50 protein-coding genes (1 of these 50 cut by a window edge) are annotated in these 57,671 nt (G+C 35.1%); 29 read left to right on the top strand and 21 right to left on the bottom strand.

The window, feature by feature from the left end:
* The 5 genes from BW932_RS07140 to BW932_RS07120 all read right to left on the bottom strand — a co-directional run.
* A protein-coding gene (locus BW932_RS07140; protein WP_076386795.1) for a hypothetical protein crosses the window boundary here: on the bottom strand, positions 1 to 1,115 show its 5' portion. Its footprint begins 208 nt before the window's first position; only the first 1,115 of its 1,323 coding nucleotides appear in the window; its start codon is at positions 1,113 to 1,115; its stop codon lies off the left edge, out of view.
* Position 1,116: 1 nt separating this feature from the next.
* Positions 1,117 to 1,860 (bottom strand): 3-oxoacyl-[acyl-carrier-protein] reductase, encoded by a 744-nt coding sequence (fabG, locus tag BW932_RS07135; protein ID WP_076386794.1) that lies wholly within the window; start codon positions 1,858 to 1,860, stop codon positions 1,117 to 1,119.
* Between the two features lie 11 nt (positions 1,861 to 1,871).
* Complete coding sequence (gene rsmI / locus BW932_RS07130; protein WP_076386793.1) at positions 1,872 to 2,606, bottom strand: 16S rRNA (cytidine(1402)-2'-O)-methyltransferase; 735 nt, start codon at positions 2,604 to 2,606, stop codon at positions 1,872 to 1,874.
* On the bottom strand, positions 2,607 to 3,983 hold the full coding sequence (gene murC, locus BW932_RS07125; protein WP_076386792.1) for a UDP-N-acetylmuramate--L-alanine ligase: 1,377 nt from the start codon (positions 3,981 to 3,983) through the stop codon (positions 2,607 to 2,609).
* Between the two features lie 66 nt (positions 3,984 to 4,049).
* Positions 4,050 to 5,111, bottom strand: coding sequence for a hypothetical protein (locus tag BW932_RS07120; protein WP_076386791.1), 1,062 nt, complete (start codon positions 5,109 to 5,111; stop codon positions 4,050 to 4,052).
* A 57-nt stretch (positions 5,112 to 5,168) separates the two neighbouring features.
* On the opposite strand from BW932_RS07120, the gene BW932_RS07115 reads away from it, so the two are divergent.
* The 6 genes from BW932_RS07115 to BW932_RS07090 all read left to right on the top strand — a co-directional run bounded on the left by BW932_RS07115 (position 5,169) and on the right by BW932_RS07090 (position 13,702).
* Positions 5,169 to 5,750 carry a thymidine kinase gene (locus BW932_RS07115; protein ID WP_076386790.1) on the top strand — a complete coding sequence of 194 codons (582 nt, stop codon included), beginning with the start codon at positions 5,169 to 5,171 and terminating at the stop codon, positions 5,748 to 5,750.
* Between the two features lie 3 nt (positions 5,751 to 5,753).
* A complete protein-coding gene (locus BW932_RS07110) occupies positions 5,754 to 8,198 on the top strand; it encodes a bifunctional UDP-N-acetylmuramoyl-tripeptide:D-alanyl-D-alanine ligase/alanine racemase (RefSeq protein ID WP_076386789.1) in 2,445 nt (814 codons plus the stop codon).
* Positions 8,199 to 10,364: a patatin-like phospholipase family protein gene (locus tag BW932_RS07105; RefSeq protein WP_076386788.1), complete on the top strand. Its 2,166-nt coding sequence runs from the start codon at positions 8,199 to 8,201 to the stop codon at positions 10,362 to 10,364.
* Positions 10,365 to 10,367: 3 nt separating this feature from the next.
* Positions 10,368 to 10,775: an rRNA maturation RNase YbeY gene (ybeY, locus tag BW932_RS07100; RefSeq protein ID WP_076386787.1), complete on the top strand. Its 408-nt coding sequence runs from the start codon at positions 10,368 to 10,370 to the stop codon at positions 10,773 to 10,775.
* Between the two features lie 152 nt (positions 10,776 to 10,927).
* Positions 10,928 to 12,790, top strand: a complete 1,863-nt coding sequence (gene mnmG / locus BW932_RS07095) for a tRNA uridine-5-carboxymethylaminomethyl(34) synthesis enzyme MnmG (RefSeq protein WP_076386786.1) — start codon at positions 10,928 to 10,930, stop codon at positions 12,788 to 12,790.
* A 93-nt stretch (positions 12,791 to 12,883) separates the two neighbouring features.
* Positions 12,884 to 13,702 (top strand): class I SAM-dependent methyltransferase, encoded by an 819-nt coding sequence (locus BW932_RS07090; RefSeq protein WP_076386785.1) that lies wholly within the window; start codon positions 12,884 to 12,886, stop codon positions 13,700 to 13,702.
* A 279-nt stretch (positions 13,703 to 13,981) separates the two neighbouring features.
* On the opposite strand, the gene BW932_RS07085 is transcribed toward BW932_RS07090, so the two are convergent.
* On the bottom strand, positions 13,982 to 15,172 hold the full coding sequence (locus BW932_RS07085; protein ID WP_076386784.1) for a phosphoglycerate kinase: 1,191 nt from the start codon (positions 15,170 to 15,172) through the stop codon (positions 13,982 to 13,984).
* A 727-nt stretch (positions 15,173 to 15,899) separates the two neighbouring features.
* On the opposite strand from BW932_RS07085, the gene rpiB reads away from it, so the two are divergent.
* The 8 genes from rpiB to tsaB are packed head-to-tail and all read left to right on the top strand — an operon-like array spanning position 15,900 to position 22,389.
* Entirely contained in the window at positions 15,900 to 16,331 is a 432-nt protein-coding gene (rpiB, locus tag BW932_RS07080) for a ribose 5-phosphate isomerase B (RefSeq protein ID WP_076386783.1), read from the top strand.
* Positions 16,332 to 16,358: 27 nt separating this feature from the next.
* Positions 16,359 to 18,515, top strand: a complete 2,157-nt coding sequence (gene rnr / locus BW932_RS07075; protein WP_076386782.1) for a ribonuclease R — start codon at positions 16,359 to 16,361, stop codon at positions 18,513 to 18,515.
* A 55-nt stretch (positions 18,516 to 18,570) separates the two neighbouring features.
* The gene (locus tag BW932_RS07070; protein ID WP_076386781.1) at positions 18,571 to 19,254 is read left to right on the top strand and encodes a LysE family translocator; all 684 of its coding nucleotides are present in this window, start codon (positions 18,571 to 18,573) and stop codon (positions 19,252 to 19,254) included.
* The gene (locus BW932_RS07065) at positions 19,251 to 20,180 is read left to right on the top strand and encodes a S66 peptidase family protein (protein WP_076386780.1); all 930 of its coding nucleotides are present in this window, start codon (positions 19,251 to 19,253) and stop codon (positions 20,178 to 20,180) included. The genes BW932_RS07070 and BW932_RS07065 overlap by 4 nt, the downstream gene beginning before the upstream one ends.
* On the top strand, positions 20,180 to 20,539 hold the full coding sequence (locus BW932_RS07060) for a DoxX family protein (RefSeq protein WP_076386779.1): 360 nt from the start codon (positions 20,180 to 20,182) through the stop codon (positions 20,537 to 20,539). Before BW932_RS07065 ends, BW932_RS07060 begins: the two co-directional genes overlap by 1 nt.
* Positions 20,539 to 20,910, top strand: coding sequence for a YraN family protein (locus BW932_RS07055; RefSeq protein WP_076386778.1), 372 nt, complete (start codon positions 20,539 to 20,541; stop codon positions 20,908 to 20,910). Before BW932_RS07060 ends, BW932_RS07055 begins: the two co-directional genes overlap by 1 nt.
* 12 nt (positions 20,911 to 20,922) lie before the next feature.
* Positions 20,923 to 21,681 carry an SDR family NAD(P)-dependent oxidoreductase gene (locus tag BW932_RS07050; protein WP_076386777.1) on the top strand — a complete coding sequence of 253 codons (759 nt, stop codon included), beginning with the start codon at positions 20,923 to 20,925 and terminating at the stop codon, positions 21,679 to 21,681.
* A gap of 30 nt (positions 21,682 to 21,711) precedes the next feature.
* The gene (gene tsaB / locus BW932_RS07045) at positions 21,712 to 22,389 is read left to right on the top strand and encodes a tRNA (adenosine(37)-N6)-threonylcarbamoyltransferase complex dimerization subunit type 1 TsaB (RefSeq protein ID WP_076386776.1); all 678 of its coding nucleotides are present in this window, start codon (positions 21,712 to 21,714) and stop codon (positions 22,387 to 22,389) included.
* Between the two features lie 87 nt (positions 22,390 to 22,476).
* Here tsaB and porW read toward each other — a convergent pair whose 3' ends face one another.
* The 4 genes from porW to BW932_RS07025 form a co-directional block, all read right to left on the bottom strand.
* On the bottom strand, positions 22,477 to 24,996 hold the full coding sequence (gene porW / locus BW932_RS07040) for a type IX secretion system periplasmic lipoprotein PorW/SprE (RefSeq protein WP_185113913.1): 2,520 nt from the start codon (positions 24,994 to 24,996) through the stop codon (positions 22,477 to 22,479).
* A gap of 92 nt (positions 24,997 to 25,088) precedes the next feature.
* Positions 25,089 to 25,646 (bottom strand): Maf family protein, encoded by a 558-nt coding sequence (locus tag BW932_RS07035; RefSeq protein WP_076386775.1) that lies wholly within the window; start codon positions 25,644 to 25,646, stop codon positions 25,089 to 25,091.
* A gap of 39 nt (positions 25,647 to 25,685) precedes the next feature.
* Positions 25,686 to 26,204 (bottom strand): KdsC family phosphatase, encoded by a 519-nt coding sequence (locus BW932_RS07030; protein ID WP_076386774.1) that lies wholly within the window; start codon positions 26,202 to 26,204, stop codon positions 25,686 to 25,688.
* Entirely contained in the window at positions 26,194 to 26,946 is a 753-nt protein-coding gene (locus tag BW932_RS07025) for a Rossmann-like and DUF2520 domain-containing protein (RefSeq protein WP_076386773.1), read from the bottom strand. The genes BW932_RS07030 and BW932_RS07025 overlap by 11 nt, the downstream gene beginning before the upstream one ends.
* Positions 26,947 to 27,050: 104 nt before the next feature.
* Between BW932_RS07025 and BW932_RS07020 the strand changes: the two genes are divergently transcribed.
* The 4 genes from BW932_RS07020 (at position 27,051) to lepA (ending at position 30,677) form a co-directional block, all read left to right on the top strand.
* Positions 27,051 to 27,602: an RNA polymerase sigma factor gene (locus BW932_RS07020; RefSeq protein WP_076386772.1), complete on the top strand. Its 552-nt coding sequence runs from the start codon at positions 27,051 to 27,053 to the stop codon at positions 27,600 to 27,602.
* Positions 27,603 to 27,659: 57 nt separating this feature from the next.
* Complete coding sequence (locus BW932_RS07015; protein ID WP_076386771.1) at positions 27,660 to 28,208, top strand: hypothetical protein; 549 nt, start codon at positions 27,660 to 27,662, stop codon at positions 28,206 to 28,208.
* A 13-nt stretch (positions 28,209 to 28,221) separates the two neighbouring features.
* Entirely contained in the window at positions 28,222 to 28,737 is a 516-nt protein-coding gene (locus BW932_RS07010; protein ID WP_076386770.1) for a hypothetical protein, read from the top strand.
* A gap of 143 nt (positions 28,738 to 28,880) precedes the next feature.
* Complete coding sequence (lepA, locus tag BW932_RS07005) at positions 28,881 to 30,677, top strand: translation elongation factor 4 (RefSeq protein ID WP_076386769.1); 1,797 nt, start codon at positions 28,881 to 28,883, stop codon at positions 30,675 to 30,677.
* 205 nt (positions 30,678 to 30,882) lie between these two features.
* Here lepA and BW932_RS07000 read toward each other — a convergent pair whose 3' ends face one another.
* Positions 30,883 to 31,662, bottom strand: coding sequence for a hypothetical protein (locus BW932_RS07000; RefSeq protein WP_076386768.1), 780 nt, complete (start codon positions 31,660 to 31,662; stop codon positions 30,883 to 30,885).
* A gap of 48 nt (positions 31,663 to 31,710) precedes the next feature.
* On the opposite strand from BW932_RS07000, the gene BW932_RS06995 reads away from it, so the two are divergent.
* Positions 31,711 to 33,408, top strand: a complete 1,698-nt coding sequence (locus BW932_RS06995; protein ID WP_076386767.1) for a M14 family metallopeptidase — start codon at positions 31,711 to 31,713, stop codon at positions 33,406 to 33,408.
* Positions 33,409 to 33,485: 77 nt separating this feature from the next.
* Here the strand turns inward: BW932_RS06995 and BW932_RS06990 are convergent, their stop codons facing one another.
* On the bottom strand, positions 33,486 to 34,367 hold the full coding sequence (locus BW932_RS06990) for a cupin-like domain-containing protein (RefSeq protein ID WP_076386766.1): 882 nt from the start codon (positions 34,365 to 34,367) through the stop codon (positions 33,486 to 33,488).
* A 168-nt stretch (positions 34,368 to 34,535) separates the two neighbouring features.
* Between BW932_RS06990 and BW932_RS06985 the strand changes: the two genes are divergently transcribed.
* Positions 34,536 to 37,241: a Plug and carboxypeptidase regulatory-like domain-containing protein gene (locus BW932_RS06985; protein WP_076386765.1), complete on the top strand. Its 2,706-nt coding sequence runs from the start codon at positions 34,536 to 34,538 to the stop codon at positions 37,239 to 37,241.
* Positions 37,242 to 37,301: 60 nt separating this feature from the next.
* Here BW932_RS06985 and BW932_RS06980 read toward each other — a convergent pair whose 3' ends face one another.
* Positions 37,302 to 37,799 carry a DinB family protein gene (locus tag BW932_RS06980; RefSeq protein ID WP_076386764.1) on the bottom strand — a complete coding sequence of 166 codons (498 nt, stop codon included), beginning with the start codon at positions 37,797 to 37,799 and terminating at the stop codon, positions 37,302 to 37,304.
* A gap of 131 nt (positions 37,800 to 37,930) precedes the next feature.
* On the opposite strand from BW932_RS06980, the gene BW932_RS06975 reads away from it, so the two are divergent.
* The 5 genes from BW932_RS06975 (at position 37,931) to BW932_RS06955 (ending at position 44,602) form a co-directional block, all read left to right on the top strand.
* On the top strand, positions 37,931 to 38,827 hold the full coding sequence (locus BW932_RS06975; protein WP_076386763.1) for a GLPGLI family protein: 897 nt from the start codon (positions 37,931 to 37,933) through the stop codon (positions 38,825 to 38,827).
* 140 nt (positions 38,828 to 38,967) lie between these two features.
* Positions 38,968 to 39,222: a FeoA family protein gene (locus BW932_RS06970; protein ID WP_076386762.1), complete on the top strand. Its 255-nt coding sequence runs from the start codon at positions 38,968 to 38,970 to the stop codon at positions 39,220 to 39,222.
* Between the two features lie 38 nt (positions 39,223 to 39,260).
* Entirely contained in the window at positions 39,261 to 41,297 is a 2,037-nt protein-coding gene (feoB, locus tag BW932_RS06965) for a ferrous iron transport protein B (protein ID WP_076386761.1), read from the top strand.
* 452 nt (positions 41,298 to 41,749) lie between these two features.
* Entirely contained in the window at positions 41,750 to 43,132 is a 1,383-nt protein-coding gene (gene glmM, locus BW932_RS06960; protein ID WP_076386760.1) for a phosphoglucosamine mutase, read from the top strand.
* A 99-nt stretch (positions 43,133 to 43,231) separates the two neighbouring features.
* Entirely contained in the window at positions 43,232 to 44,602 is a 1,371-nt protein-coding gene (locus BW932_RS06955) for a tetratricopeptide repeat protein (protein WP_076386759.1), read from the top strand.
* Between the two features lie 160 nt (positions 44,603 to 44,762).
* Here the strand turns inward: BW932_RS06955 and BW932_RS06950 are convergent, their stop codons facing one another.
* Positions 44,763 to 47,285 carry an ATP-dependent Clp protease ATP-binding subunit gene (locus BW932_RS06950; protein WP_076386758.1) on the bottom strand — a complete coding sequence of 841 codons (2,523 nt, stop codon included), beginning with the start codon at positions 47,283 to 47,285 and terminating at the stop codon, positions 44,763 to 44,765.
* A 144-nt stretch (positions 47,286 to 47,429) separates the two neighbouring features.
* On the opposite strand from BW932_RS06950, the gene BW932_RS06945 reads away from it, so the two are divergent.
* Genes BW932_RS06945 through BW932_RS06930 form a run of 4 tightly spaced genes read left to right on the top strand, consistent with a single transcriptional unit; the run spans position 47,430 to position 50,172 of the window.
* Positions 47,430 to 47,648: a uroporphyrinogen decarboxylase gene (locus tag BW932_RS06945; protein WP_076386757.1), complete on the top strand. Its 219-nt coding sequence runs from the start codon at positions 47,430 to 47,432 to the stop codon at positions 47,646 to 47,648.
* Positions 47,649 to 47,657: 9 nt separating this feature from the next.
* Complete coding sequence (locus BW932_RS06940; RefSeq protein WP_076386756.1) at positions 47,658 to 48,746, top strand: glycosyltransferase family 4 protein; 1,089 nt, start codon at positions 47,658 to 47,660, stop codon at positions 48,744 to 48,746.
* A gap of 44 nt (positions 48,747 to 48,790) precedes the next feature.
* The gene (locus tag BW932_RS06935) at positions 48,791 to 49,210 is read left to right on the top strand and encodes a SufE family protein (RefSeq protein ID WP_076386755.1); all 420 of its coding nucleotides are present in this window, start codon (positions 48,791 to 48,793) and stop codon (positions 49,208 to 49,210) included.
* A complete protein-coding gene (locus BW932_RS06930) occupies positions 49,207 to 50,172 on the top strand; it encodes a glycosyltransferase family 9 protein (protein WP_185113912.1) in 966 nt (321 codons plus the stop codon). Before BW932_RS06935 ends, BW932_RS06930 begins: the two co-directional genes overlap by 4 nt.
* Positions 50,173 to 50,233: 61 nt before the next feature.
* Here BW932_RS06930 and BW932_RS06925 read toward each other — a convergent pair whose 3' ends face one another.
* The 7 genes from BW932_RS06925 to BW932_RS06895 all read right to left on the bottom strand — a co-directional run bounded on the left by BW932_RS06925 (position 50,234) and on the right by BW932_RS06895 (position 57,549).
* Entirely contained in the window at positions 50,234 to 51,316 is a 1,083-nt protein-coding gene (locus BW932_RS06925; RefSeq protein WP_245820680.1) for a mannose-1-phosphate guanylyltransferase, read from the bottom strand.
* 2 nt (positions 51,317 to 51,318) lie between these two features.
* Positions 51,319 to 51,909 carry a SprT-like domain-containing protein gene (locus tag BW932_RS06920; protein ID WP_076386754.1) on the bottom strand — a complete coding sequence of 197 codons (591 nt, stop codon included), beginning with the start codon at positions 51,907 to 51,909 and terminating at the stop codon, positions 51,319 to 51,321.
* Between the two features lie 37 nt (positions 51,910 to 51,946).
* On the bottom strand, positions 51,947 to 53,287 hold the full coding sequence (locus tag BW932_RS06915) for a TolC family protein (protein ID WP_076386753.1): 1,341 nt from the start codon (positions 53,285 to 53,287) through the stop codon (positions 51,947 to 51,949).
* 66 nt (positions 53,288 to 53,353) lie between these two features.
* Entirely contained in the window at positions 53,354 to 55,144 is a 1,791-nt protein-coding gene (locus tag BW932_RS06910; protein ID WP_076386752.1) for a MutS-related protein, read from the bottom strand.
* 5 nt (positions 55,145 to 55,149) lie between these two features.
* Positions 55,150 to 55,539: a hypothetical protein gene (locus BW932_RS06905; protein ID WP_076386751.1), complete on the bottom strand. Its 390-nt coding sequence runs from the start codon at positions 55,537 to 55,539 to the stop codon at positions 55,150 to 55,152.
* 257 nt (positions 55,540 to 55,796) lie between these two features.
* Positions 55,797 to 57,200: a nucleoside recognition domain-containing protein gene (locus BW932_RS06900; protein ID WP_076386750.1), complete on the bottom strand. Its 1,404-nt coding sequence runs from the start codon at positions 57,198 to 57,200 to the stop codon at positions 55,797 to 55,799.
* A gap of 154 nt (positions 57,201 to 57,354) precedes the next feature.
* Positions 57,355 to 57,549 carry a hypothetical protein gene (locus tag BW932_RS06895; protein ID WP_076386748.1) on the bottom strand — a complete coding sequence of 65 codons (195 nt, stop codon included), beginning with the start codon at positions 57,547 to 57,549 and terminating at the stop codon, positions 57,355 to 57,357.
* Between the last annotated feature and the right edge of the window lie 122 nt (positions 57,550 to 57,671).

The following is a 57,671-nucleotide window of genomic DNA, read 5'->3' as shown; positions in this document are numbered from 1 at the left end:
GTTTGGAAAACCTCTTCAATAATTGTATTCAAATTATAGTTTAAGTTAAAATTTGAATATTTTGGAGGGAAAAGATCGATTGAAGGTAGAAAAATGACAATTAAACTGATCCACCAATATTTTTTTATTTGCTCATAAAGAAACATCCAAACAACGGCACCTGTAGCTAAATAAAATATCATAATACTTTCAAACTGTCGTCCAATCGTATTAAAAATAAAAGCAACAAAAATGAGCGGTAGAAATGAAATCAACCACATTTTACCTGCTGTTTTCAAATTTACCTTCTTGGAAACAGTACTTAATTCCTCTTCAAAAATTTTTACAAATAATGGAATTACCAATATACTTTTTATAAAAATATAAGTCGAGTTTGCCCCCATTATTGCAATTCTTTTAAACCACTTGGTGGCAAATGATTCATCAGAAGTTACTAATCTATTGAAATTTCCCGGTGCTAAAAAACTGATTAATAAAAAGGAAGTTCCTAACAAAATTAAAGCGAGATTCTGCTTGTTTCTGTTCTGGCTGTAAAACATCATTAATGAACCCCATAAAAGCAGCGCTAAAATCTCATTAGAACCCATTAAAAGAACGATGAGTAAACACGAAAGATAAAAATATGATCTACGATGGGAACGATGGAATTGACCAATACTATACAATAACAGTCCAGATAAAATAAACGGAAGAAAATAGATGTTGGATCCCGTAATCCAGAAATAATGCTCCGAAATACTTACTAAAAGAACAGTATAAAAGAAAAAAAATAAGAACCCTTTCTTTACTGATTCTAAAACAGAATATTTAAAAAAATAATTGATATTGAGGATAAGAACCGCAATAAATGAGCATAACAAAAAAATTGGATAAACTTTTGGCAAAATTCCCCATTGATCGTAAGCAACGGGATTCAACATACTGAGTGAATACCCAAAATATCTCCCGCCCCATCGCGAATAAAAATCAAAAATATTATTGAATAATCCTAATTGATGCGTAGTGTAAGAGAAAATATAATCATCGGTTTGATAAACATTAAAAAATGAAATATATACCAAACCGATGAATACAATAATCGATAAGAATAAGATGATATTCTGGACGATTTTCATTTTAGGTCAACATTCCTCCATCCACGTTCAGAACTTGTCCCGTAATATAAGTTGACATATCGCTTGCTAAGAAAACGCACGCATTTGCAACATCTTCCGGTTGACCACCGCGTTTCAAAGGGATTCCTTCTCTCCATCCTTGAACGGTTTTTTCGTCGAGCGCACTTGTCATTTCAGTTTCGATAAATCCAGGAGCAATGGCATTGCAACGAATATTTCTGGAGCCTAATTCTAAAGCGATCGATTTTGAAAAACCAATTACACCCGCTTTTGAAGCCGCATAATTGGCTTGTCCTGCATTTCCTTTTACTCCAACCACGGAAGTCATATTGATAATCGAACCTGCTCTTGCTTTCATCATTGGTTTGATCACCGCTTTTGTGAGGTTGAAAACAGAATCCAGATTCACTTTGATAATGGTGTCCCAATCATCCTTCGACATTCTAAGCATTAAATTATCGCGCGTAATTCCCGCATTGTTGATTAAAATATCAATTTTCCCGAAATCGGTGATCACATCTGCAGCCAACTGTTGAGCAGCATCATAATCGGATGCATCAGATTGGTAAGATTTCACCTTTGTGATTTTTCCCAATTCTTCTTCCAAAGCTTTCGCTTTATCTACAGAACCGGCGTAAGTGAAGGCAACTTGCGCACCTTCCTTTGCAAAAACTTCTGCAATTCCTTTTCCGATTCCTCTGGTTGCTCCGGTAATGAGGGCAACTTTCCCTTCTAATAATCCCATGATATTTTCGTTTATTTTTCTAAGTTTTTGTATTTGTTTTTAGACAATGGTTTTTCTTCATCATCGCTTTTTTGCTCTACATTATTGATGATTAAAACAATTTCACCTTTTAAAGTTTTGCTTTTGGAGAAGTCAATTAACTCATTGACTGTTCCGCGTTTAGTCTCTTCGAATTTTTTAGAAATTTCGCGGCTTAAACTCACCTTTGTTTCCTCCCCAAAAAATTCTTTGATCTGTTCCAAAGTGGTGTTGATCTTGTGCGGACTTTCATAAAGAATAATGGTTTTCTTTTCTTCCGCTAATTGCTTGAGTTTGGTTTGACGGCCTTTTTTTTGAGGTAAAAATCCTGCAAAAAGAAATTCGTTATTCGGCAAACCAGAAACCACCAAAGCCGGAACAAAAGCAGTTGCTCCTGGTAAACATTGCATTTCCAAATTTTCATCGGAAACTGCTTTTGCTAAAAGATAACCAGGATCCGAAATTCCTGGCGTTCCTGCATCAGTAATAATTGCGAGGTTTTGCCCGTTTTTTAAATCATCAATAGCTTTTTGCGTGGTTTGGTGTTCATTGTGTAAATGATACGATTTCAGTGGTTTAGATATCTCATAATGCTTTAATAAAAAACCAGAAGTTCGGGTATCTTCACATAAAATATAATCGACTTCCTTCAGAATTTTTACCGCTCTGAAAGTCATGTCTTCTAAATTTCCAATCGGAGTTGGAACAAAATATAGGATTCCGCTCATTTATAGATTTTCATAGAGATTTTTGCAAAAATCCTCCAAACTAGGATCTCTTGCTCCCATCAAAAGCAAAACCGTTCCATCTTTCAGTTGAGGCTTTAAGGCTTCTAACAAATTATTTCGGTCTTCAACAAAATGGGCGTTTTTCCCATTACTTTTAATTTCTTCAATTAAATCGTTTGCAGAAATGTCTTTTACAGCAGTTCCACCTGCGTAGAAAATTTCGCTCATCCAGATTTCATCTTGTGGTCTTAACGCATTTGAAATTTCTTCAATAAAATCATTTTTCAAAAATCTTGTCGGTTTATAACCATGGGGTTGAAACCAAGCAATCACTTTCTCCGCCAAAGGTTGACAAGCTTTTATTGAAGCTGCACATTTTGCAGGATTGTGTGCATAATCATCAATCACCCAAACTCCGTTTTTTTGTCCCAGAATTTGATGGCGCCGATAAATTCCTTCATAATTGGCCAAACTTTCGGCACATGTTTGTAAATCAACACCGATTTGATGTGCAACTGCAATTGCGGCCGTTGCATTTTCTACCGAATGTCTTCCGATGGAATTCATCTGAAATTTTTGGTTTAAAACTTCGAAATTTAAGGAAAATCCTTCTTGATGAAAATTTTCTGCAGAAAACCCTGCATTTTTATCTTCAAATGCAAAATCGTTTTCAAGATTCGCCGACAAAGTTTTTGCCAAGGTATTAGATTGATTTACAACAAATAAACTCTTCGAATTGTTTTTAAAAATTGTAAATAATTCGATTAATTCATCAATTTCCTGATGATCTTTGTCGATATTTAAAAGCAAACCAATTTCCGGTTCATATTGAACAACAGAACCATCGCTTTCATCAGCTTCAATGATGAGCCAATCTCCTTTTCCAACGGCAGCATTACCAATTTTTCCTTGCTTAATGATGCTCGTTAAACCCGCTCCAGAAATAATACTCGGTTCCAATTTTGCATCAAGTAAAATTTGATACAACATTGCAGAAGTTGTTGATTTTCCGGAAGTTCCGGCAACCGCAACGGTTTTTTTACTTTTTGCAATGATGGCCAAAAGCTCGCTTCTTCTGATAATGGGAATACCCAGTTCTTTGGCTTTTTGAACTTCAAAAACGGTATCTTCAATTGCCGTGGAAACTACGATTAAGTCGGTATTTTCAGAAATTCCGCTTCCGTCTTGCAGAAAACAATGAATTCCTTCTGCTTCGAGCTGTTCTTTGGTTTTATTGTATTCATCGGGATGAAAATATCGGTCACTGCCGGAAACTTCTTTCCCAATTCCTTTTAAATATTGGGCGATTGCGCTCATGCCAACTCCGGCAACTCCAATGAAAAAGATATTTTGAAAATCTGAAATACTTTTTGTCATCTTAAATTTGTTGATTCTGACTTTTACTGCAAAAAAGCCGCTTAAATATTGGGAATGAAAAGATTTTTACAAGAATTTATTTTCGACCAGACTCCAAAGTCTTTGGGCGTATTCATCAACTTTGCTCCAATCTTTTTGATAATACACTTCACTCAGAAATTGTCGCGCATCTTCGATATTTTGAAAAGAATTTAATCGGTCGATTGTATTTTTTAAATCAGTTTCATCGCCTTTAAAAAGATATTTTGTAAATGCTATTTTATCATTGAAATCCAATTTGAATTCGTGCTGCTTTTTGGGAGCTTCCATGAAATCTGTGGGAATATTGGATTTTAATAAACTTCCAGAATCGACGGTTTTGGATTTTGTTTCTGCAGCATGTTCCTCAATATTTGCTAATGGGTCATCATCAAATAAATTTTGAACTGCTTTCAAACCTTTGATATTTGCCAATTTAAATTTCCTTTCTGGATTGGCCTCTATCACTTTTTCCTCCGAAATTTGCTCACTAATGATTGGAGGAGTTTGTATTCTCCCAAATTCTACAATTTTTCTCCGTCGATCTTCCGACTCCAAAAAATCTTTTTCTTTCTGAGAAATTCGTTCCGCATAATCAAGTTCTTCTTGTTCGATAATCAATGGGATTTCTTTATCTGCAGAAAAATTACCATTGACCACAAAATCTTCTAAATCATGACTGACTTCCTCAAAATCTGAATTTTCATGAGTGGATAATTCTGGAGCATTATACTCGACAAATGGATCTTTGATTTCGGATCCCAATTCATGAACTGCGTGTTCTGAAGAATGATCAATCTCGTTGATTTCGGTGGTAAACATTACTTCCTCTTCAATCACATCTTCTTCAAAAGGTGAATCGGATACCAAGTCTTCGGATCGACTTATCTTTTCATTTGTTTCTCGATTTTCAAAATTTTCAGCAATTTGCTGAAAGCTGTCTTTATTCTTTTCTAAAATCCTTAAAAAGGCAATTCTATCAGCAACTTCAGAAAACAAATCTTGTTTTGAAAGTAATTCTTCCTTAGAATTGATTTTCGAAAGGGTATCTAGAATATTCTTTGATTCAAAAAAAATTTTTTCTTGTATATCTTGAAGGTTTTGCATCATAAAGTCTTATTAAATTTCCTTATTTTTGAGCTTTAAATATTACGGCTAATTTAACAAATGTTTTTAGAAAATACAATTAATCATGCAAAACAAAGCGGTTGGATGGAAGTTATCTGCGGCTCAATGTTTTCTGGGAAAACCGAAGAATTAATCCGGCGTTTACGGCGTGCAGAAATGGCTGGACAAAATGTAGAAATTTTCAAGCCTAAATTAGATGTGCGATATGCGGAGGAAGAAGTGGTATCTCATAACCAAAACAAAATTCGGAGTACTCCTGTTGACAGTCCCAATGAAATTTTATTGCTGGGATCTAACTGTGATGTTGTAGGAATCGATGAAGCACAATTTTTTGATGAGAGTGTGGTAGAAGTTGCTAATAAACTAGCTAACAGCGGAATACGTGTTGTAATTGCCGGTCTGGATATGGATTTTATGGGTCGTCCTTTTGGTTCCATGCCAAATTTAATGGCGACTGCAGAATATGTGACCAAAGTACATGCAATTTGCAAAAGAACAGGAAATCTTGCTAATTATTCACGAAGAATTTCTGCCAGTAAAGATCTTGTACAGCTCGGAGAAACTGAAAGTTATGAAGCGGTAAGCAGAAGGGTTTTCAATGACGAATTTTTGAACAAGTAAAAAATGAAATATTCAACGCAAAATATTGCCGAAATCACGGGGTCAAAACTGATAGGTTCGGATGATCTTCTCATCAAAACAATTGAATTTGACACTCGGAATATTTACACCAGTTCGAAGATTGCTTTTCTTGCAATCAATACTTCAAAAAATTCTGGGGAAAAATACATTCAATCTGCCGTTGAAAAAGGAGTAAAAATCATCATCAGTGAACATTATTTTCCCAACCTTAAAGACGTAACTTGGATTATTGTTGACAATGCAATTCAATTTATTCAAAAACTAGCAAAATACCATCTTCAGCAATTTTCGCTTAAAACGATCGGAATTACTGGCAGTAACGGAAAAACCATTGTAAAAGAATGGCTTTACCAAAGTATTTTTGATGAGTTTATTACGGTAAAAAGTCCGAAAAGTTTTAATTCTCAATTGGGACTTCCTGTTTCACTGTTGGAAATTACTGAAAGAGATGAGCTTGGAATTTTTGAAGTAGGAATTTCGAAACTTGGAGAAATGGAAATATTAGAAAATATTTTCTCTCCAGAAATCGGAGTTCTCACTCATATCGGTTCCGCGCACGCTTCTAATTTTGAAACGGAAGAACAACTCATCAAAGAAAAAATTGCACTTTTTAAACATTCAAAGACAATTATTTTTAATGGTGATAATGCACTAGTGTACAATCTTATCACTAATCTTTATTCAAGTAAAAATTTAATATCTTTCGGATTTGAAAGCTATAATAATGTTTACATCAAGAATGAATGGCGAGGAACTTCAGAGAAGTTGATCATTCAATATTTCAACGAGGAATTTAAAATACCAATTTCACAGCGAGATGAAGCTACCCTAAGTAATGCAATGTGCGTGATCACCTTATTAAAAGAGCTGAAATTTGACCATGCAGAAATTACTAAAAAGATCAACGCCTTAAAAGCTGTTGAAATGCGTTTAGAAAGTGTAAACGGACTGCGAAATAATTTGGTGATCAATGATTCCTACAATTTAGACATGGACTCTTTGAAAATTGCCTTTCAATTCATTCATCAGTATAACAAGCCAAAAAAGTCCCTCATTTTAACGGATTTTGTAGAAGGAAAAGATTCCGAAAAATTATATCATGAAGTTGCAGAATTAACAAATCAGCAAGATTTCAGTAAAGTATTTCTCATTGGCGAAGAAATCGTAAATTTTGAAAACCTTTTTACGGCTCAAACCTTTACTTTTAATAATACAACCGAACTCATTGAAAGTACACAACTTAATCAAATTGAGGATGAATTGATTTTATTAAAAGGAGCCCGAAAATTTGAAACAGATCGTTTAAAAACTTTTTTAGAATTACAAAAGCATGATACGGTTTTAGAGGTTAACTTAAATGCTATTATTCATAACATCAATATCCACAAATCTTTACTTCACCCTGAAACCAAAATGATGGCAATGGTAAAGGCGTATTCTTACGGTTTGGGAGGATATGAAATTGCAGAATTTCTACAACACCATCATATTGATTATCTTGGTGTTGCATACGCAGATGAAGGAATCGACTTGCGAAAAAATGGAATTACTACACCCATAATGGTGATGAATCCGGAGCAACACAGCTATAACAGTATTATCGACTATAACTTGGAGCCGGAAATATATAGTTTCCGAGTTTTGGATCTTTTTAATGAACAGCTTTTGCACAAAGGTACTCAGAGAAAATATCCGATTCACATAAAATTGGAAACAGGAATGCACCGTCTTGGTTTTAAAGCTGATGAGTTAATTGAACTCAAGCAAAAGTTGAATACCATGAATGTAGAGGTAAAATCAATTTTTAGCCATCTGTCTTCTGCTGATGATGAAAATGAAAAGGATTATACCATGGATCAAATTCTAACTTTTTCACAGAATTCCGAAAAGTTAATGGAAGGATTGCAATACCGACCAATGAGGCATATCTTAAATTCTTCCGGAATTGTTAATTATTCTGATTTTCAATATGATATGGTACGAATTGGTATAGGAATGATAGGGATTTCACCGGATCAAAAAATAAAGAAACAGCTGCGAAATGCGGTCCGTTTTAAAACAGTGATATCTCAGATTTCAGAAGTGGAAAAAGGAGATTCTATTGGTTATAACAGAAAATTTAAGGCTGAAAATACTACCAAAATCGCCACAATTCCCGTTGGTTATGCAGACGGAATTCCGCGGTTGATCGGCAATGAAGTTGGTAAAGTGGGAATTCATCAAAAACTTTTCCCAATCATCGGAAATGTATGCATGGATATGATGATGATCAATATCGGCAATGAATCTATAAATGAGGGCGAAGAAGTAATCATTTTTAACGATAAACCCTCGCTTGAGGAATTTTCAAACTATTGTAAAACAATACCTTATGAAGTATTAACTTCTATTTCTCGTCGAGTTAAAAGAATTTATATTAAAGATTAAATGAAAATAAAACTGTTCCTTTTTCTAGCAATCCTATGCAACCTTTTCCTGACCGCTCAGGTAAAAGAAGGATTCAACGTTCCAAAAAACGCAAAAATTGGATTATCGCTTTCTGGCGGTGGTGCAAAAGGATTTGCTCACATCGGCGTCTTAAAAGTTCTCGATTCGTTGGGAGTGAAAATCGACTACATTTCTGGGACTAGTATGGGTGCAATAGTTGGTGGTCTGTACGCTTCTGGGTATTCCGGGAAAGAAATTGAAAAAATTGTAATGGATACAGACTTTTACAGTATCATTGCCAATGAAAAAACAAGACAGGAGACTTCATTTTTTAATAAATCGGTAGATAAATATATCATTTCCATTCCCGTAAAAGAAGGTAAAATAAATGTTTTGCCCAAAGCAATTTCTACAGGTCAAAAAAACATTTACCTCTTGAAGGAACTGTTCAAAAACGTATCTACAATCAGTGATTTTTCAAAACTTCCGATCCCATTTTTATGTATTGGAACTAATTTGGAGAGCGGTAAAATGGAAACTTTTGAAAAGGGCGATTTGGTGAGTTCAATCATGGCAAGTTCAGCCTTTCCATCGTTAATGGATCCTGTGAAAATTGGTGATTCATTATATATTGATGGCGCCATGACGATCAACTATCCTTCTAAACCTTTAAAAGACAAAGGAATGGATATCGTAATTGGCGTAGATTTAAGTCAAGGTTTAGCAAATGCAAAAAATTTAGGTAGCGCCATTGATATTTTGAACCAAGTCATTGATTTCGGAATTCAAAAAGAAACTAAACGTCAATATCAATTTACTGATATCAATATTCGTCCTGATTTAAAGGGAATGGGTGCAACCAGTTACGATTTCAAAAAGGCAATCTTGGATTCTGGGTACGTGGAAACGCAGAAATATATCGAACCTTTATCATTATTACCTAAAAAAGATCCTACTGTTTTACATGCTCCTTTGAGTTCTATTTATTCTAATGTGTACAAAATTGACAGTTTGATTCTTGATAACAATCACATTTTCGGAAAAAACTATGTGAGAGGTAAGATGAATCTCCGGATTCCCACACTGCAAACGTATGGTGGCATCAACAAAATGATTGATGCACTCTATGCAACCAACAATTACACGTTAATTAACTATGATATTGTTCAAAAGAACAACGCGAATTATCTAAAATTAAACGTAACCGAAGATGACACTCGTTTTTTTCTGAAATTTGGTTTGCATTACGATGAAATTTTCAAAACAGGTTTGTTGCTAAACATGACAGCTAAAAGGTTACTCTTTAGAAACTCCATCGTTTCATTGGATCTAGTTGTCGGTGATCAGGCGAGATATTACTTAAATTATTTCATAGATAATGGTTATATCCCAGGATTTGGGATCTACTCCTCTGGAATGACTCTTAATTTGAATGATGGCGCCTCTAATATTTATGAAAAATGGAATTGGTTCAGAAACGAAGCTTTCATCCAATCGGTGTGGCGAGATAAATACGCAATCGGTGGTGGATTTAGTCATGATTATTTTGAAACCAAATATACTGGGACTCCCAATTATACCAATGGAACTAATTTTATCAATTCGTATCTTTTTATTAAAAGTGATACCCAAGATGATAAAAGTTTTCCTACCAAAGGAATATATCTAAATGCAGAAGGAAAAATTTTAGACCTCCTTAATAAAGAACAAGACGGGCGCACTTTACAGGCCAAAATCACTACACAACTTAACTTCCGCATTACTCCCTGGTTTACTTATCGTTTGGGACTTTTTGGCGGTTTAACGGTAGGAAAAAGACTTCCAAGCTACTATGAATACAGAATTGGAGGAATTTTCGCGCAATATTTAGGAAATTTCACCCCGTTTCAAGGTTATGAATTCGGCGAATTAAGTGCAAAAAATCTATTAACAAATAGTAATAGTTTTCAATTCAATGTCTATAAAAACTACTTTATAGAAGCCAACTTGAGCATTGCCAATTTATTTAATGATATCAAAGTTGACGATATCTTTCATGTAAATGCTTCCTCCGCAGGTCTTACTCTTGGTTACAAATCGCCACTCGGGCAAATTAAAATCAATTACAGCCGTTCCTTACTGTTCAATAATAATATTTTCAGTGTTGTAATGGGACACTATTTTTAAAATATGATACAATTTTTCTTTGAAAATATAGATGAAATTACCCTTCCGCCAAATACAGAAAATTGGTTAAAAGAACTTATTATTTCTGAGGATAAGAAGCCAGGAGAAATCAATTATATTTTTTGTGACGACGATCATCTTCTACAAGTAAATAAAGATTTTCTTAATCACGATTATTATACGGATGTGATCACTTTTGATTACGTAAAGGGTAAAACTATTTCGGCAGATATTTTCGTATCTTTGCCCCGCATTTTAGACAACTCTTCTACGTTATCCAATGCGTTTAATTCTGAATTACTTCGAGTTTTAGCACATGGGGTTTTACATCTCTGCGGATATAAGGATAAAACAGACGAAGAAATCTCCGAAATGCGCCAGAAAGAAGATTATTATTTATCAATTTTTTAGGAACCCTTTTACATTGTTCAGTGCATTTATTGCTCCACTCTACGGCACAATAAGATATCGGTTCGATCTGGGTTGAAAATTCATAAAACCGAAAGAAAAGATAAATGTTTCACGTGAAACAATTTTTAAATTAACTCATTTATCAACAAATAATGATAAGCGAAATATACGATGTAATCGTTGTAGGAGCAGGACACGCCGGATCTGAAGCTGCAGCTGCAGCAGCCAACTTAGGTTCTAAAACCTTATTGATTACCATGAACATGCAAACAATCGGACAAATGTCTTGCAATCCTGCAATGGGCGGAATTGCAAAAGGTCAAATTGTTCGAGAAATTGACGCAATGGGAGGTTACTCCGGAATCATTGCCGATAAATCTGCCATTCAGTTCAAGATGTTAAACCTTTCTAAAGGACCAGCAATGTGGTCCCCAAGAACCCAAAATGACAGAATGCTTTTTGCAGAAGAATGGAGATATGCTTTGGAAAACACCAAAAATCTCGATTTTTTTCAAGACATGGTTAAAAGTTTAATCATTGAAAATCACAAAGTAGTCGGTGTAATCACCTCTTTAGGAATAAAAATCAAAGCTAAATCTGTTGTGTTAACCAACGGAACCTTCCTAAACGGATTAATTCACGTTGGTGACAAACAATTAGGTGGAGGACGAATGGGTGAACCAAAAGCATTTGGAATTACGGAGCAGTTGGTTTCTTTAGGTTTTGAATCAGGGAGAATGAAAACTGGAACTCCACCAAGAGTTGACGGTAGAAGTTTGGATTATTCCCAAATGGACGAACAAAAAGGCGACGAAAAACCGCAAAAGTTTTCCTATTCTGATACTCCAAAACTAACAAAACAGCTCAGTTGTCATATCGTTTATACCAACGAAACAGTTCATGATATTTTACGAGAAGGATTCGACAGAAGTCCTATGTTTAACGGCACCATACAAAGTACTGGTCCACGCTACTGTCCAAGTATAGAGGATAAAATCAATCGATTTGCAGAAAGAAATAGGCATCAATTATTTGTAGAACCAGAAGGTTGGAGAACCGTAGAAATCTATGTAAATGGATTCAGTTCATCACTTCCTGAAGAAATTCAGATTAAAGCGATGAAGCACATTCCTGGGTTCCAAAATGTAAAAGTGTTTAGACCAGGATATGCCATTGAATACGACTACTTCCCTCCTACCCAACTCTACCATACTTTGGAAACCAAATTGATTCAAAACTTATATTTCGCTGGACAGATCAACGGTACAACCGGTTATGAAGAAGCTGCAGGACAAGGTTTAATGGCCGGAATTAATGCACATAACAAAGTTCATGACAAGGGCGATTTTATCTTAAATCGAGATGAAGCTTATATCGGTGTTTTAATCGATGATTTAATTACAAAAGGTACCGAAGAACCCTACAGAATGTTTACTTCACGGGCAGAATATCGATTGCTTTTAAGACAAGATAATGCAGATATTCGCTTAACGAGCAAAGCTTATGATTTAGGTTTAGCAGACGAACAACGACTCAGAAACGTTGAAGAAAAAATAAGTAAAAGCGATGAATTAGAAAATTATTTGAAAGAAACATCGTTAAAACCTGGGATCATTAATCCTGTTTTACAAAGCATCGAATCCTCACCTGTCGACCAAGCTTACCGCGCGTCACAGATTCTTACTCGACCAAACATAACAATCGAGAAATTGGAAGAAATCGATTTTATTCGAGAAAAATCGCAGCAATTTTCAGAAGAAGTAAAAGAACAGGCAGAAATCAATATTAAATACAGAGGTTATATTGAAAAGGAAAAGGAAAACGTGGCAAAATTAAATCGACTGGAAACAATTAAAATTCCGGAAGATTTTGATTACTCCAATATCAATTCTTTATCATCTGAAGCAAAGCAAAAATTAAATAAAGTAAAGCCACATTCGATTGCACAAGCAGGAAGAATCAGCGGTGTTTCTCCAGCTGATATCAATGTACTTCTTATCTATTTAGGACGATAAAATCAAAATGTTTCACGTGAAACATTTTGATTTTATCATATAGATCGAACTTGTAAATCACATCAATTTATCCTCAAACCAGACGACTGTTAAATGAAAATTAAAGATCATTTTTTAACACAAGAAATATTCGAAATAAAAGAAACGGAAACTAAAGGCATTTATAGAACATCGCCAGTTCCTGAAAATTTAGATAAATATTATGATAGTTCAGACTATATTTCGCACCATCAAGATTCTGGAAGTCTGAAGGAAAAACTGTACAAATTCTTACAAGGTTTTAATTTAAAATATAAAAAAAATATCTTAACAAAAGAATTAACAGCAAAGGATAAAGTACTTGATTACGGATGCGGTGCAGGTGAATTTCTAAAATTTATAGAAAATGATTTCCAAACCTACGGATTTGAACCCAATGAATCCGCAAGAAATTATGCTAGTCAAAAATTATCAAAAACCATCATTCTAAGCAACCTAGATCTAATAGAAAATGAAAGTTTAGATGCGATTACTTTATGGCATGTTTTTGAACATATTGATAATCAAAACGATATCTTGCAAATATTTCATAATAAACTAAAAACCAATGGTTTACTGATTATCGCAGTTCCTAATCCCACTTCATTTGATGCTCAACATTACAAAGAGTTTTGGGCTGCTTATGATGTACCTCGTCATATTTATCATTTCACCAAAGCGGGAATGGAAAAATTAATGAATACCGATAAGTGGAAAATTAAAAAAATAAAGCCACTCCTACTCGACTCCTTTTATATTTCAATGCTGAGTGAAAAATATAAAAAATCTAGTCTTTTTTGGATTAAAGGTCTGGTTTTTGGAACCATTTCTAATTTTAAAGCATCAAAAAACAACGAATATTCGAGTTTGATATACGTAATCGAAAAAAAATAGTTTTTCCGTTTTTAACCTATTTATGAAGGCCATTTTTGAGTGTACTTTCGAAAATTTACAGTTTTCACCAATTATCTTTAAAAAAATCTTCAAAAAAAATGTTGCGATAAAATAATCCAGATTAAAAATTAATGATCATATTTTTCAAATAAAAAAAAGAAGATTGTAAATTTCTATTTTTTTATTTGCATCATGAGAAATTAAAAAATAACATAAAAAAAAAGTCTCCAACAAATGGAGACTTATAAAAAAAATAAGTTTGCTTAACTTTTTCGTAAATTAATGATTAATTGCTTTTACGCCAGGAAGTTCTTTTCCTTCTAAACTCTCCAACATCGCTCCACCTCCGGTCGAAACATAACTTACCTTTTCGTCATAACCGAATTGTTTTACAAACGCGACACTGTCTCCACCACCAACTAAGGAGAAAGCTCCCAATTCAGTAGCTTCCGCAATACTGTCACCTAATGCAATTGTACCAGCAGAAAAGTTAGGCATCTCAAAAACACCAATCGGACCATTCCACAAAATCGTTCTAGAATTCATAATCACATCATGATTCAATAATCTTGTTTTTGTTCCCGCATCTAATCCCATCCAACCGTCTGGAATTTCATAAACATCTACTTCTTTCCTTTCTGCATCGTTATTAAATTCATCTGCAATCACAATATCTACCGGTAAATGCACTTTTACGTTTTGCTTTTTTGCATTTTCTAAAATTTCCAGCGCTAATTGCAATTTGTCAGTTTCAACAAGGGAGTTTCCAATCTGACCACCTAAAGCTTTTACAAAAGTAAATGCCATTCCACCACCAATAATTAAGTGATCAATCGCTGGTAAAATATTTTCGATAATGGTAATTTTAGTGGAAACTTTCGATCCACCCAAAATAGCCAACACTGGTTTTTCTCCATTTTTAAGCACTTTATCGATGGCTTCTAATTCCTTCGCCATTAATAAACCGAAAAATTTAGTTGAAGGAAAAAATTGAGCAATAACTGCAGTAGAAGCATGTTCTCTATGCGCAGTTCCGAAAGCATCATTCACATAAGCATCGCCATATTTCGATAATTGTTCTGCAAACTGAACATCACCATTTTCTTCTTCATTATAAAAACGAAGATTTTCAAGTAATAAAATTTCACCAGGTTGCAAATTTGCAGTCATTTTCTGAGCTTCTTCACCGATGCAGTTTGAACAAAACATCACTTTTTTTCCCATCACTGCTTCAATCTCAGAAACGATATTTTTTAAAGAAAACTCTTCTGTTACTTTTCCTTTAGGTCGACCAAGATGCGTCATCAATATCACCGATCCACCATCGTTCAGAATCTTCTCGATTGTTGGTTTTACGGCTTGAATTCGACTATTATCAGTAACTTTCAGATCTGAACTTTGCGGCACATTAAAATCTACCCGTACCAAAGCTTTTTTATCTTTAAAATTAAAATCGTTGATTGTTTTCATATTTTTTTATTGATTTTTGGTTTTACAAATTTAGGATTAATTCGGCCGAATAAAAATTTAATCTCACTTAAAATTCCACAATCCCCAAAACCTCATTTTATCTACATTACATTCTTTTATTAAAAAAAGAAAATGATTAGTGTTGTTGTAGTTTGGGTGTTTGGGGAAAAATAATTTTAAGAAAATTTAACACATTTAGTAACGGTACATTCCATATATTATTAATATTTTAAGATATTGATTTTTAGAACTTTAAATAGTTTATTAACAATTATGGATAACTTTTAGAATCACATTATATTAAGAAAGTGTTTATGGAAAACTTCTTCAATTGCACTCCTAAACTTTCTGAAAATTTTCTGTTGATAATCCAAAAACTAAATGCAATATGAATTTTATGTGAATTAAAAAAGAGTTTATTCCCCGAACTTATCCACACCCATTCGAGGCGATGCTAACATTTTACAACAATATCTTTTTATCGATTGCTCTTCCCTTTCTCCAATAATAAAATAGTATAGACTTCGTACTTCTCACTTCAATATTACTGCCGCAATGACCTTTTTTTTGCTTCGTTTGTTAAAGGTGCCTTTTTGCATCGCTCAATCAAAGTCTTTTTGAAATAGAATTTAATGTAAAATCAAAAGATTTAAGATTCAATCAAACCTTATTTATATTAATAGTATTAAATTTGTAAGAATTGTAAATTGATAAAATTACATTTAAAATGAAAAAAATAGCAATTGCTTGTGATCATGCAGGTTTTGATTACAAAGAACTCATCAAAAAACATTTGGAAGAGACGTATGTGGTTCAGGATTTCGGGACGTATTCCAAAGATTCTGTAGATTATCCGGATTTTGTACATCCCGCTGCAACTTCTGTAGAAAAAGGTGAAAACGAATTAGGAATCCTCATTTGTGGAAGCGGACAAGGAGTTTCCATCACCGCAAACAAACACCAAGATATCAGATGCGCTCTTTGTTGGTTGCCAGAATTGGCAGAATTAGCGCGTCAACACAACAATGCGAATATGATTTCGATCCCTGCACGTTTCATTACCAGTGAATTGGCAATAGAAATTGTTGACCAATTTTTGACTACGGATTTTGAAGGTGGACGACATCAAAACAGAGTAGATAAGATTGCGTTCTGCTAATCATTTTACTCCTAAAAAACTTACTATATGGCTAAAAAAAGCAAATTTATATCTCAAAAAAACAATAATAAACTCCAGGAAATTGGTCGTTTAATATTGAATTTTATGAATAAAAACTCCGCTAAAATCTACAATTATAAGCAGATTTCAGATGGGATTGATTATAAAAATCCCCGACAAAGAGAACTGGTTATTCAGTCGATCCATAAGCTTCTTGCGGACTCCCGAATCAAAGAAACCGAGAAAGGGAAATATATCATCAGTCTTAATATTGAAGGAACTTTAACCGGAACAATCGACTTCAACCAGGCCGGAAATGCCTATGTAAGAGTTGATGGAGTCAATGATGATGTTTTTATCCATTCCAAAAATGTGAAAGACGCCATACAAGGAGATAAAGTACTCATTGTCACCTATAATTTCAAAGGTAAAAAAATGGAAGGCTCCGTTTTAGAAGTGCTCGAAAGAAAACGCGACACTTTTGTAGGAACTTTTCAACTCATTAAGCATAAAGAATTTGGTTTTGTAGTATGTGATAAAAAGCATATCAATACCGATATTTTTATTCCTTTAGGAAAAAATGGCGGCGCTAATGAAGGAGATAAAGTCGTTGTAAAAATGACAGAATGGAGATCGGGCGAAAAAAATCCGACAGGTGAAATCATCAGCGTTTTAGGAGTTCCAGGAGATCATGAAACCGAAATTCATTCCATTTTAGCAGAATATGGATTGCCGTATAGTTTCCCGGAAGAAGTAGAAAGAGAAGCTCAGGAAATCGATCAGAGGATCTTAGAAAGTGAAGTAGAAAAGCGACGTGATATGAGAAATATCTGCACTTTTACGATCGATCCCAAAGATGCCAAAGATTTTGATGATGCCCTTTCTATTCAAAAATTAGAAAACGGAAACTGGGAAATTGGCGTTCATATTGCCGATGTTTCGCATTACGTCGTACCCGGAACTTTGTTGGATGAAGAAGCTTATGAGCGTGCAACTTCTGTTTATTTGGTTGATCGTGTAGTTCCGATGCTTCCTGAAGTGTTGAGCAACCAAGTTTGTTCACTGCGCCCGAATGAAGATAAATATACATTCTCCGCAGTTTTTGAACTGAATGAAAACTCTGAAGTTCAAAATGAATGGTTTGGTAGAACTGTAACGCATTCTGACCGAAGATTTTCATACGAAGAAGCGCAGGAAAGAATTGAAACACAAGAAGGTGATCTTACCGAAGAAATTTTAGTTTTAGACCGATTGGCAAAAATTTTGCGAAAAAGAAGAATCGACGATGGAGCCATTACTTTCGACCGCAGCGAAGTGCGTTTCAACTTAGACGAAAACAGCCAACCTATCGGTGTTTACTTTAAAGTGAGCAAAGATTCCAACCATTTAATTGAAGAATTCATGTTGTTGGCCAACCGAAAAGTTTCAGAATTTGTTTCTCTGAAAAAAGGCGGTTCTCCTTCAGATCTTACTTTTATTTACAGGATTCACGATGATCCAGATCCTACTAAATTAGAAGCTTTGCGTGATTTTGTTGGAACTTTCGGATACAAAATGGATTTGGCAAATACAAAAAAAGTAGCACAATCTCTCAATCAGTTATTGAGTGATGTGAAAGGAAAAGGTGAAGAAAATATGATCGAAACTTTAGCGATGAGATCGATGAGCAAAGCCATTTATTCTACCGCACCAATCGGACATTATGGTTTAGGATTTGCCTATTACTCGCACTTTACCTCTCCAATTCGACGATATCCTGATTTAATTGCACACCGGTTATTGCAACATTATCTAGACGGCGGAAAATCCGTAAACAAGGAAGAAATCGAGGTGAAATCCAAACATTGCAGTTCGAGAGAAAGATTAGCTGCAGATGCAGAAAGAGATTCCATCAAATTCATGCAGGTTAAATTCATGGAGAAACATTTGGGAGAAGAATTTACTGGCGTTATTTCTGGTGTTGCAGATTTTGGTTTCTGGGTTCAGATTCCAGAAAATGGTGCAGAAGGTTTAATTAAACTTCGGGATCTTATGGATGATTCGTACTCTTACGATCAAAAAAATCATTTAGTACAGGGAAGCAGAACAGGAAATCAATACCAATTGGGTGATAAAGTGACCATTAAGGTTATGAAAGCTAACTTAGTTCAGAAGCAACTGGATTTTAAAGTCGTTAATTCTTAAATATTTTTTATTTTAATAATTAACGGAGATTTCCTAAAACTTAAGATCATTTTCTATGTTAGAACTCATTTTCTCCGCAATTGGTTTAGGAATTATGCTGAGTCTGGTATTTATCGGTCCCATATTTTTTCTGCTGATTGAAACAAGTTTCTCCAGAGGGCCAAAACATGCTTTAGCCTTAGATTTAGGAGTGATTTTTGCGGATATTTTATGCATTGCTGCTGCTTTTTTTGCCAGTGGTGATTTGGTTGAAATAATTGATAAACATCCCGGTTTTTATCGGATTACCGCCTTTATTATTTTAATTTATGCGGTTTATATGATCGTTTCTAAAACCAAAATGCACTTAGCTGGAGAAGAAAAAATGATCAATCAAAACTATCTGAAAACTTTTTTAAACGGTTTTTTCTTTAATATTCTCAATATTGGTGTAGTTTTATTCTGGTTGGTTACCGTAATTTCAGTCCGAAATGCATATCCCGCAATCAATGATTTTCTGTTGTATATGGCGCTTGTTGTGGGAACGTATTTGGTTATCGATTTTTTCAAAATTTATTTGGCAAAGCAATTTCATGACCGACTTACCCAAAATTTAACCAATATCATCCGGAAAATTGTCGGATTTATCTTGATAGGATTCAGTATTTTTATATTCTTACAGAGTTTCAAAAAATTCAATCAGTTCGACAGAAGGCTTGAAGATGCAGAGAAAACCGAGCAAAAAAAAATCTCCCAATGAAAGAAATAATTTTCCCTCAATCATTGAAAAAAGGTGATAAAATCGCCCTCATTTCTCCTGCAGGTGCGGTGGAAGAATCACAGTTAGAAAAGGGAATAAAGCTAATTGAATACAATGGCTATGAACCGGTTCTCGGAAAACACCTTTACACCAAATATTCAAATGGGTACAATTACGCAGGAACTGAGAAAGAGAGAATTAGTGAGATGAAATGGGCCTTTAATAATGAAGAAATTGGCGCCATTTGGGCTTCAAGAGGTGGTTACGGTTGCCAACATTTATTAAGGCATGTGCAACTTTCCAAATTCAAAAAAAAACCGAAATGGTACATTGGATATTCCGATAATACGGTTGTTCAAAGCTTTTTATTAAAAAATTATTTCGCTTCCATTCATGGTCAAACCATTAAAACATCAAGTTTTGGAGTGACCGATGAAAGTTACGACTTGATTTTCGATATTTTAAAAGGTAAAAAACCGACCTACTCTATCGCAAAAAATGAACTAAATAAAGTCGGAACTGCAGCAGGAACGTTGGTTGGTGGAAATCTCGCCTTAATTTATGCACTTTTAGGAACGACTTATTCTTTTAATTTTAAAGATAAAATCCTCTTTATTGAAGATATCGGTGAGAATTTTTATGCTTTAGATCGAATGTTGATCAGTTTAGATTTAGCCGGAGTTTTTCGAAATATCAAAGGGTTAATTATCGGTGGAATGACCAATATGGGCGATGAAAAAGACAATAAATCTTACGAAGAAAGCTTCGATCAATTTGCTTATAAAATCATTTCAGAACGTGTTTCAAAATATGATTTTCCGGTTGCATTCGGTTTTCCGAACGGACATATTCATGATAACCGACCTTTAATGATCGGTGCAAACATTACGATGAATGTCGCGGAAAAAGTTTTAATCGAATTCTAATGGAAATTCTCGAAATATCAAGATATATCTTTGCGGTTCTGTTGATAACCGCCGGAATTTTGCATTTTGTAAAACCAAAATTTTACCTAAAAATAATGCCTGCTTATCTACCAAGTCATTATTTGTTGGTCATTTTGAGTGGAATTGCAGAGATTATTTGTGGTGTTTTGTTGCTTTTTCCTCTTACTCAAACCATTGCAGCTTACTTAACGATTGCTTTGTTAATCGCAGTTTTTCCGGCAAATATTGAAATGTCGCGAAAATATTATTTGAAAAAAAAGAAAGGATTTTGGTTCACTTTATTAAGATTACCTCTTCAGTTTTTAATGATTTGGTGGGCTTTTCAATTTGTTAAATAATGGCAGAACACAATGATTTTGGAAACCTTGCAGAAGATTTAGCTGCAGATTATCTTACCCAAAAAAACTATAAAATTTTGGTCAGAAACTTCCGTTATCAAAAAGCGGAAATCGATATTGTAACCGAATTTGAGGACTTAATCGTCGTCGTAGAAGTGAAAGCTAGAAGTTATGATACGCTCATCGAACCTCAAGAAGCGGTAACAAAAAAGAAAATAAAATCAATTGTTCTTTGCACAGATTTTTTCCTGAGAGAAAGAAACTTAGATAAAGAAGTGCGTTTTGACATTATTACCGTACTTCCGGATCAATCAGGTAAATTACAAATCAACCATATCGAAGATGCTTTTCAATCTTTCGATGCAAATTAAATACAGAAGAAAATGAAGACAGCATTAATTACAGGAGCAACTTCCGGAATTGGAAAAGCCACCGCAGAACTTCTTGCAAAAAATAATTGGCGACTGATTATTTGTGGCCGAAACGCAGAAGTTTTAAGTCAAATGAAAGCCGACCTTTCGGTAACTACTGAAATTTTCACTTTAAATTTTGATATTCGCGAATTTTCCCAAGTCGAAAAAGCCATTAATTTAATTCCCGAAAACTGGAAAAAAATTGATGTTTTAATCAATAATGCCGGAAATGCACACGGAATGGATTCTTTAGAAAATGGAAATATTGATGATTGGGACGCCATGATGGATGGAAATGTGAAAGGAATTCTCTACATTTCAAAACTTTTAATTCCAGGAATGAAAGCGCAAAAATCTGGGCATATTGTAAATATTTCTTCCACCGCCGCAAGACAAACCTACGCAAATGGAGTGGTATATTGCGCTTCAAAAAAAGCAGTAGATGTGATTTCGGAAGGAATGCGATTAGAACTCACAGAATTTGGAATAAAAGTCACCAATCTACAACCAGGATTAACAGAAACCGATTTCTCTAAAGTGCGTTTCAAAGGAGATGAAGAACGTGCGAAAACGGTTTATCAAGGATTTCAAGCTTTAAAACCAACCGATATTGCCGATGCAATTTCCTACTGTATCCACGCTCCGAAACACGTTTGTATTTCAGATTTAACCATTTATCCAAGCGCACAAGCCGAATCCAGAACGGTTTATAAAAATGCTGGATTGTAATTAATTATTCCCTTTAATTTGTTTTTGAAAATGAAAATACTTCACCTCGAAACTTCCTCCAAAAACTGTTCTGTAGCTATTTCTGATGGCGATGAAATTTTATGTGTTTGCGAAGAAATTTCAGAAAATTATAAACAATCAGAAAGCTTACACACCTTTGTTCAGTGGGCTTTAGAAGGTGCAAAAATCACTTTAAATGATTTAGATGCCATTAGTTTAGGAAAAGGACCGGGTTCTTACACGGGATTGCGAATTGGCGCATCTTCTGCGAAAGGTTTTTGCTTCGGGTTACAAATTCCACTCGTCGCTGTAAATTCTTTAGAAACCATGATTCAGCCTTTTTTAAACAAAGAATACGACTTCATCATTCCAATGATTGATGCAAGAAGAATGGAGGTTTATTGCGCCGTTTTTGACGGTAAATCGGGTGAAATCTTGGCTGAAACTGAAGCGAAAATTTTGGAGGAGACTTCTTTTCATCAATTTGAAGGGAAAAAAGTAATCTTCGTTGGTGATGGTGCAATAAAAGCAAAAGAAATACTCCAGATTTCTAACGCAGATTTTGATGGTACAATATTCCCTTCCGCGAAATATTTAATTGAGAAAGCTGTTGCCAAATTTGAAAAAAAAGAATTTGAAGACGTTGCTTACTTTGAACCTTTTTATTTAAAAGATTTTCAGGGAGTGAAGAAAAAGAAATCTCAGTAATTCATTTAAGTTGAGGATCGTGTGGCGATCAATTTCGACGGTTCTAAAATATAAAAAAAGCGAAGATCAATCTTCGCTTTTTAAGTTTTAGAGCTTCCTTTCAACGGATTTTGTAGGTTCCATCTGACTTGCTTTTGGAGATGGTATTTCATTTTTTTCAACACGATTCGGAGGACGTCGCAAAACAGGTTCTGCATTGGGTTCTTTCGGAACAGGAGCGCCGGTTTCTTCCTCTTTCTTGTCTGGAATTCCTGGACCTCTGTTATTCAGTTTATTTCCATGCTCGTCTGTGTTTTCTATGGTAATGTCGCTTTTCAAATATTTCAACATTTCTTTTGCTTTTTCACCCTCAACTGTTCGTGCGTAGTTCAAGGCAATTTGCTCGAGCTGTAAAATCATAATTTCTTTTCCCGCAATTTTCCCCGAGTTAAAAGCATTGAGCAATGCAAACTTCGGAATGAGCGCATCTTTCGGAAATTTTTCTAGAGAAGATTCAATTAAAGTTTTGCTTTCCGTATATTTTTCTTTGGCGTACAAATCAAAAGCTTCTGCATATATTTTTTCAACTTCTTCAGAGGATTTAGCGAAGGTGTTATTTTTCGGATTTTTCACAAATTCCGCGTAAGAAGTGTACGGAAATTCAGTGAGAATCATTTCTTTTGCTCGATCTGCAGCGCTTGGATTTTTTTCATAATTAAAGGCAAAAATTTGATAAAGGGCTTGAAGTTTTAAATCATCTTCTGGTTTAGAATCTACTAAACTATAAAGAGTTTTGGTCGCAAGCGGCGTATCGGAAAAATACGATTCATACATTCTGCCTAAACCTAAACTTGCGGTGTCTCTCGCTTTTTTCAGGGCAAAAATATCTTTTTGATCGGTCGGAATCTTTTCAATATAAAAACCTGGCTCTAATCTTCTTGGATCGGGTGCATTTGCAACTCCCATCGCTTGGCTTTTTAGATCTTCGATCGTGTTGCTTCGTGCAGAGGTTCGCCAATTATCGTTTAACGAGCGGTTTCCCCATAATTGCTTAAAGCTCGCTTCACCCTTTGAAACCGTGCTCAGATTAGCAAAATAAAAGCCTCCTTTGTTGTCTCCAAAATCCTGAAATCCACCGGTATTTCCCGCAAAAAGTGAATTCGCAGAATAATCTCCGGTATCAAATCCTTTGCTGCGTTCTGCTCTTTTTTTCTCTAGTTCTTCCTTGGCTTCTTTGGCTTTAATTCCCTCAATATATCGCGTGAAAAAGGCGATTCTTTCTGTTTCAGGCATGCTTGTCAATGCCAAAATACTGTCATTTTTTTTGATCAAGTAATAATTCTTAGAAACCTCTTTGATGTTTTTTGACTGTTCTGTTAATAGTATTTTTGAAGGTTCGTAATTCATGACAGCCAATGCAGAATCATAGTATGCACCTGCTGCGAGGTAATCGCTGTCTTCAAAATAGGCTTTTCCGATCTCAAAATAATTCAGTCCTCGAATTTGGGGATCAGAAATTTTTTCTTTCAAGGACTGAGCGAAGTACGCTTTAGCTTCCTCTTTTTTTCCGGCTTTATTGGCCATTAAACCCAATGCGTAAAAGAATTCATTTTTTCTTGAAGCGTATGTCCCTTTTTTACTGATTTTTGCTAAATAATCTTTTGCTCCCTCATAATCATCGTCTTTTCCATTAAAGGTTTTAGCAATTTCAATTTGTGATTTTACTTCGAACTCAAAGTTGTTGGCGTTTTTGTATGCGGAAACAAAACTTTCTCTTGCTTCTTCGTTCTTTCCTAAATTGGCCAAAATCTGTCCTCTCAGGAACGCTATTCTACTGCGCAGTTTTCGGTTTTTATTCAGGGTATAAGCATTTTCCAATTCAGCCACCGCATCTTCTTTTTTTCCGGCATGAAGTAGCATTTCGGAATAATAAACACTGAGCAATTTGCGCTGATCCTTTTTGAGTTTTTCTTTTTTCAAATCTGCAAAAACCTCTTCGGCTCTTTTGTAGTCCTCCATTTTTGAATACGCCAAACCTTGGTATATTTTGGCTAAGCGAATTCTTTTATCTTTCGGCATATTCGAAAATATATAATTCAATCCATCCAAAGCTTCCAGTGGTTTATTCTGATAAATCCTTGATTGAACCAATAATATATTTGCGTCGAAAATTTTCTTATTTTTTTCTACACCGCCTTTCATTACAGAATATTTCTCGATAGCTTTTAGTGCTTTTGCTTCCGAAATTTCTAAAATAGTGGCACCCGTTTTTGTCTCAGATGGGTTAGAAAAAGGTGTTCTTCCTTTCCCTGCTCCACTTGCGGCACCCGGAATTCCAGGACCGTTTCCTGAAGATGCAGGATCTTCATTCAATATTTCTACCGAACCCAAATCACTTCCGAGAGGTTGCTCATCGTACGTTAGCAATTGAATATAAGGCGCATAAAAATTATCTTTGTGTGCTTTGTCTCGGTTTTTTAATTCTGTTTCCAGCGCATCTTTGCTGTTAAAAAGCGTATTATAATAGGCAAAAAACCCTTTCATGAAGGTAGAACTATTCTTCTTTTTTTGCGAAGAACAGGAGCTTAGAAGGGTGATTGTGATTAGAAAGAGTATTGTTTTTTTCATTATTTCATAATAACATTTTAATCGGCACTTTAGTATAGTGCATATCGATAAATTTCTTGTAAAAATAATGATTTTTTGTTTTTAGAAGCTACTTATTGAAAATCTTTTAAAACGGAGTACACCAAATGCGTCGGGAATCCCATAATCGTATAATAACTTCCTTGCATTTCTGTGATTTTAGCCATTCCGAGCCATTCCTGTATGCCGTAACTTCCTGCTTTGTCGAAAGGTTTGTAATTTTTGATATAGAAATCGATTTCAGCTTCCGATATTGCGTCAAAGGTTACCTTTGCAAAATCTGTTTTAGAGATGTTTTTTTCTACACTTCTGATGGTAAAAGCGGTATAAACCTGATGCGTTTTTCCTGAAAGTTTCTGCAACATTTCTTTTGCATCCGACTCGTTTTTAGGTTTTCCTAAAATTTGGTTTTCTAAAGCCACAATGGTATCTGCAGTAATTAATACTTCATTTTTCTCTAAAGTTCTAAATGCATCTGCTTTTAATACGGAGAGGTATTCTGCGATTTCTTCAACCTGTAAATTTTCCGGATAAATTTCGTCGCATTCGATGGAAACAACCTCAAAATTAAATCCTAAATTTTGCAGGAGTTCTTTTCTTCGGGGCGAATTGGAGGCTAATAATAGGTTCATGAATAATTTTTAGAATTTGTAAAAATATTTGTTAAGAAGTTAAATGCTTTGTGTGTGATCTTCAATCCATTTTCCCTGAATTTTCATCACCTGTTCAATCACGTCGCGAACTGCGCCTTTTCCACCTTCGATCGGAGAAATGTATTCTGAGATTTCCTTTACTTCCGGAACTGCATTTTTGGGACAAGCAGAGATTCCAGAAATTTTCATAATATTCATATCTGGAAGATCATCTCCCATTGTTAAAATCTCTTCGTTTTTTAAATCATATTTCGACTTAAAATCCTCAAAATCAATCGCTTTATTAGGCGATTTTGCGTAGTAATCTTTGATTCCGAGATAATTGATTCGGTGGCGAACTTCTTCATCATTTCCACCGGTAATTACGCCGATCAAATAATTATTTTTTAGGGCTTTTACAACAGCATAACCATCGAGAACATTCATCACTCTGCACATATTTCCGCCGGGTAAAAGATAAACACTTCCGTCCGTAAAAACACCGTCAACATCGAATACAAAAGCTTTTATATTTTTTAGTTTTGTTTTATAACTCATACATTTTTTTTATAGATTCGTTCATTACTTGGTAAATTTTGAGATGCTCTTCCTCAGTAATTAATGCTTCATGAAGTTGTAGGATCTTTTCATCATTTCGAATTGCGGGTCCAGTTTGTGCTAATTTTGGCTCAATTTTTTCAATTTTTAAAGTTGTTTCTTTAATTAAAGGCAAAAAATAGTCAAATGGAATGTGTTGAGAATCTGAAATTTCTTTGGCCCGTGCAAAAAGATGATTCACAAAATTACAGGCAAAAACTGCAGTTAGATGAATATATTTTCTTTTTTCATAATCGCTTTTCATTACTTTTTCAGAAATTTTTAAAGCTAGATTTTCGAGGATTTGCGAATCAGCTTCATTTTCAGCTTCTACGAAAAAAGGAATCTCTGAATATTGCAGCATTTTGGATTTGGAAAAGGTTTGCAAAGGATAAAAACTGGCCTTTCGATAATTTCCTTCTAAAATTTCTTTTGGTAAAGAACCAGAAGTGTGTGCAACCAAACTATTTTGATTCTTAATATTTTTTGAGATTGCTGCAACTGCATCATCATTCACTGCGATGAAATAGAGTTCTGCGTCTGCCAATTCAGTGGTGGAAAAGGGAATTTCAAATTGTTCGGAAATTTCTTGCAAATCCTTTTCATTTCTACCAAATATTTGAGATATTGGAATGTTTTTTTCCTTAAACATTTTGGCCAAATGATAGGCTACATTTCCGGAACCAAGAATCGCGATCTTCATTGAATTAAATATAAACAAAGATAATTATTTTGTTTTGGACTCAATATTGAAATACTTATTTAACTTTTAATTAAATTTATCATCAAAACACTGAAAGCATCGGAATGAAGATTAATGAAACCGAAATTATCGAGTTGATGTCGAGCGAGAAAACCCGTGAAAAAGGAGTTCGTTCGATGATGGATGCTTATCAGAGTAGGTTGTATTGGCATATCCGGAGATTAATTGTAGATCATGATTTGGCGCAAGATGTTTTACAAGACACCTTTATCAAAGCTTATCAGAATTTTCATCAGTTTAAGCAAGATAGTCAACTTTATACGTGGTTGTACAGAATTGCAACCAATGAATCTTTACAGCAATTGAATAAGCTGAAAAAAATGCAAAAAAGTGAGGAAGGTTCAGACTTTCATCTTCAGAATTTGGTTGCAGAAAATGTTTCAGCAGAGGCCGATGAAATACAAATCTTGCTGCAAAAAGCAATTCAGTCTCTACCAGAAAAACAAAAACTGGTATTTACGCTCAGATATTACGATGATTTACCCTACGAAGAGATTTCAAAAATTGTCGATATGTCGGTTGGAACTTTGAAAACCAATTACCATTACGCCAAACAGAAAGTAGAGGATTATATAAAATTAAACTTCACAGGATAATGTTTTTTCAGTTTTATAACAGCAAAGCTAAGTCTTGGAGAAAATAAAAATTAGCAGATGAAAAATTTAGATATTGAAAAATTGGAACGTCAAAACGTTTACAGAGTTCCCGATCAGTTTTTCGAGGAAATGCAACTCAACGTTTTATCAGAAACGAGGCCCAAAAAAGAAGCGAAAATTATAAAATTGAATTGGGCTTATTCTGCCGCAGCAGCAGTCGCGTTACTTTTCGGAATTACTTTCTTTGTGAATCAACAAGATGCTGATACAGATTTAGTTAGCTCTGAAAAACAAATTGCTAACAATGTTAGTGTCGTTGCAACAGATTCATTACCAGTTGATAACCTTGAAAAACCAACGGTTGTTTCAACACCAAATGCAGAACAGGACTTAACCAATGTTGTCGCTACGAATCAAACAGAAAGTACGGCTCCAGGTGATATTGTTGAGCAGAAGAAAAGTAGTTTGGGAAATCAAGAGAAAATTTCTACTTTCCAAAATAGTGATTCTCAAGTAGATCAAATACTTGCTAATTTTTCCTCCGCTGATTTAGCCGATTTAGGAAAAAATACCGAGCAAGATGTTTATCTGGATTTGTATAACTAAAAATAAAAGGAAGATGAAAAAGATTTTGTATTTGCTGATCATCCTGTTTTTTACCTCATTTAACAGTTTTGTTCAAGCACAGAAATATGATTGGAAAACGATGAAACCAGACCAAAGAAAGGTCATTATACAGAACATGAGTCCACGCGAAAGAAAGACGGTTTTGCAGGAATTTAGAGAAAACATGATGGTTTCATCATTGGCTGTCCCACAAAATACACAAAGCGATTTTAAAACTTTGTATTCTGAATATCAGGAAAAGCAAAACTCCATTAAAAGCAAATTCAAATCTGGCGGTGATTACGAAAACATGAGCGATGAAGAGGCTAAAAAACAGCTCAACGAAAGTTTCGAAGTTGGGCAGCAACTTTTAGACAACCGAAAAATATACGCTGAAAAATTTTTGAAAGTCATCAAACCACAGCAAGTACTTCAAATGTATCATACAGAAGGAAAGATTCGGAACAAAATAATAGAAAAAAAACAAGACGAACCACAAGATCCGAGTTCGCAGCGCAGAAGACCATAATAGTTTATTTTTTTAATGTTTGAGCGACCTCTACAAATTTTTGTAGAGGTCGTTCTTTTTTGGGAAATCCATCGCAAGTCACGGCTCAAATTTTCATCAAAGTCAACTAAAAAACACTAAATTTGCAAACTATCATATAATTAATGAAAAACATAAGAAATTTTTGCATTATTGCACATATTGACCACGGTAAATCTACTTTGGCAGATCGGCTTTTGGAATATACCAATACAGTTACTTCCAGAGAACTGCAGTCTCAGACTTTAGATGATATGGATATTGAGAAAGAACGTGGAATTACCATAAAATCTCACGCCATTCAAATGGATTATGAATTGAATGGAGAAAAATATATCCTCAACTTAATTGATACTCCAGGACACGTCGATTTCTCTTATGAAGTTTCCCGTTCCATCGCAGCTTGTGAAGGTGCGCTTCTCATTGTAGATGCCGCGCAAAGTATTCAGGCTCAAACGATAAGCAATTTATATTTGGCTTTAGAAAACGATTTAACCATCATTCCGATTCTGAATAAAATCGATTTACCTTCTGCGAATCCAGAAGAAGTAACCGATGAAATTATGAACCTTATCGGTTGTGAGTATGAAGACGTTTTACGCGTTTCCGGAAAAACCGGAGAAGGGGTACATGAACTGTTAGAACACATTGTCAACAGAATTCCTGCACCAGTTGGAAATGAAGATGGTCCGCTTCAAGCCTTGATTTTCGACTCTGTTTACAATCCTTTCCGTGGAATTGAAGCGTACTTTAAAGTCGTAAACGGAAGCATTAAAAAAGGACAACGGATCAAATTCATGGCGACGAACAAAATGTACGAAGCCGATGAAGTGGGAACTTTAAAATTAAAACAATTAGCAAAAAAAGAAATTAAAACCGGCGATGTTGGTTACATCATTTCCGGAATTAAAGATGCACGCGAAGTAAAAGTAGGAGATACGATCACCACTTTTGAAAACGGCGCTACTGAACCAATCGACGGATTTGAAGAAGTAAAACCTATGGTTTTCGCCGGAATTTATCCCATCGAATCCGAGGATTTCGAAGAACTGCGTTTCTCTTTAGAAAAACTGCGTTTGAACGATGCTTCTTTGGTTTTCGAGCCAGAAAGTTCGGCTGCACTTGGTTTCGGTTTCCGTTGCGGATTCCTCGGAATGCTGCACATGGAGATCGTTCAGGAAAGACTCGACCGCGAATTTAATATGGATGTGATCACGACCGTTCCAAACGTTTCGTACCACGGTTATACCAAAAAAGATCCGGAGAAAATGATCCTGATCAATAATCCTTCCGAAATGACAGATCCGATGACGATGGATCGCGTTGAAGAGCCCTTCATCAAAGCTTCTATCATTACCAAGTCCGATTATGTGGGTCCTGTAATGACTTTATGTATCGAAAAACGTGGGGAAATTGTGAACCAAAGTTATTTGACTTCAGAACGGGTAGAACTTGTTTTCAATATGCCTTTAGCAGAAGTTGTTTTCGACTTTTATGACCGTTTGAAATCGGTTTCCAAAGGATATGCATCTTTCGATTACCATCCGATCGGTTTCCGCTCTTCAAAATTAGTGAAGATGGATATTTTGATCAATGGCGATATGGTCGATGCACTTTCCTCATTAATTCACGATAGCAACGCGTATTACATCGGAAAAAGAATGTGCGAAAAATTGCGCGAATTGATCCCAAGACAACAGTTTGATATTGCAGTTCAAGCCGCTTTAGGAGCCAAAGTAATTGCAAGAGAAACCATCAAAGCTTTACGAAAAGACGTTACCGCAAAATGTTACGGTGGAGATATTTCCCGTAAACGTAAATTGTTGGAAAAGCAGAAAGAAGGAAAGAAAAAGATGAAGCAAATCGGTAGAGTAGAGGTTCCACAATCGGCATTTATGGCGGTTTTGAAGCTGAATGACTAGAATAATTGGGGCGCCAATCCCGATAGTTATCGGGACCGCCCTCCGTTCCCGCTTTTTTTGTCATTGCGAACAAGGTGATTTAATCCGTTACATTTTTTCGGATTCGAAATAACAAAAAAGAGCTCCACTCAGGTCGGGGCGCAGATTTTCGCTTCTTCAAAGAACATATAAAACAACAAATTCCTGGATTCGTTCAGGAATTTTTTTATTTAATTTCATACACCATTCTCTGCTGTTCAAATAATTTCGGATTTATATATCCTTCAAATTCTTCCGACAAGAAATAATATGTTAATCCTATTCTAAATTTTGTTTTTTCTTTTCCTTGAAAATAATTCACAGAAAAAATAATAACTTCATCAGGATTTAAAATCCAAAATCTTCTGTTAAACATACTGTCACCACAAATAAATGCATTGTCATTCCATATAAGTTGCCACTTGTTATTCTTGTTATGTGCAAAAGTCGCTAAAGACTTCATCTCAGGAAGAATAAGTTTTTTACCAGATATGTTTTTAATAAAAACTGGAAAAGATTTATATGCTTTAATTTTGTTAGTAGAATCAATTACAAAATGCGGAATTGTATCTTTAGGTTTTACTACAATTTCTAAAATATCGTTAGTAAGAGAATCAAACTTAATAGGTTTGGTTGAAAATTGAATCCTATCAAAATCACCTAGAAAATACTTTTTACGCATTTCGTTGAAAACAATTGAATCTTTCTTGTCACTTTCTGTTTTCAAATAAAAATTTGGTGGTGGAGGTGGAGCGGGAAACATTGAATCATAATATTTTATAGGAATCGAATCTTTTATTTTCCCCACATAAATAACTGAAGAACCATATTCATGCACTCCTTCATTAAATTCTTGAAATTTTGTTTCAATTTTAGAATTATTAGTTAAAACAATATCATCCGCAAAAGATTTCTTTTTGCAACTAATCAAAATAATTGAGAATAAGAAGAGTTTCAAGTAATTCATAAGTTAATAAAGATAATGTTTTTTGTATTTTCGTTAAAATTTAAATTGATGAAACTTCTAAGCTCACTTTTCCTTTTCATTTCTTGTTCATTTTTCTCCCAAACCAAACTTCAAACGCCTTTCGAAAAAGGCAATGGAAACCAAACCACCACTTATGCAGAAATGGTGAAATATTACGATGATTTGGCTCAGAATTTCAAAACGATTTCTGTAGAATCTTTCGGAACTGATGATAACGGCGAATCTATGAAAGTCGTGATTTTTAATCCATCAAAAAATAAAGAAGTTCCCGTAATCCTCATCAATAATGGAATTCATCCCGGAGAACCCGATGGAATCGATGCAACCATGATGTTGATGCGCGATTGTGCAACTGGAAAAATTTCGGTCAAAGATTTAAAAATTGTAGCAATGCAAGCCTACAACATTTCGGGAATGTTGCGCCGCGGAAAATTCAGTAGAGCCAACCAAAACGGTCCCGAAGAATACGGTTTCCGAGGAAACACGAGAAATTATGATTTGAATAGAGATTTCATTAAAAATGATACCGAGAATGCGAAAGCTTTTCAAAGTATTTTTCAACATTTCAAACCAATTTATTTTATTGATAATCATGTTTCCAACGGTGCAGATTATCAATATTTGTTCACCTATATTTCTACCAATAAAGAACGTTTGGGAAAAACTTTGGGCAATTATTTTAATGAAAAAATGCAGCCGGAAATTGTGCAGACTTTAGAAAAAAAAGGAATTCTCACCACGCCTTATGTCAATATTCATGGTGATTCTCCCGATGAAGGTTTCCCTACTTTTATGGATTCTCCGCGTTATGCAACAGGTTACACCACGCTTTTTAATACGATGGGAACGGTTGCCGAAACGCACATGCTGAAACCGTACAGAGATCGCGTTCGTGCTACTTATGAAAACATGTTGATCTCCATTAATTATACCGAAAAAAACGCCAAAGAAATTCAAAAATTAATGGTGGAAAGTTTGAAGGATTATCAACCGAAAATGAAATATCCTATTCAATGGAAAGTGGACAGTACCAATTATCAAATGATCGATTTTAAAGGTTTTGAAGCAGGAAAAAAAACAAGTGAAGTTTCTGGCCAACCAAGACTTTTCTACGACAGAAACAAACCATTTACAAGAAAAGTGAAATTTTATAACCAGTATATTTCCACGAAAGAAATTGCAATTCCAACCTATTATGTGATTCCGAAATCCGAAAAAAAAGTCTTGGATTATTTGAAACGGAATAACATTATGGTGAAAGAAATGAAGCAAGATTCCATCATTTTTTCACAACAATATAAGATTTCAGATTTCAAAACGGTCAAAAATCCTTACGAAGGCCATTACATTCATTATGACACTCAAGTAAAAGCTGAAACCAAAAACGTCAACTTTAGAAAAGGAGATTTTTTAGTTTCTACCCAACAAAATGGGGTGAAATATTTGTTAGAAACTTTGGAGCCAGAAGCAGCTGATTCTTTTTTTAACTGGAATTTCTTCGATGCAACGCTCGGACAAAAAGAATATTACTCCGATTACGTTTTCGAAGATACCGCAGCGGATTTATTGAAAAATAATTCGGTTTTGCGCACCGCATTTGAAATGGAGAAAATTGTGAATCCCGATTTTGCAAAAGACGGAAAAGCACAATTGGATTGGGTGTACAAACATTCACCGTACTACGAAGGAAGTGTTGGTTTATATCCGATTTATAGGGTTTTATAATTGGGTGGTCAAAAATTAAAAAAAACCTTTCAAGTTGAAATTGAAAGGTTTTTTTTACATCAAAAAGGAATGTCCGTTTATTTGGGTAACCCTTTTTTGAACGCATAATTTGCATGTTCGATTGCTTTTTTCTCTTTCCAATCCATGTATTTTTTCTTGAATTTCCCTTTCATGAAATTATCGAAGTTTCTTTGAGCCAAAAGGTTCCACAAAGAGTGCGCTTTGACCGCCCAGGATTTATCCCACGCTCTTTGCGAAATTGAAAAACTGCCGTCTAAATACCTCATATAATGCCACCATCCAGTCGGCATAAATAAAGTGTCGCCGTGTTCCAGAATACACTCAATACCTTCAATCCCGTCTAAAGCAGGGAATTTCTCGAAATCTGGATTTGAAATATCATAATCCTCCAAAGCATAAGTGGCAAAAGGGATTTTATAAAGCCGTTCTTTCCACTTGTAATCGAAAAGCAAAACATGTTTTCTCCCATTGAAGTGGGTATGAAAAATATGAGGCATATCAATATCAAAATGAAGAAAAGTTTCAGAACCTTTTCCACCAAAAAACATCGCGGGATATTTATCTAAGAAACCGCCCATTAATTCTTTTGGAGAAATATAATCTTCTAAAAGTTTCGGCGCCGATTTTATAGGGTCAAAAAGGAATATTCTTAAATCAGTTGGTGAGTTTTTTATCAGATCGATATAATCGGTAAACTTCATTTTTGCTGCAGAAGAATTTATCGGTGCAGAAGGGTCAGCTTTTGATGAATCATAAAGCGGAACTTCTACGTCTCCCACTACTTCTTTCATGTAATCCATCGTCCATTTTTCGTAAGCCGGCCATTTTTTTGCCATGTTTCTAAGGATTACCGGTTTGCGTGGCAGCAAATATTTTTGTCGAAAATCTTCTTTCGAAATGTCTTCTACAACCTCGATAGGTGTTAAATAAAGTCCCATGTTACGTAAATGTTAAGGCACAAAATTAGGTAAAAGTATTTTTAACGGGGAAAAAAATAATAGTTTTTATCAATTCCGATCTGTGTATTTGCGCAGTCATGAATCTTACTTCATTCACGCATCTGTAACAATATTTCTAAATTCAATACTAATTTTAAAAAAGACTTCATGAAACATTTTTCTACTTTGATCCTCACGTGCTTCTTTGTAATTATTTCTCACGCCCAAACTGTGGTGACCGGAAAAATCACCGACGCCGATGGACAGGGAATTCCTAGTGCAAGTGTAACGATTGAAGAACAAGGAAAAGATGCGATTATGGCATTTTCTATTTCCAATTCGAAAGGGGAGTATAAGGTTACTTTTACCTCGCCTGATTCAAATGTAGATTTAAAAATCAAAGCCTTTAATCAAAAACCACTTTTCAAATCGATAAAAAATCAGACGCAGAATCTTAATTTTACGATGGAGTCTGATGCGACTGAGATTAAAGAAGTGAAGTTGAAAACCAAAATGATTACTAAAAAAGGCGATACCATTTCATATGATTTAAAAGCTTTTGAAAGCAAAGCCGACCGAACTTTAGCGGATGTGTTGAAGAAAATTCCGGGCATCGATGTGAATACTGATGGAAGCGTTTTGTACCAAGGTGAACCCATCAATAAATTTTATGTCAACGGAAAAGATTTAATGGAAGGTGGTTACGGAACCATCAATAATTCTTTGCCGAAAGATGCGGTACAAAAAGTAGAAGTGATGGAAAATCATCAACCTGTAAAAATTCTTCAGGATAAAGTTCCTTCCGAAAACGCCGCCATTAATGTAAAACTTAAAAACACCGTAACCATGACCGGTCGCGGAGAAGTGGGAACAGGTTTCGGAGAACCTTGGCTTTGGAATGTAAAATTAACGCCCATGTTTTTCGGACAAAAAAACCAATGGGTCATCAATTATAAAACCAATAATAATGGCGAAACCGTAGAAAAAGAAGGCAACATTCTCTCTTTTGGAAACCGGTTCGAAGGAAGGCGTGGAAATGTTTCCCAAAACTCCTGGCTGAATGTTGAAGAAGCGACCACACCCAATCTCCCCGAGAAAAGATATTTGATGAACAGTGTGCATTATTTTTCTGCAAATCTCCTGACCAATCCTTTCAAAAGTAAAGAGTGGGAACTGAAAGCCAACGCAAGTTATACGAACAATGCAGTATCACGAGAATCATACTCGGAAACGACGAGTTTCCTGAATAACGGCGCACAGTATTTAACGAATATTTTCAATAATTTCTATACCGACAAAGCAAAAGGGGAAGTGATTTTTACGAAAAATGCAAAAAAAGGATTTTTCAAAAACGCAACCACCTTTTCTCAATTCTGGAATGCAGATCGTGCAGAAGTGATGAGAAATGATATTTTTGGAAACAGAAACGGAGCAGAAGCAATAGAATCGCCGACTTCATCTTTTCAAAACTCATTAAGTACCATCATTCCATGGAAAGAAAAGCTGGTAAATCTGATGTCGTATGTGAGTTACCAAAGCGATAAACAAACGCTACAGATTTCGCCATCTTCTTATTTAAAATTTAATGATTTGACCAATCCCGGAAATTTTCTTTTTGAAAATACCGATGCTGTTGCGCAAAATCTCAGCATTAAATCTTTAGAAATTAACCATTCTGCAAGCGTTGGATTTTCTCTGAAAAAATGGACTTTCACGCCAGAAGTTGGATTCAATTTTCTTACCGATCAGCTGAACAGTCAATTTTCTACCATCGATGCCGGAATCACTTCACCTTATGGCAGAGATTACGAAAACAATCTAAAATTTACCAACGCGGTTCCTTACGCTTCTTTGGGAATTAATTACAAAGGAGAGGCGTGGTTGCTGTATTCTCAGGTGCCTATTAATTTCAATAATATCAAAGCAGATGATGCGGATAGAAATGTTGCGAAAAAAATAAATAAACTCACCTTCGAACCTTCATTTTTTACACAATATTCTTTTGCCTCTTTTTGGAAATTGAGCGCAAGTGCAAACCTTAATTACAGTTTTGGAGATACGAAAGACAGCTACGCAGGATTTATTTTTACCTCGCCCACTGCTCCCTCGGCAATGTCAGCAAATAACCCGATTCCGGAAACACGCTCTAAATCTGTAGGTTCACGTCTAGAATACAGAAATCCACTGAACAACCTGTTTTTCAATGTGAGTTATCGCTACAGCAAGACCAATAGAAACATCATCGGAAACGCGATCAATAATGGAGCTGGTTTTATTTTAACCAACTTTATCGAGAAGGATAACCAAAGCAATTCGAACACAATGGGTGCCGAAATCGGTAAATATTTTCCTTCTTTTAAAACCAACGCTTCTTTAAATTTCAACAATTCCATTTCAGAATCAGACGCTTTAACCACCGATCAGAACAATGTGGAGTATTTCTTTTTGAATAAAGTGAATTCGCAAAATGCTGGATTCAAGTTTAACAACACTTTTTTCTCTTGGATGAGTGTTGATTATAATCTGTCCTTTAACTGGAGTCACCAAATCAGTAAACTGAATGATTCCCGAAACTCAGGTTTCAACCATAATTTAAGCACCTATTTTTATCCATTGGCAAATCATACCATCGGTTTTACTTGGGATCAGATCAATTCCGGTAATAATTTATCAACGTACCGCAATGCTTTCTACGATTTGTCTTACCAATACACGTGGTCCAAAAAGAAAATCGATTTCGAATTAAAATGGGTAAATATTGCAGACCGAAAAGTATTTGAACGTTTTGCAATCAATGCAACTTCTACTGATTTTACAAAAATGCAGTTGCGCCCAAGTCAAGTGATGTTTACGGTAAAGTTTAATTTTAAATAAGCGAACTTCCCCTTAAAATAAATTCCTGATCAGTTTTGGTCAGGAATTTTTGATTAATTTTTAAAACTCAGATTCATCCGCACTCGGTCCATAACTTCCCGGAACCGGAATTTCATTTAACCGATAGTAAACTCCTAATTGTGCTCGATGATGCGTAATCTGGTTCAATGCATGTCTCATCGCGCTGTATTTGGTGTATTCTGCAAGAATTTTTTCTCCCATATTCATCGACCATTTTCCGCTCAGATCTTCCTCAGTTGTGTGGTCGAAAGTTTCTTTCGTTTTTGCGTAATCTTCTTCGAGTTTCTTTTGTAGTTCCTCTTTTGTAGCCAGAATTGTTGGTTGGTAATCACCGGCTGCAAAATCTAATTTTTCGGTTTTCATTACAATTTCTGGCCAGCCGAAAATTTCGATGACATGGGTTGCAAGTGGCATCAGTTTCATGCTTTTTTCATGCGGTGCATACTCATTTTTTCCCTCGGGAAAAACCGCTAAAAATTTTTTTGTTGTTTGGTATTCGTCCTCAAATTCTTTTTTTAGGTGGGCTAAACTTTCCATATAATTTTGTTTTATTAAAGATAAGAAGGTAGAATTGATTTTTAATAGAAATAAGTAAAAAAATAATTCAAATTATTCTTGAAATTTGTAACAATTATTTTAATTCCATTACTAATTAGAAAATATTTAAAATGAAAAAGATTTTCACCCTCTTATTGTTCTCAGCGTTCATGGGTCTAAATGCACAGGAAACCGCGAACAGGTTTTTTTATGAATTAACATTTAAGCCCAAAAAAGATTCTGCAAAACTCGATAAAGTAATGATGATTCTCGACATTACGAAGGACAAATCGATTTACCGCGATTATACTTTGGTTGCACAGGATTCTATTTTGAAGATTCAGGTGGATCAAATGCAGAAAGCCGGCGTTTTCAAAGACCTCTCGAAAAGCATTACAATGCCGAAATTTTCAGAAAAGGTTTATAAATTTTATCCAGGCATGAAACTTCAGTATGTAGAAAGAATTTCCAGCGGATTTACTCCCATGAATATTGGCTACAACGACGATACCAAATTTGATTGGAAAATTTCTAACGAAAAAGCAAAGATCGGAACCTACAATACCCAAAAAGCCACTACAGAATTTGGCGGCAGAAAATGGAACGCTTGGTTTACTTCAGATATTCCTTTGCAGGATGGTCCTTACAAATTTAACGGACTTCCAGGTTTAATCGTGAAAGTAGAGGATGAAGCTAAAAATTACTCATGGGAACTAAAAGGAAATAAAAAAGTACCCAATTTCAACGAAACAACTTATATCGAAACCATTTCTCCAGGAGGAAGCGGCGGAAAAGTTCAGGAAGTGAGTCGGGAGAAATTCGATAAAACATTCACCGAATTCAAAAAAGATCCTTTTGCCTCCACAAGACCATTACTAAAACCTGAAATGCTTGCTCAAAAAATGCCTGGAAGTGATACGACCATTGGCGATATGGTAAAGCAACAGGAGAAAATGCTCAAAGATTTCTTTAGTGCAAATAACAATCCTATCGAAATTCCGGCAACTCCTGCCAAAGTCAAAAAATAATATTCCTCTCTTATTTTATAATTGTTAAAACCTTGATTCAGCTTTGTTTCAGGGTTTTTTATGAAATTAATCATTTTGCGAGAAATCCTTATTTAGATTAGATTTAAATAACTTATCTTTGCCTAACAAATTTTAAAGAATTGAAGAGCGACATATCTAATAAATTATGCTGTTACCCGAAAGACAAACCGGGAAAAATAGTGGGTTATGAAAACGATGACCTCCGAATGCCTAGTAAAATTATCGAAATGGGACTTTTGCCAGAAACAGCTTTCAAAATTCTTTACCAAGCTCCCTTCAAAGGACCTCTTTATATCGAATTTGGCGACGAAAAAAGCAGAATCGCACTTCGTGAAGAAGAAGCTCGCTTTATTATTGTTGCTCAGCTCACCTAGAAATTTTCTAATCATTCGTAATGGATTAATGAAGAAAAATGCCAGAAACTTCTATCAATAAACAGATTCTTCTTGTCGGAAACCCCAATGTGGGAAAATCTACGGTTTTTAATTTGTTGTGCAACAAAAAGCAAAAAACCGGTAATTACGCGGGAGTTACCGTTGCAAGTTACTCCGGAACCTACGATTACAAAGGCGAATCTATTGAAGTGGTCGATTTACCAGGATCATACAGCGTTTATCCCACTTCTGAGGATGAAGCGATTTTTTCTAAATTTTTAATTGATGAGCAACAGAATTATTCTGGGGTAGTTTATATCCTAGAAGCATTGAGCATCAAAAGAGGATTGCTTCTTTTTCAGCAGATTCAGGATTTAGGAATTCCGATTTTATTGGTCGTTAATCAAATCGATCAAGCCGAAAGAAGAGGAATCAACATTAATCTCGAAGAACTTTCCAAGGAATTAAAAGTCACTGTTTTAAAGTCGAATGCGAAACAAAACCAGGGAATTGAAGAACTTCGGGAAGAAATTTTTAAAAATAAATTTACAAAATCCGAAACCGTTTCTTTCGAAATCCCTTTAGAACAAAAAGGCTTGGTTTTTAAAATTTTGTCAGAAACAAAAGAAGAAAACCAGTATAAAATCTGGACTTTGCTGTCCTCCGAAACGTATATCGGGAAGTTGGAAACGGTAAAAGAGCAGATGAACGATGATCAGGTGAAGTGTCTTGTTCCCAAAAGATTACAAACACAGGAAACCATTCGACGTTACCAAAATATCGATAAAATAATTTCTAAAGTTTTATCGAAAAAAATACAGTTTAAAGAACTTTTGACCGAGAAATTAGACAAAGTTCTCGTGCATCAGTTTTGGGGATATATCATTTTCGGCGCCATTTTATTGTTTATTTTCCAAAGTGTATTCTTTTTGGCAGAATATCCGATGAACTGGATTTCCGATTTTTTCCTTTTGTTATCAACCGCAGCAAACACTTATCTACCAGAAGGACCCATCAATTCTTTAGTTGCCAATGGAATTATTCCCGGCTTAGGTGGAATTATGGTTTTTGCGCCCCAAATCGGAATATTGCTTTACTTTCTTTATTTGCTGGAAGATTCCGGATACATGTCGAGAGTAATTTTTTTAATGGACCGTTTTTTAAAACCTTTTGGCCTCAATGGAAAAAGCATCGTCCCTTTAGTTTCTGGAACAGCTTGTGCGATTCCGGCAATTATGTCCACCAGAAATATAGAAAACGTCAAAGAAAGATTGATTACAATTCTTGTAACACCTTTTATGACGTGTTCTGCGCGACTTCCAGTTTACAGCATTATTATTGGTCTGGTTATTCCCAATAAGTTTTTCGTGGGCATCAGTTACAAAGCATTGGCTTTGATGGCGATGTATTTTGTAGGATTTTTCACTGCTTTAATTGCCTCATTGATCCTCAAAAAAATTATTAAAAGCAAAGGCGCTTCGTTTTTGGTGATGGATTTGCCTTCGTACAAAATGCCGCTTTTCGGATATGATTTCAAAATCGTTCTCGGAAAAGTATGGGAATTTGTAACCGGCGCTGGGAAAATTATTTTCTTATTCAGTATTGTAATTTGGTTTTTCAGTTACATCGGTCCCAAACAAAATGATCAAGAATTTGTTGCAACCAATGTGAAATTAGACCATTCTTACCTTGCAAAAATGGGAAAATCGATAGAACCTGCAATTGCGCCTTTAGGTTACGATTGGAAAATGGGCGTTGGAATTTTAACAAGTTTTGTAGCGAGAGAAGTTTTTGTGGGAACGATGTCAACACTTTATAGTTTAGACGATCAAGCGCCTGAAGGAAAAATTATCGATAAAATGCGGAATGATGTAAAACCAAATGGCGAAAAAGTTTTCAGTTTTGCAACCGGAATCTCTATCTTGTTTTTTTACGCTTTTGCCATGCAATGTGTTTCAACTTTGGCCGTCGTTTATAAAGAAACCAAGTCCTGGAAATGGACAATAGCACAGCTTTTTGGCATGTCGGGATTGGCTTATATTACCTCTTTAATCATCTATCAAATATTAAAATAATGGGGAATTCTCTGATGATTCAGTATTTTATTATTGCAGTAATTGTTCTGTTTGCGGGGTATTCTCTACTTAAAATCATCGCTAGAAATTTCTCTTCCAAAAAACCAAAGAAAGGAGAATTTGGTTGCGATCGAGAATGTGGACATTGACCAACAACTTTTTAATGTTTTAGCAAGTTGAATTTTCTTAGATCAAACATTATGAATTCTTTAACCATCCAATACATTTTCATTGTACTCGTCTTTATTTTTGCAGGATATTTTCTTTATAAAATCATTCGCAAAAATCTTTCTTTGAAAAAATTTAAGAAAAATGATTCGAGTTGTGATAAGGATTGCGGATGTTCTTGAGGCTACTTATAGAAACCGCTCGCTGAATCTGTTTTTTGAAAACAGAAATCTGTTGTAATTTCCGTATTTTTGCAAAACCAACTTATTTAATAAAAATATTTTATGTCTTTAATTAAAAGTATCTCTGGAATTCGCGGAACAATCGGTGGGAAAGCCGATGAAAATCTAACGCCACTCGATGTGGTGAAATTTGCTTCCGCTTTTGGAACCTGGCTTCAGAACAATAAAAATAAAAAAGATTTGACACTTGTTGTCGGTCGCGACGCCAGAATTTCAGGTTTGATGGTTAATTCTTTGGTGACTGCAACTTTGCAAGGTTTAGGAATTCATGTCGTTGATCTCGGACTTTCTACAACTCCAACCGTAGAAATAATGGTGCCGGAACTTAAAGCAGATGGTGGAATTATTCTCACCGCTTCCCACAATCCAAAACAGTGGAATGCGTTGAAATTATTGAACGAAAAAGGTGAATTTATTACCGGTGAAAATGGCGCAGAAGTTTTGGCTTTAGCAGAAAGTGAAGATTTCGATTACGCTGAAGTTGATGAATTAGGAAAATATGAAACCCGAGACGATGCTTTCGATATTCATATTCAACAGATCCTGGATTTGCCAATGGTAGATGCAGAAGCCATTAAAGCGAAAAAATTTAAAGTCGTTGTGGATGCCGTGAATTCTACAGGTGGAATTGCAATTCCGCAGTTACTAGAACAATTAGGTTGTGAAGTAGTGAAATTATATTGCGAACCCAATGGACATTTTCCTCACAATCCAGAGCCTTTGAAGGAGCATTTGGGAGATATTTGCGAACTTATGAAAACCGAGAAAGCAGATGTTGGAATCGTAGTTGATCCCGATGTGGATCGATTGGCTTTAGTTGATGAAAACGGAGAACTTTTCGGCGAAGAATATACGTTGGTTGCCGTTGCAGATTATCTGTTGAAAAATAAAAAAGGAGTTGCCGTTTCTAACCTTTCTTCGAGTCGTGCATTGCGTGATGTAGCGAAGAGCCATGGTTCAGAATATTTTGCGAGTGCAGTTGGCGAAGTGAATGTGGTAACTTTAATGAAAGAAAAAAACGCCGTAATTGGTGGCGAAGGAAATGGCGGAATTATTTATCCAGATCTTCATTATGGCCGTGATTCTTTAGTTGGTGTAGCTTTATTTTTGACGCATTTAGCAAAAGAAAACAAAACCGTTTCTGAACTTCGCGCAACGTATCCAAGTTATTTTATGGGTAAGAAAAAAATTGAACTTACTCCGGATATCGATGTGGATTCACTTTTAACTAAAATGCAAAAAGAGTATCAAAATGAAGAGGTTTCCACTGTTGATGGCGTGAAAATTGATTTTGAAAAGAACTGGGTTCACCTAAGAAAATCGAATACAGAACCGATTATCAGAATTTATACCGAAGCTTTTTCACAGGAAGAAGCTGATCATTTGGGAGATCAGATGATCGAGAAAATAAAAAGTTTGATTTAATTCAGATTTTTATTAATTTTAGTCAAGTTTAATTAAAATAGTTTTTTACGAAGTCTGTAAGATAATTTCATACTTTGTAAAGAAGATTGAGAAAATATATTGGAAGAATTTTTTGAGAATGAACTCGTAACAAAGTTCGAAGAAATGATAGAAAATAGTGAGGAACTCTACTTCGACACCGAAGAATATGAGGACATCATTATTTATTATCTCGAAATGGGCGACATCTCTTTTGCGGAGACTGCAGTAAGATATGCCCTGAATCTTCACCCAGACTCCCTGGAAATAAAAATTAAGAAATTCGAAGTTCTCTTAGAGCTCGAAAACTATACGCTTGCAAAAGAACTTATGGATGAATTGAAAGAATCATCCATGGAAAGTACCGATTTTTTGGTATGTTGTGCAAAATACTACTCCAATCTTGGGAATCCGAGAAGAGCCATCGAATATTGCGAAGCTGCTTTGAAATTGGAGGAAGAAGAAAATTTTCTGCATAATTTCATGGCCGATGAATATGTGAATTTGGAAGATCCATTTACCGCTTTGAAACATTATCAGCTTGCTTTAAGTATTGAGCATAACGATGATTATGCGCTAGAAAATATAATGGTTTGTTATAATTCGCTGCACAGAGGCGAAGATGCTATTGATTTTCTAAACGATTATCTCGATAAATTTTCCTTCTCCGAAACGGGATGGTTAGAGTATGGACAGTTTTATTTCAACCGCAAAAATTATGAAGAAGCCATCAAAGGTTTTGATTATCTTTTGGCAATCAATTCGCAATCTGTAGGAGTTTATGCCAATAAAGCTGCGTGTTATGAAGCGATGGGAGAGTGGTTGAAAGCAGTAGAAGTGTACGAAGAAATGCTCGCTTTAGAATACACCAAGTCTTTTACATTCTACAAAATTGGTTTGTGTTACAAAGAAAACAAACAGCCCGTTTTGGCGCTGAATGCCTTTCAGAAATCGCTGCGAGATGATCCTCAGTTTTATCTTTCGATGATAGAGCAATCTTATATTTATGAGGAAATGGGGAGCGTAAAAGAAGCGATTCATTTTACCAAGGAAGCGGTTTTACTCAACAATATTAACTTGGAGTATCATAAAAGATTGGCTTTTCTCTATATCGCTTCTGGTAATATTGAAGAAAGTGTAGCATGTATAAAAATGGTGGTCGATTTCGAACCTTCAAGATTCTACAATTGGTATGCGTATTCAGAAGTTTTAATGGTGACTGGTGATTACGAAGGTGCGGTTGAAGCTTTAAAAAAAGCAACAAAAATGCACAACCGCGCAGAATTATTCTATCAGTTAAGCAACTGTTATTTTCATCTGAACAATCAAAAAGACGGTCGAAAAGCTCTTGCAGTTGCTTTAGAACTCGATCCAAACCTGTTGGAAGGAATGAAGCAAAAATATCCTTTCATCAAAGAAGAGGCTGAAAAAGTAAAAACGAAAAAGAAATAAAAGGATAAACCAATCTTGATTAGGACGCATCTCTTTGGGTGCGTTCTTTTTTTATAATCGCTGCAATAAGCGATTAAATTTTGATGATTTCCTTACTAATAATCAACAAAAAAGCCTTGTCAAGTAAAATGACAAGGCTTCTTTTGTAGAAGTTTATTTTTTATTTTGCGCTCGTTTTCTCTTTTGAAGGAGTTGTTCCTTCTAGAGCATCTTTTGCTTCATTAAGTTTCAAGAGTACGGTTTCGCCTTCAACCAATTGTTTATTAACCAACATTTCTGCCAGTAAATCCTCAATATATTTCTGGATCGCACGTTTCAGAGGTCGTGCTCCGAAATCTTTGTCCCAACCTTTTTCACCGATGAATTCTTTGGCCTCATCTGTCATTTCTACTTTGAAATTGAGCTTTTCTAATCTTTTGTATAATTTCGCCAATTCCAAATCGATAATTTTCGAGATCGAATCTTTTTCTAAATTATTAAAGATGACGATATCATCAATTCTATTTAAGAATTCTGGCGCAAAAGCTTTTTTCAGCGCATTTTCAATCGTAGTTCTTGCTCGTGCATCGGTATTGGTTTTTTTCGCAATTGTTCCAAAACCAACGCCATCGCCGAAATCTTTTAAATCTCGCGTACCAATATTGGAAGTTAAGATAATGATGGTATTTCTAAAATCTATTTTTCTTCCTAATGAATCGGTGACAAAACCTTCGTCTAAAATTTGCAATAAAATATTGAAAACATCTGGATGTGCCTTTTCAATTTCATCTAAAAGTACTACCGCATAAGGTTTTCTACGAACAGCTTCTGTCAACTGACCTCCTTCTTCATACCCAACATATCCTGGAGGCGCACCTACTAATCGCGAGATTGCAAATTTTTCCATGTATTCACTCATGTCGATTCTGATCAAGGCATCGTCGGAATCGAACAATTCTCTCGCCATCACTTTCGCCAGTTCGGTTTTCCCGACACCGGTTGTTCCCAAGAAAATGAAGGTACCGATCGGTCGGTTCGGATCTTTCAAGCCGGCTCTGTTTCTTTGAATGGCTTTCACCACTTTTTTCACCGCATCTTCCTGTCCGATTACTTTTCCGTTCAGCATTGCGTCCATTTGTGCGAGTTTATCGAGCTCATTTTTCCCCACTTTGGTAACTGGGATTCCGCTCATCATCGATACTACTTCTGCTACACTTTCTTCGGAGACTTCTTCTTTCTTCTCTTTTACATTTTTATCCCAAATTTCTTGTGCGAGATTCAGTTCGATCTGCAATCTTTCTTCTTCATCTTTCAGTTTTCGTGCCTCGAGATAATCTTGCGCTTTAACTGCTTTTTGTTTGGCTTCTTTAATTTCTTCGATGTTTTTTTCGTACTCGATGATTTCACTCGGAACTTTCATGTTCTTAATGTACACTCTAGATCCCGCTTCATCCATCGCATCAATCGCTTTATCGGGCAAAAATCGGTCAGTAATATACCGCGACGTCAAGTTTACGCAAGCCAAGATCGCTTCTTGGGTGTAAGTTACGTTGTGGTGATCTTCATATTTGTCTTTAATTTGATTTAAAATCTGCACCGTTTCTTCCACGGAAGTCGGTTCTACCATGACCTTTTGGAAACGTCTTTCCAACGCTCCATCTTTCTCAATATACTGTCTGTATTCGTCTAAAGTTGTAGCACCAATACATTGAATTTCACCTCTTGCTAAAGCTGGTTTAAACATATTGGAAGCATCTAAACTTCCGGTAGAACTTCCAGCGCCTACAATCGTGTGCAACTCGTCGATGAATAAGATAACATCGCGGCTTTTTTCCAGTTCGGTCATGATTGCCTTCATTCTTTCCTCGAATTGTCCGCGGTATTTTGTTCCGGCAACCAAACTTGCTAAATCTAAAGTGATCACTCGTTTTCCGAAAAGAACGCGCGATACTTTTTTCTGTTGAATTCTTAGCGCCAAACCTTCAGCAATTGCCGATTTACCAACTCCCGGTTCACCGATTAGAAGAGGATTGTTCTTTTTTCTTCTTGATAAAATTTGGGAAACCCGCTCGATTTCTTTTTCGCGGCCAATTACAGGATCCAGCTTCCCATCTCGTGCAAGTGAAGTTAGATCACGTCCGAAATTATCCAAAGTTGGTGTTTTGCTTTTCCCTGTGCCGAGATTTCCCGTGGGTTTGCGCATTTGTCCGAATTCTTCTCTTTCCTCATCGTCATCATAAGCACTCATCTTCGGGTTTTGCCCAGAGTTTTTTAGAATCGTTAGGTATGATTTGCTTACGCTTTCATAATCAATATCATACGAGCTTAAAATGTTGGTGGTAGGATCTTCTGATTTATACAAAATTCCCAACAACAGATGTACGGTATTAATTTCAGTACTTTTGTACTGTCTGCATTCAAGTTCAGACCGTTTTATGGCTTGATCTGCCATTTTGGTAAATGAGATTTTTTCACTTTCTACGGCGAAAGGGTTTAAACTGGTTACAGCTAAGGTTTCGATTTTTCTTTTTATTTGAGTTAAATCTGCTCCCAGAGTATTCAAGATTTCTTTTGCGGAACTTTCTGATTTTATAATACCCAAAAGAAAATGCTCGGTATTCAGAAATTCACTTTGCAGACGTCTTGCTTCATTTTTGCTGTGTTTGAAAACTTGATCCAAACCATTTGAAAATTTATGGTCCATATATTTTGTTTCTTAAATTAAAAATCTATAATGATAATATCAAAGTTACAAATACTTTACCAAAAATAATAAATGACTTTATGGCAGATAAAAATTTGAGTATCTCGTTCAAAATGATTACGTTTGTTTCCCAAAAAAATTACTATGAGTCCTGAAATCACAGACTTTGTCGGTTATGGCGCGTCCTTCTTTGTAGTGTTGAGTTTTGTAATGAAAGACATTAAATCATTGAGAATTGTAAACCTAATTGGGTGTATTTTATTTGTTCTTTATGGTATTTTCAGTGATTATCTGTGGCCAATTATTATTCCAAATGGCGTTTTATGCTTTATTCAAATTTACAATTTGGTGAAAAAGAAGTAAATTTAGGAAATGAAAATTTTAGTAAGTGTATTCAATAATTTAGGTACAGACCAACGCGTAGAAAAAGTTTGCCAAACATTATCTGAAAACGGTTACGAAATAGAACTTCTCGGAAATAATTGGGCCGGTTTACCTCCACTGGAAAGGAATTACCCATTTTCCCGAATAATTTTAAAATCTAAAATTCTTCGCTTCGCTTATGTAGAATTTCAGAGAAAGCTTTATCAGGAATTACTTAAAAAAGCCGATAAAAATACGATTCTGCTTTCCAATGATCTCGATACGCTTTTGCCAAACTATTTAATTTCGAAAAAATTAAATATTCCTCTTGTTTATGACAGCCATGAAATTTTCACCGAAATGCCTGCAATCAACGGAAGGTTTACACAAAAAATTTGGCGTCGCCTAGAACAATGGATCGTTCCTAAACTGAAATATGTGATGACGGCAAGTGAGAGTTATGCCGATTGGTTTCACGAAACCTACCGTATTGAAAGACCCGTCGCAGTACAAAACTTCCCACGAAAAACGGTAAATCCACAAGACTACACAGAATCAAATTCAAAAAAAATTATTCTTTATCAAGGCGTTATAAATCCTTCCAGAGGTTTAGATAAAATGATTCCTGCCATGAAATTTATTGAAAATGCAGAATTTTGGATTGCAGGAGATGGCCCTAGAAAAGAAGAATATTTTCGTTTAACTGAAAGTTTAGGTTTAGCACATAAAATAAAATTTTTAGGAAAATTACCTCCCGAGAAATTAAGAGCGATTACGCCGAAAGCCGATGTAGGTTTAAGCATCGAAGAAAATAACGGACTGAGTTATTTTTATTCCATGCCAAATAAAATCTCAGATTATATTCAATGTCGAGTTCCTGTTGTGGTATCCGATTTCCCCGAAATGCGAAAGGTAGTCGACGTTTTTGAATCTGGAGAAAAAATTGCAGATTATTCTGAACTCGCCGATAAAGTAAACAAAGTGCTGCAGAACGGAAAACTTTTTTATAAAGATTCTTTAAACAATGCTGCAACATGCCTTTGCTGGGAAAAAGAAGAGCCAAAAATACTCGCTCTCTTTCACAAGATCCCTTCATAAATCCTAAGATCGAATTTCTTACCTTTGTACAAAGATTTTTTACTATGACCCTCAAAGAAAAACAGCAGGAAATCGTGCAAGACTTTGCCTTTCTTGAAGATTGGGAACAGAAATACGAATACATTATCGACTTAGGAAAAGAATTGGAAGGTCTTTCGCCAGAAAAAAAGACCGATGCAAACCTGATCAAAGGTTGCCAATCAAAAGTTTGGATCGATGCTGATTTTAAAGACGGCATCTTGTATTTTAATGCAGATTCCGACGGTATTTTGCCGAAAGGAATTATTTCTCTTTTGGTTTCTATTTATAGCGGTCATTCTACCCAGGAAATTCTAGATTCTGATTTTGATTTTATTTCACAGATTGGTTTACAAGAATTTTTATCCCCGTCTAGAGCAAATGGTTTAATGGCAATGACCAAACAGATTAAGTTTTACGCCGTAGCATTTCAGCTAAAAAAATGATCCGTATTTTAGCATATCGTTTTTCTGCCTTTGGTGATGTTGCAATGACTGCACCGGTTTTTCGGGAGGTTCTGGAACAAAATCCTGACTTGGAAATAATTTTGGTCTCCAGAAATAACTTTCGGGATCTCTTTGAAGGCATACCCAATCTTATTTTCAAAGGAATCGACATCGATGATTATAAAGGTTTTTTCGGCATGAGAAAACTCTCCAATGAACTTATAAAAGAATTTAATCCGGATTTTATTGGGGATCTGCATAATGTGATTCGTACCAAAATTTTAGATACCATTTTTAAAAAAAGAGGATTTAAGATTTCGGTTTTAGACAAAGGAAAAGAAGAAAAAGAACAGCTCACCGATATCTGGAAACTAGACAAGAATCCACTTCAACCTACCACAGAAAGATATGCCGATGTATTTCGAGAACTGGGATTTCCAGTTACGCTTTCTCATCAATATAGACCAAAAAGTACAATAAAATCAGGAATAGGTTTTGCGCCTTTTGCGCAGCACCGCGGGAAAATGTTGCCTTTGGAAAAATCTTTTGAGGTGGCAAAACTACTTTCAAAAAAGCACCAAATATTTTTCTTCGGTGGTGGAAAATCCGAAGTTAATACGCTCAATGAATGGGTAAACCAAATTCCCAATACCGAAAATTTTGCAGGAAAACTTACTTTGAAAGAAGAGCTGCAAAAAATTTCAGAACTAGAAACCATGATTTCTATGGATTCTGCCAATATGCATTTAGCGAGTTTGGTAGGAACACGTTGCGTTTCAGTGTGGGGATCAACGCATCATTTTGCGGGATTTTTGGGATATGGACAAAGTATCGATGATATCGTACAAGTGAAAGATCTTACTTGCAGACCTTGCTCCGTTTTTGGTGACAAAGAATGTTATCGTGGCGATTGGGCATGTCTTGAAGAAATTGATATACAAAGTATTATTGACAAAATTTAGAATATAAAAAATCCGTTCATAAAATAATGAACGGATTTTTATTGGTTTCTATTGGTGCCGATTACATAAATTTATTTCCATTTTTCAGGGCTTTCAAATCATGTACATATTCTTTCAGCAGTTGATCATTATCTCGTGGGCAAATCAAAAGTGCTTTGTCGGTATCCACAATAATGTAGTTTTCCAAACCGTCAATAACTACTGCTTTATTTTGGTTTTTCAGTTTGATTAAATTTCCTTTGGCGTTATAAGTTACTGTATGTTTAGATTTTCCGGCATTGTCATTGGTATCTTTTTCTGCATTTTCATAGATAGAATTCCAAGTTCCTAAATCGCTCCAACCTAAATCGGCAGGAATTACATAAACATTTTTCGCTTTCTCTAAAATTCCGTTATCGATCGAAATTTTGTTGACTTGCGGATAAATAAGATCGATACAACGCTCTTCATCTGCAGAATTATAATCGCAACTTTCAAAATTTTGCGACATTTCTGGCAAATATTTCTCAAAAGCAGAAAGAATCGATTTCACATTCCAAATAAAGATTCCTGCATTCCACAGAAAATCACCACTTTCCAGGAAAGTTTTTGCAATCTCTAAATCCGGTTTTTCGGTAAATGTTTTTACCTTAAAATATTCAGAATTCTTTTTTTCAACAAATTGAATGTATCCATAACCTGTATCAGGACGGGTTGGCTGGATTCCTAAAGTAATGAGGTAATCATGTTTTTCCGCTAAATTAAAAGCGAGTTCAGTTTTCTTTAAAAAGATATTTTCCTTCAAAATCAAATGATCTGCCGGAAGAACAATCATATTCGCCTCGTTGTTTTTTGCGGCGATTTTTTTGGCCATATAAATATTGCATGCCGCTGTATTCTTCATCATCGGTTCGCCCACAATATTTTCAGAATTCACTTCAGGCAACTGTTCTGCAGTAAGTGCAATGTATTCTTTATTGGTGATGACATAGATATTCTCTACCGGGACAATTTTTCGAATCCTATCGAAGGTTTGCTGAATCATCGTTCTTCCAGTTCCTAAAATATCTTGAAATTGCTTAGGATATTTTTGAGTGCTCATCGGCCAGAATCTGCTTCCAATTCCTCCTGCCATGATCACGCAGTAATTATTTGATTTTGACATTATTAACTTAATTTTTCGACTCTAGCCAAAGGTTTGAATAAGTATTTTTTGGCCGTGTCTAGATTTAGACAAAGATAGTTTTTTTTTCGTTTTTCCTCAATGATATAAGTGTTTTTCCGATACACAAATTTTTCTCCTAATGATAAATCTTCAATGTAATTACTTTCATCTTCATAATTTTCAATATGGAAATACCGCACCAAATCCGGACTTGCCATAAAGTTCGCTTTCGGGGATTTTGCAAATCTTAATATTATTTGTTTTAAATCATCTGGATAAATGGAGATGCTTTCCAAAAGCATAATGCGAAAAGTATTTTTCCATTCCGCTCCGTGTGCAGAAATTCTTCCACCGAAATTTTCGAACGCCAAGAGATGCGCCAATTCATGTGTTAAAACAAAAAAGAAAAGCGGCGGTTGAAGGGTAGAATTAATGGTGATTTGATGCGACTTATCGGGCATTTTTCGGTAATCTCCTAATTTTGAATTTCTGCCTTTCGTAATTTTAATATGAATAGAATGATCGCCGAACCAGGTTTTAAGATAAGGAAGGGTATTTTCTGGCAAATATTTTTCTAACAGCGAAATCGACATTCTTTATTCCAATTCTTGTAATTATTCGTAAACAGATTTATAAAGACAGCGGAATTCCTGCGTAGAAATTGAGCAGTTTCATACTGAAAAGGTAGTTGTATTTTGCTTGCGCTACAGCTCCTCGTGCGTTTGCGTAATTGTTTCGGGCACTGTTCATGTCGTAAACTGTTGTGCGACCTGCCTCAAAACTTTTTTCTGCAAAATCCAAGGCAAGTTTTGAACTTTTTTCGGTTTCCATTGCTGCAAGATAATTTTCATAGTTCGCTTCTGCATCAAACTGGGATTTCTGCACATTTTGCAAAACTTGCTGTCTCTGTTGCAGTAAAGTATTTCGGGCAATATCTTCGTTTATTTTAGATTGTTGCACCTGAATTTTTGTAATGCCTTTATTAAAAATGGGAATGTTTGCAGACAGTCCTACTTGTTGTCCGAAATTATCTTTGTATTGTTTAAAGAAACCGTTCTGTATAATTTTATTTCCGTTGAGGTCTCTTCCTGCATCGAACAAAGTAAAATAGGAACTTGAAATTCCTGCATTCGCGGTAATTGTAGGCCAAAAAGCAGTACGCGCAACTTCAGTTTGTGCTTCGGAAGATTTTATTCTGCTTTCTGCCGCTTTTATTTGAGGCTGATTTTCGTAGGCTTTGCTGATAATATTTTCAGCAGAAAAAAGCGGTGCGTCTAACTTATTTTCTAGTGGAACCTCCTGAACATCAAAGTTTTTATAGTCAGGAAGTTGCAATAGCATTGCTAAAGCAAACAAACTTCTGTCTGTATTGATTTCGGCAGTTTTTACATTTTGTTTTTCTCGAGCCAATGCCGCGCTTGCTTCTGCTAAAACGGTTTGTGCGGTTGTACCAACTTCGGTGGTTATTTTCGCTCTTTTGTAGAGTTTATCGGCGTTTTCGAGTGCGCTTTGGGAAATTTTAGTAATTTCTCTATTCAGTAAGACCGATAAATATTGTTGCGCAATCTGAAGGGAAATATCGTTTTTTATTTTTTCTACATCAAATTTAGTGGCTTCAACATCAAACTGTATTTTACGTATGTTTTTCTCTAAACTCCCATTGTTATAAAGTAAAATATTCGCACCAACATTGGCATTGTTATTAAAATTGTCATTCCTGCTCGTATTTCCAAAAATGTCTCTTCCCTGTCCAAAAGAGGCATTGTTATTGACACTTGCAGATACAGAAGGAAGATATTGGCGTTTTGCGATTTGTAAAGACTGATCCTGAATTTTGGTGTTTAATTCATTTTGCAAAATTTGCAAATTATTTTCGACCGCGTAATTCACGCACTCCTGAAGCGACCATTTCTTCTGAGAAAATGCAAGAACTGAAAAAAGGCTCAGCAAAAAAAAGGCAGATTTCTTCATGATTAAATTTAATGAATAAGACGTTTAATTGATCAGAATGTTACAAATCCTCCCTTAATTATTTTTTTAGGAATCGATGATTCCGAATTTTTTCATCAAGTAAATCGCGTTCATGCTTTTTGTGACTCCATTTTGAAGTTGATAATTGGTCACCAATTCGCCATCGATGTTTTGGAGTTCAAAACAATAATTTTTGATTTTTGAAGGAAATTGGTCTTCTATTTTTGTTAAATCCAAATCGTGTGTTGCTATGAGACAAGAGAAAAGGGTGTTGCTTTTCATTAATTTTTCCAGAAATAATTCGGAACCAGTCAATTTATCCTGAGAATTAGTGCCTTTCAGAATCTCATCTAAAATAATGAATTGAGGTTCACCTTTTTCTAAATTTTCTACTAATTTCCGAAGACGGAGAATTTCTGCGTTAAAATAAGAAGTTCCGTCGCTAAGAGAATCGCTCGTTCGCATCGATGTGAAAATTTTCATCGGAATAAAACTGAATTTTTGCGCTGCAACAGGACATCCCACCATTGCCAAAACCAAATTTATTCCCACCGTACGCAGAAACGTAGATTTCCCGGTCATATTTGCGCCCGTAATAATTGAAATTTCTGTGTTTTGCGCTATTTCGAAATTATTAGAAACTACTTCCGTTTGAAACAATAAAGGATGAATGAGAGCTTCTGTTTTAAATTTATCGCCATCTTCATTAATTTCTGGCAAAATATAATTTGGGTTTTTGAATGTAAAAATTCCCAAAGAAATTAGAGCCTCAAATTCTGCAAAAGCTTCAAACCAATGCGGTAAATCCTCATCGATGGCGTGAAATTGATTTTCAATTTTAAGCGTAAAATTAAGATTCCATAAAAAGAAATTATTCAGAATTACGCCAATATTACTTTGTCCGCTTTCATAATTCCGAAGCAAGCGAGCCAGTTTTTCAATTTCTTTTCGGGAAGATTTGCTCTTTCCCGATCTGAGTTTATTTTGAAGAGATTGATTTAATTCTTCGGTAAAGTTTTCTTTTTCAATATGGGAAAAAACATTCAAAAACTGCTCATACTGATTTGAATTAAAAGAGAGTTTTTCATTTAATTCCTGCATTTTATCGCGATAAACAAACAGAATAATTCTGGAAATTATTAAAATCCCAGTAAACATCAATCCGATAAATGCTCCAGATATCGAGGAAAATAGAGCTAAAACCAAAGTCAAAATAGTTAAAACAGGAACTGCAATGGTCGCTATTTTTGCTAAAAGTGCATCTTTAAAAACTAAATTCGATTTTTTTGGATGACTAATTTTTCCTTGAATATCCATCGATTTCGCTAAAGTCAGAAAGTGGATATTCCAAGCTGTTTTTTCAGACAATTCTGTTACCGAATTTTGACGCAGAATAATTTCCTCTTTTTTGATATTCAAATCTAAAAGAATGTTTTTGAGTTTCCCTTTACCTAAAGCTGTTTCACCGTAATTAAGGGAACTGAAGAGGGAATTTTTCCCCAGAATATCCAAATCTTTTGCAAAAGGATGCTGATCAATATTTTCCTCAAAATCAAGACCGGTTTCGAATTCTGTTTTGTGGATGATTTCCTCTCCAATGTGAAGATAATTTTGATAAAACAGCAATTCATCCTTTACATTGGAAAGGAAAAATCCTAAAATCAAAAAGAGAAGGGTGAAGAAAATTCCCAAATACAAATGACTTTGCAAACCACTTTCACCGATGAAATATTTCAGAAAAAAATAGACAATAGAAAGGAATACAGCAACGCGGATCCAACCTAAAATGGTTAGCTTTTTCTTTAATTTTTGTAAGGCTTCCTTTTTTTTAGAAAGGAGTTCATGCAATTCTTCCATTCCACTTAATCCTTATTTAATTCACCAATTCTACTCACAATCGGCAACGAAAAAATGCCGCTTGTTTTCAAGTAATGTTCATAGAAAACTTTGGCTTTTTGGGTAAAATCAGGATTCGGACGCTCTTTATTTTTAAAGTAAAATAAATGTCCCAACAATTCGAAATAAGGAATATGATGATTTTTTTCCTTTGCATGAATGATTTCAATAATTTCCTCTGTTGGTTTCGAAGCTAAAGTTTCAAAATCCATTTTGAAGGTATCATTCATATTCGTGTCGAAAACTCTTTGGAGTTCTACAAGATCGCCTTCATTTTTCCCGCCCAAAATCATTTTCGAAACAAATTCTGAAAACTGTTTTACTATTCTGATGATATAATCTTTATCGTGAATCATTTTGTAAATTTTTTATTTTTAAAGTAAATTAGTTTAGTCATGACCATTTTTTAAACCACAAAAGTCACAAAAGTCTTTTTAAAAAAAAGTTTAATAAATCTTGTATTAAAGAAAAAATAAGATCAAAGTCTGTCTTTTTTTCTCTTTAAAATGAAAAAATAACGATTGCTTTTGTAACTTTTGTGGTTTATTTTCTAGCATTATTTTTTATCATGTACTAAAGCAAATTATTGTTGTGCGAATCTAGTTTAAAGGAACTAAGCGAAAAATAGATACGCCAAAATTACAGAGGTAATAATTCCCACTAAATCCGCCAAAAGCATCGCAGTTACGGTATATCTCGTGTTTTTTATTCCAACTGCGCCAAAATAGATGGCAATAACATAGAAAGTGGTGTCGGAACTTCCCTGTAAAACTGCGGCTAATCTTCCCTGAAAACTGTCTGCACCGAAAGTCTGCATCGTATCGACCATCATTCCTCGTGCTCCAGAACCAGAAAGTGGTTTGATCAAAGCGGTTGGTAAACCATCTACAAATCTCGTGTCAAAACCTACGACTTGAGCAACCCATTTCATTCCATCAATCAAAACATCGAAAACGCCGGAAGTTCTTAAAAGAGAAATCGCGATCAGCATTCCTACCAAATAAGGAATGATTTTCACGCAAGTCCAAAATCCTTCTTTTGCACCATCAATAAAGGCATCGAAGACATTTATTTTTTTGTAAAGCGCACCCAAAACAATAGCGAAAAAGATGAGTAAAATAATTCCGTTGCTTAATAATTTGCTGAAATCATCTAAACCTTCTTTGCTCAAATTCACCAAATAAACCACGAGTAAAGCGATAATCGCAGAAATTCCACCCACATAAGCAATTACAACCGGTTGCAATAAATTAATTTTTTGATAAAGCGAAACCACGATCATTGCCGCCAAAGTCGCTGCAAAAGTTGCAATCATACACGGAAGAAAAATATCCGTCGGAGTATGAGAACCCATTGAAGCTCGAATCGCAATAATAGATACCGGAATCAATGTTAAACCTCCTGCATGCAAACACAGAAACATAATTTGGGAATTGCTCGCTCGGTCTTTATCGGGATTTATGGTTTGTAAACTTTCCATCGCTTTTAATCCAAAAGGAGTTGCAGCGTTATCTAAACCCAATAAATTGGCAGAAAAATTAAGCAACATGTGTCCAAAAGCGGGGTGGTTTTTCGGAATTTCCGGGAATAATTTGGAGAAAAATGGCTGAATCATTCTTGATAACAGATTGATACCGCCCGCTTTTTCGGCGATGCTCATAAAACCCATAAAAAGAGTCATAATTCCGATTAATCCCAAACAAATTTTTACAGCAGTTTCCGACGTTCCAATAACGCCATCGGTTTGCTGAACGCGATAAACATTAACTTTCGATTGTGCAGAATCGCTTTTATAATGAATTCTACTTTCAGTAAAATCTTTTTTTGCAAGCAAGTTTTTCTGAATAAATGGGGAAATTTCAGAACTTTTTTTCGTGGCAATTTGTACGGTATCACCACTTTTTCCCACGACCATATCGTTATAAATCGCTTTGTAATTATCGGAAACCAAATATTTTATACTTGCTACCAAAATTGCGACGATAATAAAGGCACTCCAAATTCTGCTCAGAACCATTTTTGAAAATTTTGTTAAAAATAGCTAAAAAGTTTATTTAAAACCATTTCTTCCGAAAAATTCTGGCTTCTTCTCATTTTATTGCCTTCGCTTAAAGTAAAAAATCCTGCACTTTTTAGGTACAGGATTGTTCATTTACACTTTTAAAAAAGATTTATTGCATCGCCAAGAATTCCACACCATCAGGATTTTCGTCTTGGTGTTTATTTTCAAAATGGCGGTGAAAATCGTTGTAGTAATCATTATACTCTTTACTTTTTTTCAATAAAAATTTTCGAACTCCAAAGAAACCTAAACCTATAAATAAGCCTAAACTTCCTGCTATCAATATTCCTGTTTCTTTTTTCATATTAAAGATTGTGAGTGGTAAACTTAGCAAATTGTATTCCTTTAAACCCTAAACTCATTTTAAAGTTTGTTAAAGTTGGGGTGCTAAACATTAATTTTTATTAAAATTGAAAAAATTGAATC

The organism is Kaistella chaponensis (genome assembly GCF_900156725.1).
Taxonomy (GTDB): domain Bacteria; phylum Bacteroidota; class Bacteroidia; order Flavobacteriales; family Weeksellaceae; genus Kaistella; species Kaistella chaponensis.
The sequence above is the reverse complement of the archived record's forward strand: the minus strand, read 5'-3'. Positions and strand labels throughout refer to the sequence as shown.

What these genes read in the sequence shown, in the direction of transcription:
- fabG (WP_076386794.1), bottom strand. Translation starts at nt 1,860, where the DNA reads ATGGGATTATTAGAAGGGAAAGTTGCCCTCATTACCGGAGCAACCAGA.
- rsmI (WP_076386793.1), bottom strand. Translation starts at nt 2,606, where the DNA reads ATGAGCGGAATCCTATATTTTGTTCCAACTCCGATTGGAAATTTAGAA.
- murC (WP_076386792.1), bottom strand. Translation starts at nt 3,983, where the DNA reads ATGACAAAAAGTATTTCAGATTTTCAAAATATCTTTTTCATTGGAGTT.
- BW932_RS07120 (WP_076386791.1), bottom strand. Translation starts at nt 5,111, where the DNA reads ATGATGCAAAACCTTCAAGATATACAAGAAAAAATTTTTTTTGAATCA.
- BW932_RS07115 (WP_076386790.1), top strand. Translation starts at nt 5,169, where the DNA reads ATGTTTTTAGAAAATACAATTAATCATGCAAAACAAAGCGGTTGGATG.
- BW932_RS07110 (WP_076386789.1), top strand. Translation starts at nt 5,754, where the DNA reads ATGAAATATTCAACGCAAAATATTGCCGAAATCACGGGGTCAAAACTG.
- BW932_RS07105 (WP_076386788.1), top strand. Translation starts at nt 8,199, where the DNA reads ATGAAAATAAAACTGTTCCTTTTTCTAGCAATCCTATGCAACCTTTTC.
- ybeY (WP_076386787.1), top strand. Translation starts at nt 10,368, where the DNA reads ATGATACAATTTTTCTTTGAAAATATAGATGAAATTACCCTTCCGCCA.
- mnmG (WP_076386786.1), top strand. Translation starts at nt 10,928, where the DNA reads ATGATAAGCGAAATATACGATGTAATCGTTGTAGGAGCAGGACACGCC.
- BW932_RS07090 (WP_076386785.1), top strand. Translation starts at nt 12,884, where the DNA reads ATGAAAATTAAAGATCATTTTTTAACACAAGAAATATTCGAAATAAAA.
- BW932_RS07085 (WP_076386784.1), bottom strand. Translation starts at nt 15,172, where the DNA reads ATGAAAACAATCAACGATTTTAATTTTAAAGATAAAAAAGCTTTGGTA.
- rpiB (WP_076386783.1), top strand. Translation starts at nt 15,900, where the DNA reads ATGAAAAAAATAGCAATTGCTTGTGATCATGCAGGTTTTGATTACAAA.
- rnr (WP_076386782.1), top strand. Translation starts at nt 16,359, where the DNA reads ATGGCTAAAAAAAGCAAATTTATATCTCAAAAAAACAATAATAAACTC.
- BW932_RS07070 (WP_076386781.1), top strand. Translation starts at nt 18,571, where the DNA reads ATGTTAGAACTCATTTTCTCCGCAATTGGTTTAGGAATTATGCTGAGT.
- BW932_RS07065 (WP_076386780.1), top strand. Translation starts at nt 19,251, where the DNA reads ATGAAAGAAATAATTTTCCCTCAATCATTGAAAAAAGGTGATAAAATC.
- BW932_RS07060 (WP_076386779.1), top strand. Translation starts at nt 20,180, where the DNA reads ATGGAAATTCTCGAAATATCAAGATATATCTTTGCGGTTCTGTTGATA.
- BW932_RS07055 (WP_076386778.1), top strand. Translation starts at nt 20,539, where the DNA reads ATGGCAGAACACAATGATTTTGGAAACCTTGCAGAAGATTTAGCTGCA.
- BW932_RS07050 (WP_076386777.1), top strand. Translation starts at nt 20,923, where the DNA reads ATGAAGACAGCATTAATTACAGGAGCAACTTCCGGAATTGGAAAAGCC.
- tsaB (WP_076386776.1), top strand. Translation starts at nt 21,712, where the DNA reads ATGAAAATACTTCACCTCGAAACTTCCTCCAAAAACTGTTCTGTAGCT.
- porW (WP_185113913.1), bottom strand. Translation starts at nt 24,996, where the DNA reads ATGAAAAAAACAATACTCTTTCTAATCACAATCACCCTTCTAAGCTCC.
- BW932_RS07035 (WP_076386775.1), bottom strand. Translation starts at nt 25,646, where the DNA reads ATGAACCTATTATTAGCCTCCAATTCGCCCCGAAGAAAAGAACTCCTG.
- BW932_RS07030 (WP_076386774.1), bottom strand. Translation starts at nt 26,204, where the DNA reads ATGAGTTATAAAACAAAACTAAAAAATATAAAAGCTTTTGTATTCGAT.
- BW932_RS07025 (WP_076386773.1), bottom strand. Translation starts at nt 26,946, where the DNA reads ATGAAGATCGCGATTCTTGGTTCCGGAAATGTAGCCTATCATTTGGCC.
- BW932_RS07020 (WP_076386772.1), top strand. Translation starts at nt 27,051, where the DNA reads ATGAAGATTAATGAAACCGAAATTATCGAGTTGATGTCGAGCGAGAAA.
- BW932_RS07015 (WP_076386771.1), top strand. Translation starts at nt 27,660, where the DNA reads ATGAAAAATTTAGATATTGAAAAATTGGAACGTCAAAACGTTTACAGA.
- BW932_RS07010 (WP_076386770.1), top strand. Translation starts at nt 28,222, where the DNA reads ATGAAAAAGATTTTGTATTTGCTGATCATCCTGTTTTTTACCTCATTT.
- lepA (WP_076386769.1), top strand. Translation starts at nt 28,881, where the DNA reads ATGAAAAACATAAGAAATTTTTGCATTATTGCACATATTGACCACGGT.
- BW932_RS07000 (WP_076386768.1), bottom strand. Translation starts at nt 31,662, where the DNA reads ATGAATTACTTGAAACTCTTCTTATTCTCAATTATTTTGATTAGTTGC.
- BW932_RS06995 (WP_076386767.1), top strand. Translation starts at nt 31,711, where the DNA reads ATGAAACTTCTAAGCTCACTTTTCCTTTTCATTTCTTGTTCATTTTTC.
- BW932_RS06990 (WP_076386766.1), bottom strand. Translation starts at nt 34,367, where the DNA reads ATGGGACTTTATTTAACACCTATCGAGGTTGTAGAAGACATTTCGAAA.
- BW932_RS06985 (WP_076386765.1), top strand. Translation starts at nt 34,536, where the DNA reads ATGAAACATTTTTCTACTTTGATCCTCACGTGCTTCTTTGTAATTATT.
- BW932_RS06980 (WP_076386764.1), bottom strand. Translation starts at nt 37,799, where the DNA reads ATGGAAAGTTTAGCCCACCTAAAAAAAGAATTTGAGGACGAATACCAA.
- BW932_RS06975 (WP_076386763.1), top strand. Translation starts at nt 37,931, where the DNA reads ATGAAAAAGATTTTCACCCTCTTATTGTTCTCAGCGTTCATGGGTCTA.
- feoB (WP_076386761.1), top strand. Translation starts at nt 39,261, where the DNA reads ATGCCAGAAACTTCTATCAATAAACAGATTCTTCTTGTCGGAAACCCC.
- glmM (WP_076386760.1), top strand. Translation starts at nt 41,750, where the DNA reads ATGTCTTTAATTAAAAGTATCTCTGGAATTCGCGGAACAATCGGTGGG.
- BW932_RS06950 (WP_076386758.1), bottom strand. Translation starts at nt 47,285, where the DNA reads ATGGACCATAAATTTTCAAATGGTTTGGATCAAGTTTTCAAACACAGC.
- BW932_RS06945 (WP_076386757.1), top strand. Translation starts at nt 47,430, where the DNA reads ATGAGTCCTGAAATCACAGACTTTGTCGGTTATGGCGCGTCCTTCTTT.
- BW932_RS06940 (WP_076386756.1), top strand. Translation starts at nt 47,658, where the DNA reads ATGAAAATTTTAGTAAGTGTATTCAATAATTTAGGTACAGACCAACGC.
- BW932_RS06935 (WP_076386755.1), top strand. Translation starts at nt 48,791, where the DNA reads ATGACCCTCAAAGAAAAACAGCAGGAAATCGTGCAAGACTTTGCCTTT.
- BW932_RS06930 (WP_185113912.1), top strand. Translation starts at nt 49,207, where the DNA reads ATGATCCGTATTTTAGCATATCGTTTTTCTGCCTTTGGTGATGTTGCA.
- BW932_RS06925 (WP_245820680.1), bottom strand. Translation starts at nt 51,316, where the DNA reads ATGTCAAAATCAAATAATTACTGCGTGATCATGGCAGGAGGAATTGGA.
- BW932_RS06920 (WP_076386754.1), bottom strand. Translation starts at nt 51,909, where the DNA reads ATGTCGATTTCGCTGTTAGAAAAATATTTGCCAGAAAATACCCTTCCT.
- BW932_RS06915 (WP_076386753.1), bottom strand. Translation starts at nt 53,287, where the DNA reads ATGAAGAAATCTGCCTTTTTTTTGCTGAGCCTTTTTTCAGTTCTTGCA.
- BW932_RS06910 (WP_076386752.1), bottom strand. Translation starts at nt 55,144, where the DNA reads ATGGAAGAATTGCATGAACTCCTTTCTAAAAAAAAGGAAGCCTTACAA.
- BW932_RS06905 (WP_076386751.1), bottom strand. Translation starts at nt 55,539, where the DNA reads ATGATTCACGATAAAGATTATATCATCAGAATAGTAAAACAGTTTTCA.
- BW932_RS06900 (WP_076386750.1), bottom strand. Translation starts at nt 57,200, where the DNA reads ATGGTTCTGAGCAGAATTTGGAGTGCCTTTATTATCGTCGCAATTTTG.
- BW932_RS06895 (WP_076386748.1), bottom strand. Translation starts at nt 57,549, where the DNA reads ATGAAAAAAGAAACAGGAATATTGATAGCAGGAAGTTTAGGCTTATTT.